Source organism: Thermopolyspora sp. NPDC052614 (genome assembly GCF_040678635.1).
GTDB lineage: Bacteria > Actinomycetota > Actinomycetes > Streptosporangiales > Streptosporangiaceae > Thermopolyspora.
In genome coordinates, this window is the sequence record NZ_JBFATZ010000024.1 from 55,642 (window position 1) to 107,392 (window position 51,751).

Annotated in this window: 41 protein-coding genes and 1 rRNA gene (1 of these 42 cut by a window edge); 21 read left to right on the forward strand and 21 right to left on the reverse strand. The window is 71.3% G+C overall.

What is annotated here, in order from left to right; genetic code table 11:
• Positions 1 to 509: the start of an alkaline phosphatase D family protein gene (locus AB0K60_RS33200; protein WP_364064277.1), read on the reverse strand. The gene continues 907 nt to the left of window position 1, outside the view; only the first 509 of its 1,416 coding nucleotides appear in the window; its start codon is at positions 507 to 509; its stop codon lies off the left edge, out of view.
• 173 nt (positions 510 to 682) lie between these two features.
• On the opposite strand from AB0K60_RS33200, the gene AB0K60_RS33205 reads away from it, so the two are divergent.
• Both AB0K60_RS33205 and AB0K60_RS33210 read left to right on the forward strand, forming a co-directional pair.
• A complete protein-coding gene (locus AB0K60_RS33205; RefSeq protein ID WP_364064280.1) occupies positions 683 to 1,396 on the forward strand; it encodes a TetR/AcrR family transcriptional regulator in 714 nt (237 codons plus the stop codon).
• Positions 1,393 to 2,076, forward strand: coding sequence for a DNA alkylation repair protein (locus AB0K60_RS33210; protein WP_364064283.1), 684 nt, complete (start codon positions 1,393 to 1,395; stop codon positions 2,074 to 2,076). Before AB0K60_RS33205 ends, AB0K60_RS33210 begins: the two co-directional genes overlap by 4 nt.
• Before the next feature lie 18 nt (positions 2,077 to 2,094).
• Here AB0K60_RS33210 and AB0K60_RS33215 read toward each other — a convergent pair whose 3' ends face one another.
• The 5 genes from AB0K60_RS33215 to AB0K60_RS33235 form a co-directional block, all read right to left on the reverse strand.
• Positions 2,095 to 2,988, reverse strand: a complete 894-nt coding sequence (locus tag AB0K60_RS33215; RefSeq protein ID WP_364064286.1) for a carbohydrate ABC transporter permease — start codon at positions 2,986 to 2,988, stop codon at positions 2,095 to 2,097.
• Between the two features lie 123 nt (positions 2,989 to 3,111).
• The gene (locus AB0K60_RS33220) at positions 3,112 to 4,017 is read right to left on the reverse strand and encodes a sugar ABC transporter permease (RefSeq protein ID WP_364064289.1); all 906 of its coding nucleotides are present in this window, start codon (positions 4,015 to 4,017) and stop codon (positions 3,112 to 3,114) included.
• 15 nt (positions 4,018 to 4,032) lie between these two features.
• Positions 4,033 to 5,421, reverse strand: a complete 1,389-nt coding sequence (gene ngcE, locus AB0K60_RS33225) for an N-acetylglucosamine/diacetylchitobiose ABC transporter substrate-binding protein (RefSeq protein ID WP_364064292.1) — start codon at positions 5,419 to 5,421, stop codon at positions 4,033 to 4,035.
• Positions 5,422 to 5,515: 94 nt separating this feature from the next.
• Positions 5,516 to 6,274, reverse strand: a complete 759-nt coding sequence (locus AB0K60_RS33230) for an SIS domain-containing protein (protein ID WP_364064295.1) — start codon at positions 6,272 to 6,274, stop codon at positions 5,516 to 5,518.
• A 5-nt stretch (positions 6,275 to 6,279) separates the two neighbouring features.
• The gene (locus AB0K60_RS33235) at positions 6,280 to 7,152 is read right to left on the reverse strand and encodes a MurR/RpiR family transcriptional regulator (RefSeq protein ID WP_364064298.1); all 873 of its coding nucleotides are present in this window, start codon (positions 7,150 to 7,152) and stop codon (positions 6,280 to 6,282) included.
• A 260-nt stretch (positions 7,153 to 7,412) separates the two neighbouring features.
• On the opposite strand from AB0K60_RS33235, the gene AB0K60_RS33240 reads away from it, so the two are divergent.
• Positions 7,413 to 8,129, forward strand: a complete 717-nt coding sequence (locus AB0K60_RS33240; RefSeq protein ID WP_364064301.1) for a MerR family transcriptional regulator — start codon at positions 7,413 to 7,415, stop codon at positions 8,127 to 8,129.
• A gap of 99 nt (positions 8,130 to 8,228) precedes the next feature.
• Here the strand turns inward: AB0K60_RS33240 and AB0K60_RS33245 are convergent, their stop codons facing one another.
• Positions 8,229 to 8,903: a ThuA domain-containing protein gene (locus AB0K60_RS33245; RefSeq protein WP_364064304.1), complete on the reverse strand. Its 675-nt coding sequence runs from the start codon at positions 8,901 to 8,903 to the stop codon at positions 8,229 to 8,231.
• Positions 8,904 to 9,464: 561 nt separating this feature from the next.
• Between AB0K60_RS33245 and AB0K60_RS33250 the strand changes: the two genes are divergently transcribed.
• From AB0K60_RS33250 to AB0K60_RS33280, 7 genes are all read left to right on the forward strand, one after another.
• Positions 9,465 to 10,490, forward strand: coding sequence for a hypothetical protein (locus AB0K60_RS33250; protein ID WP_364064307.1), 1,026 nt, complete (start codon positions 9,465 to 9,467; stop codon positions 10,488 to 10,490).
• A complete protein-coding gene (locus AB0K60_RS33255) occupies positions 10,487 to 10,888 on the forward strand; it encodes a roadblock/LC7 domain-containing protein (RefSeq protein WP_364064310.1) in 402 nt (133 codons plus the stop codon). Before AB0K60_RS33250 ends, AB0K60_RS33255 begins: the two co-directional genes overlap by 4 nt.
• 159 nt (positions 10,889 to 11,047) lie before the next feature.
• Complete coding sequence (locus AB0K60_RS33260) at positions 11,048 to 11,494, forward strand: hypothetical protein (protein WP_364064313.1); 447 nt, start codon at positions 11,048 to 11,050, stop codon at positions 11,492 to 11,494.
• 406 nt (positions 11,495 to 11,900) lie between these two features.
• Entirely contained in the window at positions 11,901 to 14,513 is a 2,613-nt protein-coding gene (locus AB0K60_RS33265; RefSeq protein WP_364064316.1) for a serine/threonine-protein kinase, read from the forward strand.
• Between the two features lie 422 nt (positions 14,514 to 14,935).
• Positions 14,936 to 15,838: an SPFH domain-containing protein gene (locus AB0K60_RS33270; protein WP_364064396.1), complete on the forward strand. Its 903-nt coding sequence runs from the start codon at positions 14,936 to 14,938 to the stop codon at positions 15,836 to 15,838.
• Positions 15,839 to 15,840: 2 nt separating this feature from the next.
• Positions 15,841 to 16,110 carry a hypothetical protein gene (locus AB0K60_RS33275; protein ID WP_364064319.1) on the forward strand — a complete coding sequence of 90 codons (270 nt, stop codon included), beginning with the start codon at positions 15,841 to 15,843 and terminating at the stop codon, positions 16,108 to 16,110.
• 231 nt (positions 16,111 to 16,341) lie between these two features.
• Positions 16,342 to 16,977, forward strand: coding sequence for a GPP34 family phosphoprotein (locus AB0K60_RS33280; RefSeq protein ID WP_364064322.1), 636 nt, complete (start codon positions 16,342 to 16,344; stop codon positions 16,975 to 16,977).
• Positions 16,978 to 17,176: 199 nt separating this feature from the next.
• Here AB0K60_RS33280 and AB0K60_RS33285 read toward each other — a convergent pair whose 3' ends face one another.
• From AB0K60_RS33285 to AB0K60_RS33295, 3 genes are all read right to left on the reverse strand, one after another.
• Positions 17,177 to 17,509, reverse strand: a complete 333-nt coding sequence (locus AB0K60_RS33285) for a hypothetical protein (RefSeq protein WP_364064325.1) — start codon at positions 17,507 to 17,509, stop codon at positions 17,177 to 17,179.
• Between the two features lie 382 nt (positions 17,510 to 17,891).
• Positions 17,892 to 18,548, reverse strand: coding sequence for a PaaI family thioesterase (locus AB0K60_RS33290; protein ID WP_364064328.1), 657 nt, complete (start codon positions 18,546 to 18,548; stop codon positions 17,892 to 17,894).
• A 77-nt stretch (positions 18,549 to 18,625) separates the two neighbouring features.
• Positions 18,626 to 20,986, reverse strand: a complete 2,361-nt coding sequence (locus tag AB0K60_RS33295) for an MMPL family transporter (RefSeq protein ID WP_364064331.1) — start codon at positions 20,984 to 20,986, stop codon at positions 18,626 to 18,628.
• Positions 20,987 to 21,103: 117 nt separating this feature from the next.
• On the opposite strand from AB0K60_RS33295, the gene AB0K60_RS33300 reads away from it, so the two are divergent.
• The 3 genes from AB0K60_RS33300 to AB0K60_RS33310 all read left to right on the forward strand — a co-directional run bounded on the left by AB0K60_RS33300 (position 21,104) and on the right by AB0K60_RS33310 (position 26,639).
• Complete coding sequence (locus tag AB0K60_RS33300; RefSeq protein ID WP_364064334.1) at positions 21,104 to 21,658, forward strand: TetR family transcriptional regulator; 555 nt, start codon at positions 21,104 to 21,106, stop codon at positions 21,656 to 21,658.
• An 816-nt stretch (positions 21,659 to 22,474) separates the two neighbouring features.
• Positions 22,475 to 25,108: an AAA family ATPase gene (locus AB0K60_RS33305; protein WP_364064337.1), complete on the forward strand. Its 2,634-nt coding sequence runs from the start codon at positions 22,475 to 22,477 to the stop codon at positions 25,106 to 25,108.
• A 184-nt stretch (positions 25,109 to 25,292) separates the two neighbouring features.
• Complete coding sequence (locus tag AB0K60_RS33310; protein ID WP_364064340.1) at positions 25,293 to 26,639, forward strand: alkyl sulfatase dimerization domain-containing protein; 1,347 nt, start codon at positions 25,293 to 25,295, stop codon at positions 26,637 to 26,639.
• Here AB0K60_RS33310 and AB0K60_RS33315 read toward each other — a convergent pair.
• From AB0K60_RS33315 to dxr, 4 genes are all read right to left on the reverse strand, one after another.
• Positions 26,620 to 27,462, reverse strand: a complete 843-nt coding sequence (locus AB0K60_RS33315) for a GNAT family N-acetyltransferase (protein ID WP_364064398.1) — start codon at positions 27,460 to 27,462, stop codon at positions 26,620 to 26,622. The two genes, AB0K60_RS33310 and AB0K60_RS33315, sit on opposite strands and share 20 nt — an antisense overlap.
• A 48-nt stretch (positions 27,463 to 27,510) precedes the next feature.
• Positions 27,511 to 29,112 carry an alpha/beta hydrolase gene (locus AB0K60_RS33320; protein ID WP_364064343.1) on the reverse strand — a complete coding sequence of 534 codons (1,602 nt, stop codon included), beginning with the start codon at positions 29,110 to 29,112 and terminating at the stop codon, positions 27,511 to 27,513.
• A 222-nt stretch (positions 29,113 to 29,334) separates the two neighbouring features.
• Positions 29,335 to 30,510: a flavodoxin-dependent (E)-4-hydroxy-3-methylbut-2-enyl-diphosphate synthase gene (ispG, locus tag AB0K60_RS33325; protein ID WP_364064345.1), complete on the reverse strand. Its 1,176-nt coding sequence runs from the start codon at positions 30,508 to 30,510 to the stop codon at positions 29,335 to 29,337.
• Positions 30,511 to 30,597: 87 nt separating this feature from the next.
• The gene (gene dxr, locus AB0K60_RS33330) at positions 30,598 to 31,794 is read right to left on the reverse strand and encodes a 1-deoxy-D-xylulose-5-phosphate reductoisomerase (RefSeq protein ID WP_364064348.1); all 1,197 of its coding nucleotides are present in this window, start codon (positions 31,792 to 31,794) and stop codon (positions 30,598 to 30,600) included.
• Between the two features lie 600 nt (positions 31,795 to 32,394).
• On the opposite strand from dxr, the gene AB0K60_RS33335 reads away from it, so the two are divergent.
• Both AB0K60_RS33335 and AB0K60_RS33340 read left to right on the forward strand, forming a co-directional pair.
• A complete protein-coding gene (locus AB0K60_RS33335) occupies positions 32,395 to 33,486 on the forward strand; it encodes a peptidase (protein ID WP_364064350.1) in 1,092 nt (363 codons plus the stop codon).
• Positions 33,487 to 33,622: 136 nt separating this feature from the next.
• On the forward strand, positions 33,623 to 34,690 hold the full coding sequence (locus AB0K60_RS33340) for a trypsin-like peptidase domain-containing protein (RefSeq protein WP_364064353.1): 1,068 nt from the start codon (positions 33,623 to 33,625) through the stop codon (positions 34,688 to 34,690).
• A 191-nt stretch (positions 34,691 to 34,881) separates the two neighbouring features.
• On the opposite strand, the gene AB0K60_RS33345 is transcribed toward AB0K60_RS33340, so the two are convergent.
• Positions 34,882 to 36,309, reverse strand: coding sequence for an aldehyde dehydrogenase family protein (locus AB0K60_RS33345; RefSeq protein ID WP_364064355.1), 1,428 nt, complete (start codon positions 36,307 to 36,309; stop codon positions 34,882 to 34,884).
• 230 nt (positions 36,310 to 36,539) lie between these two features.
• Between AB0K60_RS33345 and AB0K60_RS33350 the strand changes: the two genes are divergently transcribed.
• A complete protein-coding gene (locus AB0K60_RS33350; RefSeq protein ID WP_364064358.1) occupies positions 36,540 to 37,166 on the forward strand; it encodes a TetR/AcrR family transcriptional regulator in 627 nt (208 codons plus the stop codon).
• Between the two features lie 77 nt (positions 37,167 to 37,243).
• Here the strand turns inward: AB0K60_RS33350 and AB0K60_RS33355 are convergent, their stop codons facing one another.
• Positions 37,244 to 38,686, reverse strand: coding sequence for a PucR family transcriptional regulator (locus AB0K60_RS33355; protein ID WP_364064361.1), 1,443 nt, complete (start codon positions 38,684 to 38,686; stop codon positions 37,244 to 37,246).
• A gap of 150 nt (positions 38,687 to 38,836) precedes the next feature.
• Here AB0K60_RS33355 and gabT point away from each other — a divergent pair, with 150 nt between their 5' ends.
• Both gabT and AB0K60_RS33365 read left to right on the forward strand, forming a co-directional pair.
• The gene (gene gabT, locus AB0K60_RS33360) at positions 38,837 to 40,231 is read left to right on the forward strand and encodes a 4-aminobutyrate--2-oxoglutarate transaminase (protein WP_364064364.1); all 1,395 of its coding nucleotides are present in this window, start codon (positions 38,837 to 38,839) and stop codon (positions 40,229 to 40,231) included.
• 227 nt (positions 40,232 to 40,458) lie between these two features.
• Positions 40,459 to 40,716 carry a hypothetical protein gene (locus AB0K60_RS33365; RefSeq protein ID WP_364064367.1) on the forward strand — a complete coding sequence of 86 codons (258 nt, stop codon included), beginning with the start codon at positions 40,459 to 40,461 and terminating at the stop codon, positions 40,714 to 40,716.
• 50 nt (positions 40,717 to 40,766) lie between these two features.
• Here AB0K60_RS33365 and AB0K60_RS33370 read toward each other — a convergent pair whose 3' ends face one another.
• From AB0K60_RS33370 to AB0K60_RS33385, 4 genes are all read right to left on the reverse strand, one after another.
• Positions 40,767 to 41,954, reverse strand: a complete 1,188-nt coding sequence (locus tag AB0K60_RS33370; protein WP_364064370.1) for an extracellular solute-binding protein — start codon at positions 41,952 to 41,954, stop codon at positions 40,767 to 40,769.
• Positions 41,955 to 42,031: 77 nt separating this feature from the next.
• Positions 42,032 to 43,537: a CoA-acylating methylmalonate-semialdehyde dehydrogenase gene (locus AB0K60_RS33375; protein WP_364064373.1), complete on the reverse strand. Its 1,506-nt coding sequence runs from the start codon at positions 43,535 to 43,537 to the stop codon at positions 42,032 to 42,034.
• Entirely contained in the window at positions 43,534 to 44,829 is a 1,296-nt protein-coding gene (locus AB0K60_RS33380; protein WP_364064376.1) for an aspartate aminotransferase family protein, read from the reverse strand. Before AB0K60_RS33380 ends, AB0K60_RS33375 begins: the two co-directional genes overlap by 4 nt.
• Positions 44,830 to 44,929: 100 nt before the next feature.
• Positions 44,930 to 46,477 carry an MFS transporter gene (locus tag AB0K60_RS33385; RefSeq protein ID WP_364064379.1) on the reverse strand — a complete coding sequence of 516 codons (1,548 nt, stop codon included), beginning with the start codon at positions 46,475 to 46,477 and terminating at the stop codon, positions 44,930 to 44,932.
• Positions 46,478 to 46,563: 86 nt separating this feature from the next.
• Between AB0K60_RS33385 and AB0K60_RS33390 the strand changes: the two genes are divergently transcribed.
• From AB0K60_RS33390 to AB0K60_RS33400, 3 genes are all read left to right on the forward strand, one after another.
• Positions 46,564 to 47,316, forward strand: coding sequence for a TetR/AcrR family transcriptional regulator (locus AB0K60_RS33390; protein WP_364064381.1), 753 nt, complete (start codon positions 46,564 to 46,566; stop codon positions 47,314 to 47,316).
• A gap of 418 nt (positions 47,317 to 47,734) precedes the next feature.
• The gene (locus AB0K60_RS33395) at positions 47,735 to 49,345 is read left to right on the forward strand and encodes a PucR family transcriptional regulator (protein ID WP_364064401.1); all 1,611 of its coding nucleotides are present in this window, start codon (positions 47,735 to 47,737) and stop codon (positions 49,343 to 49,345) included.
• A 214-nt stretch (positions 49,346 to 49,559) separates the two neighbouring features.
• Positions 49,560 to 51,062, forward strand: a complete 1,503-nt coding sequence (locus AB0K60_RS33400) for a phosphodiester glycosidase family protein (RefSeq protein ID WP_364064384.1) — start codon at positions 49,560 to 49,562, stop codon at positions 51,060 to 51,062.
• Positions 51,063 to 51,351: 289 nt separating this feature from the next.
• Here the strand turns inward: AB0K60_RS33400 and rrf are convergent.
• Positions 51,352 to 51,468 (reverse strand): 5S ribosomal RNA (rrf, locus tag AB0K60_RS33405).
• Between the last annotated feature and the right edge of the window lie 283 nt (positions 51,469 to 51,751).

Genomic DNA, 51,751 nt, shown 5'->3' on the forward strand with positions numbered 1-51,751 from the left:
GCGGGGCGGGCGGGCCTGCCGTACTCGTAGATGTAGTCGCCCAGGTGCACGATGAGGTCGGGCCGCTCGGCCGCGAGGTGCCGCAGGGCGGTGTAGTAGCCGTGCTCGTAGCGCTGGCAGGAGGTGAACGCGAAGCGCACCGGCGTCTCGGCGTCCCGCGCCGGGGCGGTCTTGGTGCGGCCCACCGGGCTGGCGGTGTTCTCGAACGGCTCTGCGACGCCGAACCGGTAGAAGTACTCCGTGCCGGGCCGCAGTCCCGTGACCCTGACGTGCACGCTGTGCGCCCAGTCCTGGGTGGCGCGGGTGCGGCCCTCGGCGACGATGCGGGTGAACGCCTCGTCCTCGGCGACCTGCCAGCGTACGAGCACGCTCTCGTCCGGCATGCCGCCGGGCCGGTCGGGGGTCCTGCTCAGCGGATCCGGCGCCAGCCGGGTCCAGATGATCATCCCGTCCGGCAGCGGCTCGCCGGAGGCGACGCCCAGCGTGAATGGATAGCCCAACTTCGCCATGCCACTGATCCTGCACAACACGCAGCGCCGGTGTGGCCTACTTCACGTAGCTCACTGGAGAATCGACTTACGGTGAATTGCGAAGATTCAGCCGTTTCCCCGCGCAGGTTGGTGAACAGGCGATTGCCCGCAGGCGCATAACGCGGGCTCACAATGGGGCTCATAATGGGGACGTGAAAACGCGAAGAAACTCCGGCGGCACCGCCGTGTCCGGGGACGGATCGTCCGCCCGGAGCGGGCGGCGCCAGGGATCGGCGCGGCGGCCGGCGGGCGGCACGGGTTCCGCCTCCGATCGGCGCGACCATCTCGTGAAGCTCGCCGCGGAGATCTTCGCCAGGAAGGGGTTCCAGGCCACCACCGTCCGGGAGATCGCCAAGGAGGCGGGCATCCTCTCCGGGAGCCTCTACCACCACTTCGACTCCAAGGAGACGATCGTCGACGAGGTGCTGTCGACGTTCCTTGAGGATCTCATCGGGCGCTACCGGGCGATCCTGGCCAAGGGCGGCGACCCCCGGCAGGTGCTCACCGCGATGGTGCACACCGCCTTCGGCACGCTGGAGCCGCACCGCGCCGCGATCACGGTGATGCAGAACGACTGGAGCTACCTGCGCTCCCTGCCCGGCGACCGCTTCGACTACCTGGTCGCGGCCGAGGACGAGGTCGAGCGCATGTGGGTGGACCAGATCAAGCGGGGCCAGGCGGAGGGCTTCTTCCGCGCCGACGTGGATCCCAAGGTCACCTACCGGATGATCCGCGACACGATCTGGGTGTCGGTGCGCTGGTTCCGGCCCGACGGCCGGCTCGACCCCGACGCCATCGCCGACCAGTACATCACGATCCTGTTCGACGGCCTGGCCACCGGCGAACGCACCAGCCAGCAGGGATGACTCCGCTCCACAAGGCCGTACGGCTGGCGCTGACCGAGGTCGCCGACCCCGCCAAGGCCCCGGCCATGCAGGCCTACATGAAGTCGGCCATGCCGTTTCTCGGCGTACAGGCAGCCCCGCGCCGGGCCGCGCTGCGCGCGGTGTTCGCCGAGCACCGCATCGAGTCCGCCCCCGAGTGGCGGCGGGCGGTGCTGGCGCTGTGGCGCGAGGCCGAGTACCGCGAGGAGCGGTACGCCGCGATCGAGCTGTCCGGCTTCCGCTACTACCGGCGCTGGCAGACCCTCTACACGCTGCCGATGTACGAGGAGATGATCGTCACCGGGGCGTGGTGGGACCTCGTGGACGACATCGCGATCCACCGCATCGGCCCGCTGCTGCGCGAGTACCCCGAGACGATGCGCCCGCTGATGCTGGAGTGGGCCCGCGACGCCGACCTGTGGAAGCGCCGCACCGCGATCCTGTGCCAGAACAGGTTCCGCCGCGACACCGACACCGGCCTGCTGTACGCGTGCATCGAGCCGAACCTGTCCGACATCGACTTCTTCGCCCGCAAGGCGATCGGCTGGGCGCTGCGCGAGTACGCCAAGGTGAACCCGCGCGAGGTGATCCGGTACGTCGAGGCCAAGGGCATCACGGGCCTGAGCCGCCGCGAGGCGCTGAAGAACCTGCCCGTCGCTTAGGGCTCACTTCGCTGGGGCTTACTTCAACGCCCCGGCGGTGAGACCCGCCTGGATCTGGCGCTGGAACACCGTGTAGATGATCAGCATCGGCAGGATCGCCATGCTCAGCGCGGCGAACAGCGCCGACCAGTCGGCGTCGTACCCGGCCGAGGTGGAGATGCTCGCGATGCCCTGGGTGAGCACCCACTTGTCCCGCGCCTCGCCGGACAGCAGCACCAGCGGCAACTGGTACTGGTTCCACTGCCCGAGCACGTTGAAGATCGTCACACTGACGATGCCGGGCCGCGCCATCGGCAGCATGATCTGGAAGAACACCCGGGTGTGCGAGGCGCCGTCCACGAACGCCGCCTCGGCCACCGCGGTCGGCAGCGTGCGGAAGAACGCGGCCAGGAAGAACACGGTGAACGGCAGCGAGTAGGCGATGTAGACGAGGATGAGCCCGCCGTGGGTGTTCAGCCCGATGAAGGGGCCGATGATCGGGATGTTCCCGATGTTCCGCACGACGAAGAACAGCGGCGTCAGCGCCAGGTACACCGGGAACGCCAGCCCGGAGACGAACAGCAGGTAGATCGGCCGATTGCCGCGGAAGCGGTACCGGGACAGCACGTACGCCGCCATCGACCCCAGCAGCATCGTGCCGAACGTGCTGAACGCGACGACCACGACGCTGTTGAGGAAGTACTGCCCCACGTGCGCCTGCTCCCAGGCCCGCGCCCAGTTGTCGAACCTCGGCACGGCCGGAAGCGTCCACGCGCCCCCGAAGATCTCGTCCTCGCTCTTGACCGAGGCGAGGAACGTCCACGCCAGCGGCACCACGACGAGGATCGTCCACACCGCGAGCGCCGCGTGGGACAGGTACGACAGCGGCCCGAGGCGCACCCGCCGCTCCCGCCGTACGGCCGCGCGGGACACCCGCGGCTCCTGCGGCGCCCCGCGTACCCCCCGGCGTGCGCCCCTGAGTGCGGCCTTGCGTGCGGCCCGATCCACGACCGGACGCGCGGCCCGGACCCTATCTGTGATCACGTTGGGCACCCCTCAGAACTCGATCCGCTCACGCCGCGACAGCCGCATGGCCAGCGCCGCGAAGCCGATCGTGAAGAAGAACAACACCACGCCCATCGCCGAGGCGTAGCCGAACTTGAAGTAGTCGAACGCGTTGCGGTAGATCTCCGCCGCGATCACGGTCGTGGACGAGTCGGGCCCGCCCTGCTCGGCCGTCATCACCCACACCACGGCGAACACGTCGAGCGCGGCGATGCCGAGATAGATCCAGCCGACCTGCACGGTGTCCCACAGCAGCGGCAGCGTCACCCGGAAGAACATCGGGATCCGCCCCGCGCCGTCGATCTGCGCGGCCTCGTACAGCTCCTGCGGGATCGAGGCCATGCCGGCCGAGAACAGCACCACGTAGAACCCGACCGCCTGCCAGATCAGCACCCCCAGCACCGACCACAGCGCGATGTCGGGATTGGACAGGAACCCGATCGGCTCCAGCCCGAGCGCGGTGAGCGGCCCGTTGATCATGCCGCCCCGGTCCGGCCGGAACACCTGCTGGAACAGCACGGCGATGATCGCGACCGCGAGCACCTGCGGGAAGAAGAACACCACCCGGTAGAAGCCGGACCCCCGCACGCCCCCCACGCCCCGCCCGCCGCCTCCGGCGTTGAGCAGGTAGGCGAAAAACAGCGCGATGGCGATCGTGCCGAGCGGCAGCAGCACCAGCAGCAGCAGGTTGTGCGTCACCGCCCGCCAGAAGATCGTGTCGTCGAGCAGCCGCCGGAAGTTCTCAAGCCCGACGAACCGCGGGTTCGCGTTCACCCCCCGCCAGTTCGTCATCGCGATGTAGAACGCCTGCGCGTAGGGGGAGATCACGTAGACGAGATAGAGCAGCACCGGGAGCACCAGGAACCCGATGACGAAGCGTGTCCTGCCGTGAGTCATGGTTGCCCCTCCGGCTCAGCGCTTGAACTTCTTGACCGAGGAATCGTCTCTGAGCTGGTCGGACTTGCGCTGGATCCGGTCGGCCCAGGCCGCCGGGCTCAGCCGCCCGTTCATCAGCTGGCCGGTGGCCGCGGCCACCTCGTCGTGGAGCTCGGCGTACCACTGCCGGAACCGGAAGTAGACGGTGTTGGTCCCGGCCGCCTTCAGCGCCGCCGACGCGCTGGCCAGGCCGGGCGAGAGGCGGCGCCCCTCCCCCGCGCCCTTGACCACGGTGAGCGTGCTGACCAGCTCGGTGAACTGCCCGGCGCCCTGCGCGGACAGCATCGCCCGCATGTACTCCATGCCGGCCAGCGGGTTCGCCGACCGGGCCGAGACGAAGAACTCCTCGCCCGGCCGGGCGTGCAGCGTGCCGTACGGCAGGGCGTCGGAGCGGGAGAACGACGGCAGCGGGAACATCGCGTAGCCGAAGTCGTCCGGGGTGGAGTCCTTCTGCTCGTTCTCCAGCCAGGAGCCGTTCGGCAGCATCGCCACCTGGTACTTGTTCTGCGCGGTCTGCGTCTGGATGTGGTCGAGCCCGGCGGTGCCCTGCATCAGGTACTTCGCGCCGACCTCGGCGAAGGCGGTGGCCGCCTGGGTGACCGGCTCGGCCTTCCACGCGCCCTCGACGAGGTTGTCGATGTTCCGCAGCACGTCCACGCCGCCGATCTTGGCGGCGAGGGTGAGGATGGTCTCGTAGATGTAGAACGGGTGCTTGCCGGCGTAGGTGAACGGCGCGGCCTTGCCCGACTTCTTGATCGTCGCGCAGAGGGCGAGGAAGTCGTCCCAGGTCTTGGGCACCTCCCAGCCGTTGTCCTTGAACAGCTTGGTGGAGTACCAGATGCCCCAGACCGTGTTCGCGTACGGCAGCACTCGGAACGTTCCATCGTAGCTGCCGAACTCGATCGCGGTGGGCAGCAGCGTGTCGCGGACCTTGACGTTCGGGTCGTCCCAGCTCGGCGCGTCGAGCAGCGGGGTGAGGTCGGCGACCTGGCCGTCCTGGATGAGGGCGCCGAAGTCCATCGCGTTGTCGCCGGAGTTGTTGACGAACTCCGGCGGGTCCCCGCCGGCGAAGCGCGGCTGGAGCGTCTTGGCGATCTCCTTGGTCGCGGTGTGCTTGATGCGCACCTTCGGGTGCCTGGTGCGGAACAGCGGCTCGTGGATGTCGCGCGCGTACGCGTCGCCGAAGCCGCCGTCGAAGATCACGACCTCGAACGGCATGCTCTCGGGGACGCCGAGCGGGTTGGCCGCGCTCACGGTCCCGGTGGCGACCGCACGCGAGGCGCCGTCCGCGCCGCCGCCGGTCGGGGTCGCGCAGGCCGCGGCGAACGGCAGCAGCACGCCCGCCGTGACGGCGGCTCTCAGCATTTCGCGCCTGCTGAGAGGGTTTGTGGGGGGCTTTGCTGGCATGAGTCCTCCAATGGATGCCGGTCCGCTCGCGCGCACCGCGGATGTCGGGTGGTCAGGCTCCGCGGCGGATGCGGCCCTCGTAGCGGGCCTCAAGTGCCCGGTTGTGCTCGTCGCCCCCGACGACGTTGACCGAGCGGTACAGCGGCGGGGTCTCCCCCGCCTCCAGCAGCGTGCGCACCACCTCCGCGACGACCATCTGCGCCAGCAGCGCCGAGGTGATCGTGGACACCGCGCCGGTGGCCGCGCCGCCCGGAACGTCCAGGACCGCGTCCCCGTACGGCGCGCCGTTGTCGAGCACCACGTCCGCCAGGTCGAGCAGTTTGCGGCCCGACGGGTGGCGGGACGGCATGGCCCGGCTGTGCCGCACCGAGGTGATCGCGATCACCGGGTGGCCGCGGTCCTTGACGAGGGTGGCCATCTCCACGATCGAGCCGTTCACGCCGGAGCTGGAGATGAGCACGAAGGCGTCCTTCGGGCTCACCGGGGCCAGGTCGTAGATGCGCTGGGCGATGGCGGGGTCGCGTTCGAGCTCCTTGGTGAGGATCTCGGGCGGGGCGCCGCCGTACAGGACCAGGTCGCGCAGGGCGAGCCGGTTGGTCGGGATGAGCCCGCCGGCGCGGCCGGCGATCTCCATCGCGATCGCCTCGGAGTGACCGGAGCCGAAGGCCTGGACGACCCCGTCCGCGCGCAGCGCGGCCACGATGATCTCGGCGGCGCGCCGTACCGGGTCGGCCTGGCTCTGCGAGACCTCGCGGACCAGGTGCTCCACGTGCCGGACGTACGCGGTGGCGCCGATGTCGCCGATGTCCACGTCGTTCAGTTCCTTTCGACTCGGTGGCTGTCCAGGGCCTTGATCGTGCGATCGAAGGCGTCGGTGGCCCGCTCGTAGGTGCGCTGGGCGACCGCCACGTACACCGCGTCCAGCACGAAGAGCTGGGAGTGCACGGCGGCCAGCCCGGCGGGGCGGAAGGCGGTCTCCCGGCTCGCCGTGGTGAGCACCAGCTCGGCGAGCTCGGCGAGCGGGGAGCGGGCGAAGGAGGTGACCGCGACGGTGGTCGCCCCGCGCCCGGCGGCCTCGGCCATCGTCTCCAGGACCTCACGGGTGCGGCCCTGGTGGGAGACGCCGAGCGCGACGTCGCCCTCGCCGAGCAGCGCCGCGTCGGCGAGCGCCTGGTGCGGGTCGCGGTAGCTCCAGCACGGCACCCGGATGCGGCGCAGCCGACCGCTGAGCATGCCGGCCACCTCGCCGCTGGTGGACATGCCGAACAACAGCACCCGCCCGGCCGCCACGATCGCGTCGGCGACCTTGGCGATCACGCCGAGGTCGAGCTGGGCCGCGGTCTCCTGGATGAGCCGGGCGTCGGCCGCGGCCATCGTCTGCACGACCGCGTCGAGCGGGTCGCCGGGCCCGATCGCCTGGCCGAGCACGCCGACGCCCCAGCCGGCCTGCGCGGCCCGCCCGTTCTCGGTGGCGAGCACGACCCGCAGCTCAGAGTACCCGGCGAAGCCGAAGGCGCGGCAAAACCGGGTGACGGTCGCCGCCGAGGTGCCGCTGCGCTCGGCGAGCGTGACGATCGTGGACCTCGCGGCCTCGGCCGGGTCGGCCAGGATCAGCTCGCCGACCCGCCGCAGCGCGTTGGGCAGATGCGGCAGCTCGGTCTCGATGCGTCCCAGCGCGCCACCGGTCACAGGCAATCCTTCCAGGTCAGTACGGTTGACATGAAAATAATTCTCATGACTGATGGAGTCAAGTTCAGGTTAGCGGGAGGAAAACGCAGGTCAGACCACTTGCGCCGGGTTGCCGTGCGGTGCGGTCCGAACCTTCTGCCTCGTACGGCGGGCAGGCGGGAGCGGAGACCTCACCGGCCGATCCACGAGCCCGCGCGGCGCACTCCGTCCACAGGGCACCGGCCGGGGGGACCGGCGTTGGATACCAGTACTATCTGACTATGCGGATTTCCGAGCTGAGCGCGGCGTCCGGGGTGCCCATCCCCACGATCAAGTACTACCTGCGCGAGGGCCTGCTCCCGCAGGGCGAAACGACCGCCGCCACCCGCGCCCAGTACGGCGAGCGCCACCTGCACCGCCTGCGCCTGATCCGCGCGCTCCTCGAGGTCGGACGCCTCCCGCTCGCCTCGATCCGCCAGGTGATCGCCGCGGTGGAGGACGAGAGCCTGCCGGTGCACGAGATGCTCGGCACCGCACACTACGCGCTGGGCCCCAAACCGGGCCATAAACCGGGCCCCAAGCCAGGCCCCAAGACCGAGCCCCTAGGCGACGCCGAGGACGACCCGGCCGCGCGGGAGCGGTGGCGAGAGGCCCACGCCGAGGTGGACCGCCTGCTCGCCGCCCTCGAACTGCGCGTGAGCGCGGACGCCCCCACCCGCGACGAACTCGCCCACAACCTGATCGCGATGCGCCGCCTCGGCCTGCCCGGCACCGCCGAGGCCCTCATGCCGTACGCCGAGGCCGCGCTGCGGCTCGTCCGGGATTACGAGATGGGTACCATCCCCTTCGACGGCCCGCGGGACCAGGCCGTCGAGAGCATCGTGCTCGGCACCGTCATGTACGGCAGGGCCTTCGACGTACTGCGCCGCATCGCCCACGAGTCGGAGTCGGCCCGGCTGCTCAAGAGCCGCCCTCCGTCCGACGTCTCCGACGGCTGACCCTCCCCCGCACGGCCTCACCGCACGGCCTCCCCGCACGACCTCACCGTCGGCGCACCGGTGCCCTCGCACGACCCGGACGCCGCGAGCCGCCCGCCGTCAGTCGCCGAGCACCACCGGGCGTTTCAGCAGCCACAGGGCCGCCCGCTGCAGCAGGCGGCGGTGGACCGGGCTGTCAAAGGAGCGCACGTCGTGGCCGAGGGCGTCGTACACGACACGGCCGCGCCGTACCGTGCGCGCCCACAGCAGCGGCTGACCGTGGGCGGAGGCGAGCGGGCGGACGTCGGGGAGCACGTCGAGGTCGGAGTAGACCTCGTCCACGACGTCGAAGTCCCGTAGCCCGTCGACGATGGGGTGGCCGCCGAGCACGCGCACCTCGGTCCAGCCGAGCGGGGGATGGTGGGACTTGCCCGGGTTCCAGCAGGCCCCGACCACCCGGGGCCATCCCCGCCAGTCGTCGAAGCACAGCGTCGCGGCGTGCACCGCGAGCAGGCCGTATCCGCGGTCGAGGTGGTCGAGCAGGGCCGTGCGCGCCTCGGCCGACAGCTCGAAGCGCCAGCGCGCCGCCTGATCGCCGTAGCGTCCGTCCGTCATCCGGCAGCGCAGCGCGTTGACCGTGATGAGCTGCACCTCGGGGCGGTCCTCCAGCGCGCCGGCGATGTCCTCGGTGATCTCCGAGTCGACCCCGACCTCCGTCAGCACCTCGGCCAGCGCCTCCGAGGTCGCCGCGAAGTCATGAAACGCACCGCCCGACAGGATGAGGTTGCGAGCCATCCGATCCCTCCACGCGCGTACGGAATCCTGCCTCCACCTCACCACACCCTTCGCCGCGAAGCCATACGCCCCCGGCCCGCGCATTCACCGCCCGCGGCGGCGTCACAACGGGGACTCACGACGGGCGGCGCGCCGACGAGGGGAAAGGCCGCGCCCGACCGCCTCAGATACGCGTTCCGGCCACCGTGCACATTTCATGGAAGATATTCGCGAATGTGCCATACGCCCCTTTCGCCGACCGATTTGAGCAGGTCATCCGTACGGCGCGGGATCCTCATTGAGCGAACGCGGACCACAGGGTCGCCCGCGACCACCGGAGCCGAATAATATTCACAATATCGCCTCATGTCGCACATGCAGAAATGCAAGTAACCAGCTTGACCGAGGCACACCGTCAAGGGCAGGATATTCCCCGCGCAACATCGGCAAATCGCGCAAATGTATGCTCACTGCAATCAACGCCACCATGCCCAAAGTGGGCAGATATCGACATTCCCCGTAATTTGACGATTTTAGATGTTTCCGGCCTGTTCACCCGGTCTCTCACGCCTGGAGGATCCCATGTCGGCGGCCCTTTCCGCTGCTCCCCCTCCGCCGCCCCCGGACAGCGAACCGGCCGCCACCGTCAAGCTCGCCCAGGCGCTGACCCCCGCGTCGGAGCAGCGGCTGACGGGCCTGCTGCGGGTGACCGGCAGCCCCGGCGGCGTCATCGCCCTCGCCCGGGGCGTCGTCACCGCCGTCACCTCGCCCGGTGCCCCCGACGCCGCGGCCCTGCTGCTGCGCTCCGGCCGGATCACCGAGACCGACTGGTCCGACGCGGTCAAGGCCGGCGCGGCCGACGAGCGCATCGGAGCCGAACTCGTCGCCCGGACGCTCGTCGGCGCCACGGAGTTGCGGGCGATCTGCCAGATGGCGGCGCTCGACGGAGCCTTCGCGATCGCGGCGGGACGCGTCGACGAGTGCGTCCTGGAGCGGGACACGGCCGCGTCCTGGCTGTCGGTGCCGCTGGACATCGAACCCGACTGGCTGCTGGGCGAGACCGAACGACGCCTCGCCGCCCTGCGCGTGTCCCGCCGTACCCCGATCTCCCCGTTCCTCGACCGCCTGGTCCCGACCCCCCGGGCGGCGGAGCGGCCCCAGGCGCCGCCCAGCGACCTGCGGCGCGAGATCCTGCGCCATCTCAACGGCCGGCGCAGTTGCCGGGACGTCGCCTTCCTGCTCGGCCGCGGCCTCTACGCCGTCACCGTGGAGATCTCGGCGATGCTGGCCGAAGGGGTGGCCGCCGTCCACCCGCCGGACGGCGATCCGAGCCACCGGCCCCGCTCCCCCGGCGACCGCCCGTGGCCGGAGCCGCCCCCGGGCGCGGAGCCCGATCGGCTGCCCCGCCGCGCACCCGGGGCCAGCGGCTTCCGGGGCGATTCCCCGTTGAGACCGCTCACCCACCGTCCCCGGCTCCGGCTGCGCGCGCACTCCGACCAGGACGCGCCGCCGGGCGGGGGCGCGGGCGCGCGAGAGCCCGTCGACGACGTGACCCGGTCCGGCGAACGCGGCCAGGAGACACGCGACCAGGAGACAGGAGAGCCGTGAGTACGAACGATGAGGAGCTGGCCGACGAGATCCGCCGGCTCCGCGACCGGGTGGTCGGCGTCACCGACGTCGCCGTGGCCACCACCGACGGGATACTGATCACCGCGGACGCCGACGCCGACCTGGTGAATCCGGACACGCTGGCGGCGCTGTCGGCCGCCACCCTCGGGCTCGCCCGCCGCGCCGGCGACGTGCTGGGCAGGGGCGGGCTGCAGCAGACGGTGGCGCAGTTCAACCACGGCTACGTGGTCGTGCAGGCGGTCGGCGAGCTGGCGCTGATGGCCGTGCTGGGGGACGCGGGCATGGACGTACGGCACCTGCACCGGGAATCACAGGCGGTCACCGAGCGAATCAACCACCTGCTCACCGCGCCGCAGGAACCGGCCAAGCGGGCCTGAACCGACCTGCCCGCCCTGACACCGAGGGGCACCGAATCGCCGGGAAAGGCCCGGCCCGGCCCGAAGCGGCCGATCGACACCCATGAGTACCACCGAACACGACGTCCGCGCCGGGGCCGAACCGTACCCGTACGCGGCACAACGAACGCTAGGAGCGCGATGAGCACGTCCAGAACCTCGGGCGCCCAGGAGTCCCCGAGCATGACCGACCGGGTGAACAGCGTGGTCAAGTACCTGCGCTCGGAGGTCCCCGAGTGCCTCGCCGCCGGGGTGATCGACATGGCCACCGGCATGCTGCTGTCGGTGGAGACCGTCGACACGCACCCGCCGGAGGTGCTCGACCTGCTCGCGGCGACCACCTTGGAGATGTTCCAGGGCCGCAACGTCATGATGATCGAGGACATCTTCAAGGAGCGCCGCGGCGTCGTCACCGACCGGCACTACTTTCAGGAGATCCTCGTCAACAGCGAGAACCTCGCCCACCTGTTCCTGCGCTCCGGGAGCAACGACGACATCGTCGTGGCGGTGGTGTGCCGCAAGTCGGTGAACGTCGGCATGCTGTTCGCCCAGGCCAGACGCGTGCTGCGGGAGCACGGACGGCTGTGAGCCGCCGGCGGCGCGGCCGACGCCCGAGGTCGTGGTCTCCCCCGGCAGGCCACGACCGCCCCTCTTTCGGACGAACCGTTATTACGGGCCGAAAATGGCCTTTATAGGCATGTCATGGCCCTTGCAGGGATCGGCAATGAGAAGGCGGGGGCCCGGGACCACAAACCGGATCTTCATTTCCACCCGGCGGACCGGATGCGCGACGCCATTCGCACATGCGCCCCGGGACATCCGCCGGACCTCGGCGACCTGGGAATACGTTCGGCCGATAGCGGCCGGCAGGAACCGCGGGCCGGACGACAACCGCCGACGTACCTGAAACGTCATATGAAGAACAGAAATTACCGTGACAAGTAACGTTTCGGGATGAGACCTTCTAGTGGGGTGGGGTCTAGAAGGGCACGCGATGGGCAGCTGGGTGGTACCCGGTTATCGGGAAGAGCGCGTCCTCGGCACGGGGGGTGCCGGCCGCGTCGTTCTGGCGACATACACCGCTACCGGGGCGTTTGTCGCCATTAAGTACCTGCAGGACGAGCTGCGGAGGGATCCGGAGTTCCTGGCGGGGTTCCGGGCCGAGGCCCGGGTCATGGTGGAGCTGGACGATCCCAACATCGTGCGGCTTTACGAGTACGTCGAGACGATGGCGGGGGCCGCCATCGTCATGGAGCTCGTCGACGGCGTCTCGCTGCGCAGGCTGCTCGCCGAGCACGGGGCGACCAGCCCCGAGGCCGCGCTCGTCGTGCTCAAGGGGTCGCTGCTCGGCATGTCGACGGCGCACGCCTCGGGCATCGTGCACCGGGACTACAAGCCGGAGAACGTGCTGGTTCAGGCCGACGGCGCGACCAAGCTGAGCGACTTCGGCATCGCGGCCCGCCATGGCCAGGTGGGGGTGCACTCCGGCACGCCCTCGTACATGGCCCCCGAGCAGTGGGAGGGCAGCCGCGCCACTCCGGCGACCGACGTGTACGCGGCCACCTGCGTGTTCTTCGAGTGCCTCACCGGGCATCGGCCGTACCGGGCGGAGAACGGGCTGGCGCTCATGCACCAGCACAAGAACGCCCCGATTCCGCTGCTGGAGGTGCCGTCCTCGGTGCGAGGGCTGGTCGCCCGGGGCATGGCCAAGAACCCGGCGGACCGGCCGATGACCGCGCGGGCCTTCCTCGCCGAGCTGGAGACGGCCGCGATCGAGGCGTACGGGCCGGAGTGGGAGCAGCGCGGGCGGCGGCACCTCGCCGAGATGGCCACGTTGCTGGCGCTGCTGTTCCCGCTCGCCGATCCGCCGCCGCAGGTGTCCACCTCGCTGGCGCAGACCCGGCTCGGGAATCCCGGCGTGGTCCGCAACGGCCTGAGGCGGCTGCAGGAGGTCGCGCCCCGGTACGCGATCGGGGCGGGCGCGGTCTCGGCCGCGATCGTCGTCGCGGTGCTCATCACCATGTCGCGGCCGAACATCACCCTGGGCAACGACGGCCCGCTGCGGCCGGAGCGTACTCCCGCGCAGGTGTTCGCCCAGCCGCCCGGCGGTGGCGGCGGGAGCGAAGAGTCTCCGGCTCCGCCGCGTACGGCGGACCCCGCTGCGGAAAGCCCTTCCCCGGACAGAGCGGAGAGCCTGCCGACGCTCTCGCCTGCCGGGAACGAGGTCGGATCCGGATCAGGAGCGACGAATTCCGCGCGACCTCCGTCCCCCGAGCCGCGCCCGACCGACAAGGGGACCGACCCCGATCCGACGCCGAGCGAGACCTCCACCGGCCCATCGCCGACGCCTACCCCGACTCCCACGCCCACGCCCACGCCCACGCCGACACCTACCCCAACCCCGACACCCACGCCGACTCCCACGCCCACCCCGACACCCACACCCACTCCGACCCCGACTCCCACCCCGACGGTGGTCACGGTTGACGCGCTGAGAATCGTCAACTTCGACGGGAACAACGCGACCGTGTACGCGGGCACGAACGTGACCGCTCCGGTCAAGTTGACCGTGCGGTACGCGCAGGGCCGCGTGGGCGGTGATCTGTCCCCGGTGGGACGGCCGCAGACCTTCACGCTCTCCGGCAGGACCGTCTACACCGTCACCACGACGGCCGACCTGGGCGAGCCGGACTGCGGCACCAGCGTGGTCCGCCGGGTGACGGTCGACACGACCCCGGCGGCGTCCGGCGGCCCGCGCAGCCAAACGATCACGGTGCGGGGACCCGCGTGTCCGGCGCCGCAGGTGGAGAGGCTGTCGATCGGTTCGTGGAACGGCCGGCAGGCGGTCGTCAACGTCAACACCAGCGGCCCCGGCGCGGTCAGGCTGAACATCGGCTTCACCCTGCGCCAGGGCGAGGGCGAGGCCAAGGTCGTTGACACCGCCGCACGCGCCCTTTCTGGCGAAACCTCGTACCGCTCGGTGGTGACCGGCGACTTCCCGAAGATCCCGTGCGGAGAGACGGCCGTGCTCGGGGTCTCCGCGGCCACCGTGCCCGCCGCCCCCGGCGGCACCGTCACCCGCACGACCCGGGTGTCCGGGCCGAAGTGCGCGCCGCCGCGCGTGCGGATCCTGTCGTGGAACGGCACCACCGCGCGGGTGGCGGTCACGACGAGCACCACCGAACCGGTGACCGTCACGGCGACCTTCAAACAGCGGGTGGTCGTCAACGGCGACCCGATCACGCGTACGGACGCCCGCACGGTCGTGGTCAAGGGCAAGACCTCCTATGTGCTGTCGCTGAGCAAGAGGTTCGCCCCGCCCAAGTGCGGCGGTGACGCCCGAAGCGTGGTGGTCTCCACCTCGCCCACCGCCGGGAACGGAAGCCCGGGCCGGACCGTGAACCTCGACCGCCCGGCCTGCGACACCGGCGGCGACAAGCCGCAGGACAAGCCGGCCGACAAGCCCGGTGACAAGCCGAGCGACAAACCCAGCGACGAGCCGAGTGACAAACCCACGCAGAACCCTGACGACGGTTCCGCGGGCGAGTCGGACGTCGAACAGTCGGACGGCGAACAGAACGACGATCCGCCGCCGGTCATCAACTGACATCGACCCTTCACTGATGTCGCGGTCGTCCACGAGTCGCTCGTAGTCGATCCCCTGCAACCCGCTGGGCACCATGCCCACGGCGTTGTGCGGTGACCGCCTGTTCCGGCGGCCGTTGAGATCGCTTGCGCGCGGAAAATCACCGGACCTGCCCAGGTAGGCATGCGCCGGGCTGGTCGAATTCCGCCTTCTCCGTTGCGGCGACGGCCCCCGACGCCTTCAACTCCTCGGACTCACAAGGGTCGGCACCGGCGGTCACGGCCTCGCTGCGGCACCTGTCCGCAACGGCAGACTCCTGTGGCCCGGCGGTCGGCGGGCGCTCTCGCCTAGAAAAAGTGATATCACTTTGCTAGGTTCTAGATAGACATCAAGGAGGAGCCATGACAGAGAGCGCGCTCGTCAAGAACGACGTCGCGGTGGACATGCCGAAACCGCACACCAACGAGTTCCCCGCGTGGGAGACGAACGGGTGGCCGATCCTCGGCCTGTCCCTGCTGGCCATCGTGGGCGGCACCGCCCTGATGGTCGTGGGGACGGTCACGGCCGCCACGGGCGGCCCCACCGCAGGGACCGTGATGATCGTGGTCGGTGCGCTGCTGGTCATCGGCGGGGCCTGCCTCAGCACCAGCCTCACCGCGGTCGCGCCGGGCGAGGCCCGGGTGATCCAGTTGCTCGGCCGCTACAAGGGCACGGTACGCACGCCCGGTCTGCGGTGCGTGCTTCCGTTCACTCAGAAGGGCAAGATCTCGACCCGGATTCGCAACCACGAGACCGGCACCGCCAAGGTCAACGACGCCGACGGCAACCCCATCGAAATGGCCGCCGTCGTCGTCTGGCAGGTGGAGGACACGGCCATGGCCCAGTTCGAGGTCGATGACTTCGTGGAGTTCGTCGCCTTCCAGACCGAGACGGCCGTGCGTCACATCGCGGGCAGCTACCCCTACGACTCGCACGACGGGCAGCAGCTCTCCCTGCGGGAGAACGCCGACGAGATCACCGGGCGGCTGTCGGCCGAGATCGCGGCCCGGGTGGCCTCGGCGGGCGTCAAGGTCATCGAGTCGCGCATCACCCGCCTGGCGTACGCGCCCGAGATCGCGCAGGCGATGCTGCGCCGGCAGCAGGCCGGAGCGGTCGTGGCGGCCCGGCAGCGGATCGTCGACGGCGCGGTCGGCATGGTCGAGGCCGCCCTCGCCCGGCTCGACGAGCACGACGTCATCGACCTGGACGAGGAGCGCAAGGCCACCATGGTCAGCAACCTGCTGGTCGTGCTCTGCGGCGACCGTGACGTGCAGCCGGTCGTCAACACCGGCTCCCTTTACCGGTAACCGTGGCGACCGAACGAAAGAGCATCCTGCTCCGGCTGGACCCGGCGGTCCACGACGCCTTGGCCCGGTGGGCCGGCGATGAGCTCCGGAGCACCAACGCCCAGATCGAATTCCTGCTCCGCAAGGCGCTGGCCGACGCCGGACGCCTCCCCCGCGACGCGGGACGCATCCCCCGGCGAGGACGTCCTCCCAGACAGCCCAGGGGAAACGGCTCCGACCTGGCGGCGGCCCCCGAAGCCACGCCGGAGAACGCCCGGCCCCCCGATACCTAGCGCGTGACCGCATCGCTTCACCGAGGTGGCCATCCCTGGCGCCGCGACGGCGCGTCAACGTACGGCGCCGACCGACCCAAAGGCGCCCGGCCCGAGGGACCCGTTGCAAGACCCCGGCCCGAGGGATTCGGCCCAAGACGCGCGGTGAACGCCCGCGGTCATCGCACCAGTTCCCCCGTTCGTTCCGGCCAGGCCGGACACCCGGCCTGGCCCACTGAGAGGAGAGCCATCGTGAACGTTCCCGAGACCCTGCCGGCCCAGCTCTATCTCCTCGCCTACGACCAGGACAAGCACCGCCTCGCGGGCGGCATGTACTTCCGCTACCTGCTCCGCGCCGCCGCGTTGACCGAGTTGCTGTTCAGCGGCAGGATCGCCGACGAGTCGGGCAAGGTGCGGCCGGTCGAGCACGCCCGTCCGCTCGACGACCCGGTGCTGGCCCAGGTCCTCCAGCAGATCTCGGAGTCGAAACCCCGGTCATGGCAGCACTGGATCCGCACCCACGGCAAGGCCACCGCCAAGGCCGTCCGCGACGAGCTGGAGGCGGGCCGCTGGATCAAGGTGGAGTTGCAGCGCCCGTTCCTCATCTTCAGCCGAACCGTGATCCACGTGCGCGACCCCCGGGTCGTCAAGCGGCTGGCCGCCGAGGTCTCCGCGGCCCTGTCCGCCCCGCTCACCCGGGTGGAGGACCGCGAGGCCGCCCTGGTCGCCCTGGCCGCGACCGCCGAGCTCAAGACGGTCTTCCCCCGTAAGCGCCGCCGTACCCACAAGGACCGCATCGCCGCTCTGCAGGAGCGCGGCGGCCCGGCCGCCCCCGCCCTGCGCAAGGTGATCCAGCAGGCGCAGGCGGCGGCCGCCGCCGCCGGTTGACCGCGGCCGAGGAGTCGCCGCGACGCCTGCCGCGTCGACAGGTGCGACCCTCATGGTCAGGAGGTGGACCTCACATCAGCCGCCGTACCCCCGACGATTCCCCGAGTGAACGGTGGCCGCCATTTTCCGACGTGGCGGCCACCGTTCATCTTCGACGCATCGGCGATACGGCGTTGTGGGTCAGGTCATGGCAGGGCGGTCAGCAGGCTTTCCTGCCCGCTTTGAACCCCGCGGCGTACCCGCGGTCGTAGGCGGCCGACACCGAGACCTTTGGCTTCGTGACACTACGCCGCTTACAGGTGGACTTGGCGTAGCTGAACCCGTCGTTGTAGCCGTCCTGACACGCCCTTCTCTTGCGTTTTCCCTTCAGCTTTTTACAGGTCGGCGCGATGAGCTTGTCGACGACCGTGTTCGTGCTCGTCACGACGCTGCCGGACGCCGGGGCGGCGGACGCCGGCGGAGCCTCGGCCACGCCGAACGCGAAGGTGGCGAGGAGAGCCGGACCAAGGAAGATCAAACGCCTTTCGCGCATATCATCCTCCCTTTTCTGTGATCGACATGCGCACACCCCGAGACCGGCACGACAAGCACACGGCTCGGCACGGGCAGCCTCACAGGTGTGAACGATTGACGGTGTCTGGGGAACCCCTCGCTACGCCACCGCCTGAAGGCCCCTATTTCCTATGGGGCAGGTACGATGCTTCGCGCCGATATGCGCGTGACGGCCGGTCCCCCATATCCATGGCCATTTCGGCGCCGCATGTGAATCCATCGTCGGCCGCCGTTTGCGGAAAGTCCAGGGCCTTGACCTCGATATGGCTCATCCTTCACCCGGACGGCGATCGCGGTGAGGACGGCCGCGGGCGAGTCGTCACACCGCGTTTCATTACACCGCTCATCACACCGGCGTTTCGTCACACCGCGTTGGCGGGACCCTCTCCTGAGCGCACCCACTCCATGGGCGTGATGAACAGCCCGGTGGCCTCGACCAGGACTGTGTCGTCGGGCGTGGCGATGCGGCCCTCGACCCAGGTCTTGCGCCCCTCCGTGCGGGAGATCTCGGCCGTGGCCACCAAGGGCCGGCCGTACGGCGTCGGGCGGCGGTAGCGGATGGTGAGGGTGCCGGTCATGCCGCCGCGACCGGCCGCGGCGACGGTGTTGCCGAGCACATGGTCGAGGATCATGGCGCTCACCCCGCCGTGGACCGCGTTGGGCGGGCCCTCGTGGATGGGGCGGAAGGTCAGCTCGGACCGGGTGCCGCCCTCGGGGGTGACCTCCGTCCGCAGCGGAAGCGCGTGCGGGTTGCAGGCGCCGGTGACGGCGTTGCCAAGGTGGCGGTAGCTGCCGTCGGGGGCGATCTCGTGAGGCTGCGGGGTGGCGCGCTGGGCCGCCCGCAACCGGTCGGTGAGGGCCACGAGCTCGGCCGTCACGGCGGTCATCTCGTCCTCGTCGACGTCGGTCAGGGCCACCGCGTCCATCAGGTCCCGTACCTGCTGGGCGAGGACGCTGAGCGCGGCCAGGCGCGACTCCTTGCCGTCGGACTCCTCTGTGGACGCGAGATCAGCCGTCATGACCGTTTAGTTTAGAACAAGTTATAAATGATCTTTTGGGCGGGTATCACGTCTGCCATTGCCAACGTCCCCGAATGTCACAGGTGTGCGCGGTTCGCGCCGACGAGTTCCTTTTGCGGCGGCGCGGCGGGCTCGTCGTCGTCGTGCTCGGCGACCGACAGGGGCGGGAGGATGCGGTCGAGCCAGCGGGGGCACCACCAGTTGAGCCTGCCGAGCAGGACCATCGTGGCGGGGACGAGGAAGCCGCGGATGAGGGTGGCGTCCACGGCGATGGCGACAGCGAGGCCGACGCCGAAGACCTTGACCAGGGGGTCGGGGTAGGCGACGAAGGCCACGAAGACGGCCACCATGATCAGGGCGGCGGAGGTGATGACGCGGCCGGTGGCGCCGAGGCCCTCGGCGACCGCCCGGCGGTTGTCGTCGGTGCGCAGGTACGCCTGGCGGACGGAGGTGAGCAGGAACACCTCGTAGTCCATGGACAGTCCGAACAGCACGGCGAACAGCATCACCGGGACGTACTGGTCGATCGGCACGGTGAAGAACAGCAGGTTCACCGGCGACGCGTCCGCGCTCGGCGGCGGGTCCATGCCGACCAGGCGGCTGCCCACGCCATAGCTGAAGACGATCGCCAGCGCGCCGAACGCGGCCCCGAGCGAGACCATGTTCATCAGCGCCGCCTTGATCGCGACCAGCGGCGCGCGGAACGCCAGCAGCAGCAGGAACGCGCTGAGCAGCACCACGACGGCGATGACCAGCGGCGTGCGGGAAGTGATGCGTTCGCCCGCGTCGGCCAGGGCGGCGACCTCGCCGCCCACGTGCACATCGGCCCCCGGCACGTCCAGCGCCCGGATGCGATGCACCACGTCGGTCGCCCGGTCGTCACTGGGCGCGAAGCGCGAGATCGCGTTCACCATGACGACGGTGCCGTCAGCGCCGATCTTGGGCTCGGTGACGTGCACCACGCCCTCCACGCCCGCGACCCGCTGCCGCAGCGCCTGCACCGTCGGGTCCTGGAGCTTCGTCCCCCCGTCCGAGCCCTTCTCGCCTGTGCCCTTCTCGCCTGTGCCCTTCTCGTTCGTGGCCTTCTCGTCGGCCGGGGCCTCGGCCTTGTGGTCGAGTTCGGCGATGACGATCATGGGGGCGATGGCGCCCGGCCCGAAACCGGCGCTGATCAGCTCGTACGCCCGCCTGGCCGAGGTGCCCTCCCCGGCGTACCCGTCGTCGAGCGTGCCGAGTTTGAGGCCGAGCGTCGGCGCGGCGAGCGCGGCGAGCACGAGCGTGGCGGCGACCAGCACCCGCCACGGCCGCCCGGCGACCCAGTCGCCGAGCGCGGCCCAGCCCGTCGCGGGGCCGTCCCGCCCGGTACGACGCGGCCCCACGATGGGAATGCGCAGCGCGTTGACGCGATGCCCGAGCAGCCCCAGCAGCGCGGGCACCAGCGTGAGCGAGGTGAGCACCGCGCATATCACCGAGATCCCGGTGAGCAGCCCGAGAGTGCGCAGCAGCGGGAACCCGGCCAGGAAGAGCGCGCTGAGCGCGATCACGACGGTGCCGCCCGCGAACAGCACCGCGCCGCCCGAGCCGGCCGTGGTGCGGGCGATCGACTCACGCACCGTGACCCCGTCGGCGAGCAGCCGCCGATGCCGGGAGATCAGGAACAGCGCGTAGTCGATGCCGACACCAATACCGATCATGGTGGCCATCACCGACGCCTGCGAGGGCACGTCGATCACATGGCCGAGCAGTCCGATGACGCCGAGCCCCACGGCCACGCTGAACAGCGCGGTGAAGATCGGAATCAGCGCGGCGACGAGCGTGCCGAAGGCGAACAGCAGGACCAGCAGCGCGATCGAGACACCGATGATCTCGCTCGGGCCGGTCTTGATCTCCTTGTCTGCCGGGGAGGAGGAGTCGACCGGGACCACCTCGATGCCGGCCTGGGCCGCGGGCGCGGCGGCCCGCACCAGTTCCTCGGTGCTCGGCGAGGACGAGCCCCCGGAGCCCCCTGACCTCCCGGACGATCCCTTGGAGGAGTCGTCGGACTCCATCCGCACCGTGATCATTCCGATGCGCAGGCTGGAGGAAAGCCCACCGATCCGGTAGGGGGTATCGACGGACACCACCCCCGGCAGCGCCCGGATCTCCTTGAGCGACTTCTCGACCGCCCGCTTGGGCGCCTTCTCGGTCAGTGCCCGATTCGCGGAGTAGAGCACCAACTGGGCCGTACGCCCGCCCCCGTCGGCCGCGCCGAACTCCTCGCGGAGCAGGTCGTGGGCGATCTGCGCGTCCACCTCGGGAATGGACACGTTGTTGTTGACCGGAGCGCCGAAGATCACCCGGCCGCCCATGACGGCACCGGCGAGGGCGATCCACAGCGCCAGTACGATCAGGCCGTGCCGACCGCACCAATCGCCCAATCGCCGCAAAAAGTTCGTCATAGTCGACCTCTGGGGCAATCATCCTGGAAGGCTGTCCTGTATGGTCGTACAGGACCTACGGAAAGAGACTAGGGCGCAACCCAGTGGAAACGCACCAACTCGCCGGTTAATGAGACAATGGCCACACTCGATCAGGGCCAGGACACCCGGGCCCGCATCCTCGCCGCCGCCAGCGCGCTTTTCGCCGAACGCGGATACGCCGCCACCTCGCTGGCCGACATCGCAGCGGAGGTGGGGCTGACCAAAACCGCGGTCGCCTACCACTTCCACCCGAAGGACCGCATCGCCGCCGAGCTGATCGCCCCGGCGGGTGACGACATGCTCGCCCTGCTCGGCACCGACTTCGGCGACGACACGCCCTCCTTCATCGAGGCCCTGGTGGACTTCAGCGTCCGCCATCGAGCGGTGCTGCGCCTGATGATGGAGGACATCGGCGCGATGGATCACGCCCCGCCCGGCTCCACCGGCGAGATCATCCGCAAGTTCCGCGACGAGCTGTACGCCCGGCTCACCGGCGGCCAAGCCTCCGACCCCGTCGAAGGCGAGGCCCGCGTCCGCGCCTGGGCCGTCCTCGGCACCATCCAGCTAGCCGTCCTCAAAACGATCGACCTGCCCGAGGAGACGGTACGCCCGGCCCTGCTACGCGCCGTGCTCGCCGCCTACGCATCCTGACCTTCCCCGGCGGCACGACCCGGGCGCCCGTGCCCCAGGCCATCGGCCTGCCCGGCCTGCCCGCGCGGAACGTACGAGCGCCTCGCCACACGCTCACACTTACCGCCCTCCCAGACCAATTCGGCACGCCCCAGACGCCCGTGCTCCAGGCCACCGGCTTGCTCGGCCTGCCCGCGCGGAACGTACGAGCGCCTCGCCACACGCTCACACCTACCGCCCTCCCAGACCACCTCGGCACGCCCCAGACGCCACGCCGAATCACCCAATCCGCGCAAGTCGCCCAAAGGACCTACGACCCCCAGGCGGGTCACCGGCCCTGATTATCACTCGCCCCCACGGCTCCCGGCCCTTCCGGACGGCCCTTGATGCACGACGGGCACCGCGTACAAGAGCCACCGACCCGCCGGAACGGGCGCCCCTCTGCCCGCATGTCCTGGCGTTTCCGCCCATCTATATCAGAACGGTAAATGTCACTCACGTCAATAATGAATGTCGCAACGGATGAAATCCGGAATCATTCCAGAAGATGACACGCCGGGCAGCGCTCCCCCGCCACCCTCACCTCCCCTCCCTCTCGGGCACGACCCGGCCTTGATGCCGCCGTGCAACGCCATCGGAAAGGTCGGCCGTAACGCACGCCGGCAAGGCACGACGCGTACCTCGGCGTGTTCGGGTGAAGCCACGCGGTGAGGCGTCTTCGGTATCGCCAATACCCGAGTGTGCATAGCGCTTCGGAAAGATAGAGAATTGCAGTAACTTAACGGAGTTTAGTCAGCAAGCTGCAGTTCGCCGATCGTGAGGTATCCCGGTAGCCCGATGAAGGAGCCCGCCGCCGCCATCGGGCGCGCGCACGCCCTGCGCCGCCTGTTTGACGCCCTGTCCCGCACCCCCGTGACCGTGCTCGTCCTGGGCGAGGCGGGTATCGGCAAGACCCACCTGCTGGCCGAGGTGAAACGGCACGCCCGCGAGGCCGGGGCGCGCGTGCTCGACGGCCGCGCCCGTGACTTCGGCGGCGGCCTCGCCTACGCCTCGCTCGCCGAGGCGTTCTGCTCGCTGCGCGAGGACCCCGGTGCCCGCGAGCCGCTGCGCGCCCTGCTCGACGCGATCGACGAGGCGGCCCTCGGAGGCTCGGCCGCGGCGCCCGCGGTGCTCGCCGTACGGCTGCTGGAGTCCCTGCCGGGACCCACGTTGATCGCGATCGACGACGCGCACCTCGCCGACGCGGACACCCTCAGCGTGCTCGCCCACCTGCCCCGCCGCGTCCCCGATCTGTCGGTCGTCGTCACCGCCCGCCGCCCGCCGGCCCTCGACGCCGACGAGACGATCACGCTCGCGCCGCTCACCCTGGACGAGGTCACCGACCTGGTCACCCGGCTGCTCGGGCGCACGCCGAGCCCGGCGACCGTGCGTCGCATCCACGAGGGCAGCCGGGGCAACCCGTGGTTCGCCCGCGAGCTCGTGCTGGAGCTGGTGCAGGGCGGCGCGGTGCATTCCACCGACCCCTCCGCGCGCCGCGGCGCCATCCTCGGCCGCCTGTTCCAGCGTGACCAGGGGGCGAGGGACCTCGCCCGGGTGCTCGCCGCGCTGCGCCGCACCCGCCCGGCCTACCCGACCGACCTCGAGGTGCTCGCCGAGGTGGCGGGGCTGGCGCCGGAGCAGGCCGAGCGGGCCTTCGACGGGCTGGTCCGCGACGGCGTCGTGGTGAGCGGCGAGGACGGCTCGCACGAGTTCGCCCACCCCCTGGTCGCCGAGGCGCTCTACGCCGACCTCGGACCGGCCGAGCGCCGCCGGGTGCACGCCCGCATCGCCGAGCTGCTGCGGCGTCAGGGCCTGCGCGGCACCCGCAGCATGCTGGAGTGGGCCACGCACGTCGCCGAGGGCGCCACCGCGCCCGACGCGCTCGCCGCGATGCTGGAGGCCGCCCGGCTGACCCGCGTCACCGCTCCGCTGTCGGCCGCCCACTGGTACGGCCGCGCCGCCGACCTGGCCGCCCCCGCGGATCGCGGCGCGCTGCTGTCGCGGCAGGCGCTGTCGTACTGGAAGGGCTCCCGGCCCCGGGAGACGGTGACGGCGGGGCTGCACGCCTTGCAGCTGCTCCCGCCGGGGCGGCGGCGGGTGCGGACCGCGTACACGGTGGTGCACGCCGCCGACTCCCTCGGCAACTACGACCAGGCGCTCGCCGTCATCGACGAGCAGCTTCCCGACGCCGACGACACCGCCGCGCTGCTCGCCCAGCGGGCCGCGATCAACGCGCAGTTCAGCCGCGACACCGCCGAGACCGCGCGGCGGGCGTGGGCGGGGCTGGCCGAGTGCCCGCCGGAGGACCGGCTGATCACGCTCACCTCGCTGGGGCTGCACGCGGTGGTCACCGGGGACTGGCCGAACGGCGAGCGGGCGGTCGAGCTGATCGTCAAGGGCTCGGTGGCGCTGCCTCCGGTGGCCCGGATGTCCTCCCTGGAGACCGCCGCGCACCTGCTCGCCATCGCCGGCATCCGCGCGCGGGCGCTCGCCCTGCTCAACCAGGCCGAGGAGATCCGGCGCGGGCTCGGCTGGGGGGACATCGCGGGGCAGGCGAGCCGTACGATGGCGGTGATCCGCAGGCTGGGCGGGGAGTGGGAGCGGGCGCTGGCCGACATCGCCGCCGACGCCGAGGCGATGGCCGAGGCCGGGCTGGCGGAGAACCTGGCGCTGCTGCGCAACATTCAGCTCGACATCCTGCTGGAGCAGGGCCGCTACAAGGAGACCGAGCCGATCTTCGCCCAGCCGCCGCCGGACTGCCCGCTGCACAGGGGGCTGCGCACGGTGCTCGCGGCCCGGCTGGCGTTCGGCCGCGGCGATCGGGAGACCACGGCTCGTCTCCTGGATCAGGCCCTGGAGGCGGGGCCGACCGAGGTCATGCACCGCGCCCTCGGGGTGAAGGTGATGCTGCACGGCACGGCGGGCGATTGGGACATCGCGCGGGAGCTGTCCCACCGGCTCGACGAGGGCGCGAAGGACGGCATCCCCCGGGCCCGGCTCACCGCCCACCTGTGCGCGGCGGCGGCCTTCCGCGACCCGGAACGGGCCGAAGCCGCCTTGGAGCTGGCCCGCGCCGACGGCATGGTGTTCGAGGAGGCGCAGGCCCGGCTGGTGCTCGGCGTGCACGGCGACCGCGGGCAGCTTCAGCGTGCGCACGCGATCTTCACCGAGCTGGGCGCCGAGCCCTGGCGCAGACGCGCGGCCAACAGACTGCGCGAGGCCGGGCTCGTCCCCGCCCCGACCGTCACCCTCACGGCCGTGGAACGCCGTGTCGCCCAGCTCGTCGCGATCGGCCGCAGCAACCCGCAGATCGCCGAGGAACTGCACTACAGCCGCAAGACGGTCGAGGTGTACCTCAGCCGCGTGTACGCCAAGACGGGCCTGCGCTCACGGGTGGAGCTGGCCCTGGCGGTGGACCGCGGCGAGCTCTAGACAAGCCTTTCACGGGCCTCATACGCACCGCAGGCGAACCAGCCGCACGCCGAGCGGCGTGGCCACAGCACTAGGGACCTCCCTACTTCCTCGGCCTGTGCCTTCGAGGTCATTGTTTCCGGTGAGGGTCGGGAGGCCGGGCCGGGGGGATCGCGGGTGAGTCGCGGGAGGAGGGGCGAGAAACATGCTCGACTACGCCGAGCGGGTGTGGCAGGGCGTCACGAGCCCCGGCGACGTGCCGCTCGCCGACCTGCGGGCGCACGGCGTGCACCGGGTCGCCGAGAACGTGGTGCTGTGGCCCGCCTCCGGCAACGTGTACGCGATCGCCGGCTCCGGCGGCCTCGCCCTGTTCGACCCCGGCAACACGATCGATCCCCCGGCGTTGTACACGGCGATCCGCGACTGGTCGTGGGTGCCGGTCCGCTACGCGATCCTCGCGAAGGGCCGCTACGAGCACGCCTCGGCGCTGCAGCCCTTCGAGGAGGAGGACGGGCCGCGCCCGACGGTGGTCGCGCACGAGAACGCGGCCGGCCGCCTCGCCCGCCGGGCACGCGCCGCCGGTTACCACAGCGTCGTCAACCAGCGCCGGTTCGGCTTCGCCCGGCTGTCGTGTCCCTCGGCGTACCGGCCCGCGGATCTCACCTATCGGGAGAAGCTGACGCTCTCCCTGGGGGACGTCATCCTCGAGCTGCGTCACGCGCGCGGGGAGACCGACGACGGCACCTGGGCCTTCCTTACCGAATCGGGCGTGCTGCTCACCGGCGACCTGTTCACCTGGGGGGTGCCGCAGGCGGGCGACCCCCATCTGGCGCAGCGCCACCCGGACGAGTGGGCGCAGGACCTGCGCCGGATGGCCGCCCTCGACGCCGAGACCCTGCTCCCCGGGCAGGGCCCGCCGATCCACGGGCGCGAGCGGGTACGGTCGGCGCTCACCGACACCGCCGACTACCTGGACAGCCTGATCGATCAAACCCTCGAACTGATGAACGCCGGCGCACGCCTCGACGAGGCCCTGCACACCGTACGGCCCCCGGCCGCCCTGGCCGAGCGGCCGTACCTGCGCCCGTGGCATGACGAGCCGGAGTTCCTCGTCCGCACCATCTGGCGGCTGTACGGCGGCTGGTATGACGGCAACCCCGCCCATCTCAAACCGGCCCCCGACGCCCGGCTCGCCACCGCGCTGGCCGGGCTCGCCGGAGGCGCCGCCGCGATCGCCGGGGGGGCGGTCGCGACGGCGGAGGCCGGCGATCTGCGCCTCGCCTGCCACCTGGCCGAGCTCGCCGCCCAGGCCGACCCCGACGACCACAAGATCCAGGAGATTCGCGCCCGCACGTACGCCATGCGCGTGCGCGGCGAGCTCTCGTCCACGGCCAGAAGCGTCTACGCCTGGGCCGCCGCCGAGTCCCGTGCCCGCGCCTCCGGCGTGGACCTTCTCGACGTCTACCACGAGGTCTGCGAGGGCAGGGACTGGTGGACGCCGGAGCCGGCGGCGGACGAGGCGGCGCGGGAGGCTAGAACAGCACGGACATGAACGTGTCGACCTCCCGGAAGCCGACCTTGCGGTAGACGGCCCGCGCCGGGTGGTTGAAGTCGTTCACGTACAGGGTGACGAGCGGCGCGAAGTACTTCAGGGCCTGCTCCACCACGGCGGCCATGCCGGCCACGCCGTAGCCCTTGCCGCGATGGTCCGGATTCACCCAGACGCCCTGGATCTGGCAGGCCTGCGGCGTCACCGCGCCGATCTCGGCCTTGAAGATGACCTCGCCGTTCTCGATGCGGGCGTACGAACGCCCGATCCGGATCAGCTCGGCCACGCGGGAACGATACAGCGCGCCGCCGTCGCCGACGTCCGGGGAGACGCCCACCTCCTCGGTGAACATCGCCACGCACGCCGGCAGCACGATGCCGAAATCCTCCGGCCGGACGCGGCGCACCAGCGGATCCGGCGCGACGGGCGACGGCGACGAGGTCACCATCACCGGCTGGGCCGCCCGAATCGCCCGCGCCGGGCCCCAGTACGGCTCCAGCCGCTCCCACAACGATTCCACGGCGGGCGCGGGACCGACGATCGACGAGCAGCGCCTGCCCTGACGGCGGGCGCGCTCGGCGAAGGCGCCGATGGCCTCGGGCCCGGCGTTCACGGGGACCAGGTTGGCCCCCGCGTAGCACACTGAGGTCAGCCCGCCGCGCGAGCCGAACCCCCACATCTGGCCGCCGAGCCGGGGGGGATTGAGGCCGACGGCCCGCACCCGTGACGCGACGAAGACGTTGGCGACCGGATCGGTGTCGAGGAGCCGAAGCACCTCGTCGCGATCGTTGTCGTCCAGCACGCGCGACGCCGATGTACGCAGCATCACATGGTCAAGCCTACGCGACCACCCGCATTTTTACAGGAATGACCTCTACAGGTGGAAAGGCAGACCGATCCGGGCCGCACGCCCGGACGACGCGGCCTCCTCGCCGCGGCCGGACGGGACCGGCTCGGGCGGGCGCGCGCAGGTCGCGCCCTTCCCCCGCTCGGGCGGCAGCGCGCCTCCCAGCAGGTAGAAGGTCAGGCGGCGGTCGGCGCAGGCGTTGCCGTTGAGCACCACCCCGTGGTTGCCGCCGCCCACGGTCAGCAGCCGGGAGGTGGGGAACAGCCTGCGCATGCGCACCGCCCCCGCGTACGGCGTGGCCGCGTCCCGCCGCGACTGGACGAGCATGATCGGCGGCAGTTTCGCCGAGCCCACCTTCATCGGCGTGCCGCCGCGCACCGGCCAGAACGCGCACGGCGCGTTGTACCAGGCGTTCGCCCAGGTGAGGAAGCGGGCGGAGGCGCTCACCCGGTGGCTGTCGGCCCGCCAGACCGCCCAGTCGCGGGGCCAGGCCGCGTCCCGGCACTCCACGCCGAGGTAGACGGCGTAGCCGTTCTCGGCCTCGGCCGTGCCGTTGCGGACGAACCGCTTGAAGGCCCGCACCAGCCTGCCGGGCTCGCCGTGGCGGGAGTACGCCGAGAACGCGCGGGCGAGTTTGGGCCAGGCCGCGTCCGAGTAGCCGGCCACGGTGAACATGTCGTCGAGCTCGCTGGGGCCGACGACGCCCTTGGCCGGGTGGGTGCGCAGCCGCTCGCGCATGGCGTACCAGGCCGCGGTGGTCCGCTCCGCCGTACGGCCGAGCCGGTAGACGGCGTCGTGCTCGGCGATCCAGGCCATGAAGTCGCGATGGCGGCGCTCGAAGGCGTGGTCCTGGGCGAGGTTGTTGTCGTACCACACCCCCTCGGGGTCGACCACGCTGTCGAGCACCATGCGCCGGACCCGGCCGGGGAACATGGTGGCGTACACGGCCCCGAGATAGGTGCCGTAGGAGTAGCCCAGGTAGTTGATCCGGGGCTCGCGGAGGGCGTGCCGGATGGCGTCCATGTCGCGGGCGCTGTTCTCGGTGGTCATGTGCGGCAGCAGCCACCGCCAGCGGGCGGCGCAGCCCTCGGCGTACTGCCGTGCGCGGGCCAGCAGCCCCGCCTCGTCGTTGCGGTCCCGCGGCACGTTGTCCAGCCGGGGCGGCTTGTAGTAGCGGACCGGGTCCACGCACGTGAGCGCCGGACGGCTGCCGCCGACGCCGCGCGGGTCGAACCCGATGACGTCGTACCGGGCCGCGACCTGGGCGGGCAGGTGCTCGGCCACGTAGGTGGCGAGCTCACGTCCCGACGCGCCCGGACCGCCCGGGTTGACGAGCAGCACCCCGAGGTGGCCGGAGCCGCGCGGCTTGGCGGCCTTGATCCGGTTGATGGCGAGCCGCAGCTTCCGCCCGGTCGGGTGGGCGTAGTCGAGCGGCACCTCCACCGTGGCGCACTCGGCCTTGGCCGAGACCTCCTGATCGCCGGACTTCTCGCACGGCCCCCACTGAACGGCCGCCGCACCCCCCTGTTTCGCCGCGGCCCGCTCCGTCTCGGCGGTCGCGCCCTCCGCCCAGCCCAGGCCGGCCGCCAGCACGGCGGCCCCCGTCGCTATCCCGATGACCCGCTTCACCGTCACGTCCTCTCTGCTCCCGATCGATGGCAGAGACGATGTTCTCCTATGTGACGGTGCGATTACCGACGGTCAGCTCCGAGGTTGCCAAAGTGTAGTCAACGAATTACTTACCGCGGCATGAATGCGACACGGCCGAGCCCGGCACGCGGGCACGGACAAGGGCACGGCCGGTCGAAGCACGGATGCCGGGCCGCGGGGATCACCCCCCGGCCCTCGGGGTCAGCGGACGATCACCTCGGGGGCGGGCGCGTCGTCGCCCACGGCGTCCGGGTCCACGTCGATGCCCATGCGCTCGGCGAGGGCGAGCGCCTCTTCGATGAGGGTCTCGACGATCTGCGACTCCGGCACGGTCTTGATGACCTTGCCCTGGACGAAGATCTGGCCCTTGCCGTTGCCGGAGGCCACGCCGAGGTCGGCCTCGCGCGCCTCGCCGGGGCCGTTGACCACGCAGCCCATGACCGCCACCCGCAGCGGGATCGGCAGCCCGGCCAGGCCCGCCTGCACCTGCTCGGCGAGCGTGTAGACGTCCACCTGGGCCCGGCCGCACGAGGGACAGGAGACGATCTCCAGGCCGCGCTCGCGCAGGTTCAGCGACTCCAGGATGGCGGTGCCGACCTTGACCTCCTCCACCGGCGGGGCCGACAGCGACACGCGGATGGTGTCCCCGATGCCCTCGGCGAGCAGCGCGCCGAACGCCACCGCGGACTTGATCGTGCCCTGGAACGCGGGGCCGGCCTCGGTGACGCCGAGGTGCAGCGGATAGTCGCACTGGGCGGCGAGCAGGCGGTACGCGGCGATCATCACCACGGGGTCGTGGTGCTTGACCGAGATCTTGATGTCGCGGAAGCCGTGCTCCTCGAACAGCGAGCACTCCCACAGGGCGGACTCGACCAGCGCCTGCGGGGTGGCCGAGCCGTACTTGGCCATGAGGCGCTCGTCCAGCGACCCGGCGTTGACGCCGATGCGGATCGGCACCCCGGCCGCCGAGGCGGCCTTGGCGATCTCGCCGACCTTGTCGTCGAATTTCTTGATGTTGCCCGGGTTGACGCGGACCGCCGCGCACCCGGCGTCGATGGCGGCGAAGACGTACTTGGGCTGGAAGTGAATGTCCGCGATGACCGGGATCTGCGACTTCTTCGCGATGATCGGAAGCGCGTCGGCGTCATCCTGCGAGGGGACGGCCACCCGGACGATCTGGCAGCCGGCCGCGGTCAGCTCGGCGATCTGCTGCAGGGTGGCGTTGACGTCGGCGGTCACCGTCGTCGTCATCGACTGCACCGACACCGGCGCGTCCCCGCCGACCGCCACCGGCCCCACCATGATCTGCCGCGATCGCCTGCGTTCGGCGAGCGGTCGGTTGCGCACGGTGGGGATGCCGAGATCAACAGAAGTCATTGCTGCCTCTTGGGTGGATGGGCGATGTCAGCGGCGAGCGCTGCGGCACCAGTCTAGGCAAGCCCGCAGGCCGATCAGGCCAGAACCTCATGCCGTCAGCTCCCGGGCCCGGGCCCGGGCCCATTCGTCGGCGGCGAGGACCTCCTCGACGGAGGAGGCGGGCAGGACGTCGTGCTCGCCGACGACGCTGGCGATGGTGTCGACGATGCCGGTGAACGGGAGCCTGCCCTGCAGGAACGCCTCGACGCACACCTCGTTGGCGGCGTTGTAGACGGCCGGGGCGGTGCCGCCGGACTCTCCGGCCGAGCGGGCGAGGGCGACGGCGGGGAACGCCTCGTCGTCGAGGGGGTCGAAGGTCCAGGTGTGGGCCCGGGTCCAGTCCACGGCGGGCGCCGCGCCGGGGACGCGCTCGGGCCAGCCGAGGGCGAGGGCGATCGGCAGCCGCATGTCCGGCGGGCTCGCCTGGGCGATGGTCGAGCCGTCGGTGTACTCCACCATCGAGTGAACGACGGATTGCGGATGAACCATGACCGAAATCCGGGCGTATTCGATGTCAAACAGCAGATGGGCCTCAATCACCTCAAGGCCCTTGTTGACCAACGTGGCGGAGTTGATGGTGATCGTCGGTCCCATGGACCATGTCGGGTGCGCGAGCGCCTGCTTCGGCGTCACCTCCGCCAGTTCCGCACGGTTACGTCCCCGGAACGGCCCGCCGCTCGCCGTCACCACCAGCCGCCGCACCCGCCTGTCGTCCGGCCCGTACGGCCCGGCGGCCCACAGGCACTGGGCGAGGGCCGAGTGCTCGGAGTCGACCGGCAGCAGCCGGCCGGGCCGGGCCAGCCGCTTCACCAGCGGCCCGCCGATGATCAGCGACTCCTTATTGGCCAGCGCGAGCACCCGCCCGGCCTCCAGGGCGGCGAGCGTCGAGGTGAGGCCGAGCGCGCCGGTGACGCCGTTGAGGACCACGTCGCACGGCCACGCGGCGGCCTCCGCCACCCCCTCCGGGCCAGCGAGGATCTTCACCGGCCGCCCGGCGAGCGCCTCACGCAGCGCGGGGACCGCCGCGGGATCCGCCACCGCCACCACCTCGGGCCCGAACTCCGCCACCTGCCGCGCGAGCAGCTCGATGCGGCCGCCCCCGGCGGCCAGGGCGACCACGCGGAACCGGTCCCGGTTGCGCGCGACGACGTCCAGCGCCTGGGTGCCGATCGACCCGGTCGATCCGAGCAGGGCGACGGACCTCGGCGCACGGTCCGCGCGCTCGCGGGCGGGTTCCCCGCTCATGGGCGCACCCTCCAGGACCTTATTCCGCAGGACCTCACGCTGCAGGACCTCATTCGGCAGGACCTCACTCGACAAGGGCTCCTTCGTCACCGGATCGTCTGTCACCGCCTCGTTCGTCGTGACTCCCCCGTTTTCCGGAGAGAGCGTCGCACACCCGCTCGACGCGCGTTCACCGTCCCCGGGCTCCGGGCGTCGCCGGTCGCCCTCGCGGGCGGGTCGCCGGACGCCCGGACGGGCGGACGGCAGCTCTCCCCCCGCGCCTTCCACCACGTCTCCGGCCATGCCACGACCCATGCCACAACCCACGCGACGGCCTATGCCAGGACCCACGCCAGGACCCATGACACGACGCCGCGTAACCATTCAAACACATGTCCGAGCCTATCGGTTCGCGCTCTCCCGCGCCGCCCGCGCTCCGATTCTTCCCCGCCCGTTCCCCGGGTCGCCATCGGGCCGGCCTCGGATTGACGCCTGTGACTCAGGAGGCTTCACACCATCCATGCCTAAATCACGCCATATCCAACTTGACAGATGAGCAGAAAGCTCAGTCAACCCCCAACTACCTTCCCGCGACAGGGACACCCGCTCACGGAGGTACGAATGCACGCAACCGCACGACGTCTCGCCATCCTGGGAGTGATCCCGCTCAGCGTGGCCGGCATGATGCTGCCCGCGGCGAACGCCGACAGCACCGCCAGAACCGCCGCCGGAACGAGCGCGGTGACCTCCACGGCCGCCCAGACGGACCCCGACTCCCGCTACGTCAGGTGGAACGCCGCGAACACCTGGGCCAAGCAGCAGACGGTCCGGACCTACTGGAACCGCTCGCGCCTGATGGGGGCACAGCCGTTCGACATCGTGCTCACCGCGTCGGGCGTGTCGAACAGCACCGGCAGGTCGAACAGCCGGTCGAACGGCTCGTCCGCCACCGTCGGGCAGCCGTCCGCCTTCGCCCCCACCCTCGGACGGCAGGCCATCGGCAACTCCAACCGCGTTACGAAGGGAGCGCTGTGGCCGGGGACCGGCGCGATCGCCACGACCGCCGGACGCGTGTTCTTCACGCTTAACGAGAACGGCCGCGCCCGCACCGCCTCCTGCTCGGGCACCGCCGTCACCAGCGCGAACCGCAGCGTCGTGATCACCGCCGGGCACTGCGTGAAGTCGGGCGGGCGCTTCCACACCAACTGGGTCTTCGTGCCCGGCTTCAACAACGGCAACCGGCCCTTCGGCACGTGGGTCGCGACCAACCTGTTCACCACCCCGCAGTGGAACGCCAACGAGGACCTGAACTTCGACGTCGGCGCCGCGGTGGTGGCCCCCCTGAACGGGCGCAACCTCGTCGACGTCGTCGGCGGCCAGGGCATCGCCTTCAACCAGGCCCGCCGCCAGCAGATGTACTCCTTCGGCTACCCGGCCGCGCAGCCGTTCGACGGCAGCAGTCTGATCTTCTGCGCGGGCCGTGCGAAGGACGACGACATCTCGTCCAACGACCTCGGGCTCGGCTGCATCATGACCGGCGGGTCGAGCGGCGGTCCGTGGTTCCTCGCCTTCAACGAGCGGACCGGCGCCGGGGTCGTCAACTCGGTGAACAGCTTCAAGTACAACTTCGACCCCAACACCATGTACGGCCCGTTCTTCGGTCAGGAGGCGCAGGCCGTGTTCGCCGCCGCCCAGGCCCAGGGCGCCCAATAGGCCGTATCGACCGACGACGGCCGAGCCCAGCCGATCACAGCCGATCACCTGATCGTTCGCCGAAGCCTCCACCCCCCATCGGCGATTTACGGAAAGTAGCGGCAAGAGCACGACTTGTAGTCCACACTCGGGAGGCATGACCCCGAGCCTCCCCCTGATGGCCGCCGTCTGCCTCGCCGCCGTCGTGGCCGGACCGGTCCCGGCCGGCCCGACCCCGATCGTCCGCACCGGCCCGGCGCACGCGCGTGGAGACGATCATCCCGGCCCCCACCTTGGCCCTCACCCCGTGTCTCACCCCGGCCCTCATCACGGCATCGTGCAGTACACCGCCGCGCTCGACGCCGCCGAGCAACGCCGGATCCTCGCCTACTGGACGCCCGGCCGCATGGCCGGGGCCGTCCCGATCGACCCGATCGACCCGCTCGGCCTGATCGGCGGGCTCGACGGTCTGCTGTCGCCCGCGACGCGGCGGCACCAGGCGGCGGGCCCGGTCACCGCGACCAGCGGCGCCCGGTGGATCGCCGCCGGGCGTCGCCGCCCGGCCGCCCCGGGCACGGTGGGCGCGACGACCGGCCGGGTGTTCCTCACCCTGAACGGCCGCGACTTCGTCTGCTCGGCCAGCTCGGTGCGCGCGGCCAACCGCGACCTGGTGGTCACGGCCGCGCACTGCGTCAAGGACGGCATCGGGGCGTGGGCGCGCAACTGGACCTTCGTGCCCGGCTACGACGGGGGACGCCGCCCGTTCGGGGCCTTCACGGCGCGGCGCGCCTTCGTCACCGCGCAGTGGTCCCGGGGCGCCGACGACGACCACGACGTGGCCATGGTCGCGGTCAACCCCGTCGGCGGACGGCACCTGGCCGACGTGGTCGGCGCGCAGCCGATCGCGTTCAACACGCCTCGCGGAGCCTACGCCTACGGTTTCGGCTTCCCGGCCGATCCGCCGTACTCCGGTCGGGACCTGATGTACTGCGCGGGCCCGCTGCGCGACGACCCCAACCGGCAGACCCGGGGCCAGGGGCTCCGCTGCGACCTGACCGCCGGGGCCAGCGGCGGGCCGTGGCTGTCCGGCTTCAACCCCGCCGCCGGCGTGGGCACGATCACCTCGGTGAGCAGCTTCAAGTACAGCAATGACCGCCACACCATGTACGGCCCGTACTTCGACGACACCGTCAGACGCCTGCACGCCATCGCCGAAAAGGCATGACCATCCACGCCACCCTGGGCCACCCTGGGCCACCCTGGGCCACCCTGGGCCACCCTGGGCGATCGCGCCGTTCCCGGCCGCGCCCAGGTCAACCCACGCCGTCCTCGGCGTGCCCGGGCCGGGCCCGCCCGCTGTCCCGGGCGGGCCCGGCCCGTTCTTCGCCGTCCCCCGGCCACCGCGAGCGGGCGGGTCTACAGCGTGAGACCGGTGAAGACCGTCGTCCTCGGGTAGGTGTAGTCCTCCATCGCCGAGCGCAGTCCCTCACGCCCGACGCCGGAGTCCTTGATGCCGCCGTAGGGCATCTGGTCGGCCCGGTAGCTCGGCACGTCGCCGATGACCACCCCGCCGACCTCCAGCTCCTTCGCCGCCCGGAAGGCGGTGGCGACGTCCCGGGTGAACACCCCCGCCTGCAGGCCGTACGCCGAGTCGTTGACCACGGCGAAGGCCTCGTCGGCCGAGGCGACGCGGCGCAGCGTCAGCACCGGGCCGAACACCTCCTCGCGGCAGACCTTGGCGTCGTCCGGCACGTCGGCGAGCACCGTGGGGGCGAACGTCGCGCCCTCCCGGCCGCCCCCGGCGAGCAGCTTCCCGCCCGCCGCGACCGCCTCGTTCACCCACGCCTCGACCCGCTGGGCCGCCTCCACGCTCACCATCGGCCCGACCTGGGTCTTCTCGTCCGACGGGTCGCCGGTGACGAGCGCCTCGACGGCGGGCACCAGGCGGCTGACGAAGTCGTCGTAGACCGCGTCCTCCACCAGCACCCGCTGCACGGCGATGCAGCTCTGCCCGGCCTGGTAGTTGGAGAAGAGGGCGATCCGCGCGGCGGCCCAGTCCAGGTCGGCGTCGGCGAGCACCACGGCCGCGGCGTTTCCGCCCAGTTCCAGGGTGACGTGCTTGCGCGGCACCCGCTCGGCGATCGCGAACCCCACCGGCGCGGAGCCGGTGAACGACACCACCGGCAGCCGGGGGTCCTCGACGAGCGCGGCGGCCCGGTCGTTGGGCACCGGCAGGACCGAGAACATACCCTCGGGCAGGCCGGTCTCGGCGAGGATCTCGCCGAGCAGCAGCGCCGACAGCGGCGTCGCGGGCGCCGGCTTGACGATCACGGGGGCGCCGACGGCGATCGCGGGGGCGACCTTGTGCGCGACCAGGTTGAGCGGGAAGTTGAACGGCGTCACGCCCAGCACCGGCCCGTACGGCTGCCGCGACACGTACGCCATCCGCCCCTCGCCGCCGGGGTCGGTGTCCAGCCGCAGCATCTCGCCCCCGATGCGCCGGGTCTCCTCGGCGGCGAACCGGAACGTCGACACCGCCCGCGCCACCTCGCCCCTGGCCCACAGGATCGGCTTGCCGTTCTCGGCGCGGATCAGCTCGGCCACCTCGCCCGCGCGCTCGGCGAGCCGCCGCGAGACATGCGCGAGGGCCTCGGCGCGGGTGTGGACCGGCAGCGCGGCGGCGGTGCGGCGGATCGCGTCGGCGGCGGCGACGGCCTGCTCGACCTGCTCGGGCGTCGGCACGGAGGCCACGCCGACCACGCGGTCGTCGTAGGGATTGGTCACGGTGAGCTCGGCCTCGCCGGTCGCGGGGCGGCCGGCGAGCCAGAAGGGGCGCACGTCCATGCCCCCGACGCTAAACCGGGCGGGACGCCCCCGATGCACTCCAATTCGTACAGAAGGGGATTTGTGTTGCTCCAGGGCGAACAACTCCCCAGCTTTCAGATTCGTGCACCAGAACTTCCCCGGATTTGCGAGTATTTTGGCTGCGGGACGGTTTGAACGTTAACCCGACTGGTTAGGTCAACCTTGCGGGTCCGCCGCGAGGACCCCCGAAGGGAAGGGCAACGTCGCTCATGGGTTCGCCGGCGCCGCTCGGTCTTCAGGGTGCCACAGCGCCGGGCCAGCGCAGCGCCCACGATGAGTTGCGGCCGCGTCTACTGGACGTCGCGTGCCGACTACTGGCGACCGCGGGCCCGGAGAGTCTGACCGTGCGGCGCATCGCCGCCGAGGCCGACTGCCCCACCACGACGATCTACACGATGTTCGGCAGCAAGGAGGGCTTGGCCGAAGCGCTCTATCTTGAAGGCTTCGAGCGCTTCCGCCGCCGATTAGAGGCGGTGCCGCCACGGCCCGACCCGCTGGAGTACCTGAGCGCGCTCGGCCCGGCGTACCGGGAGGCGTGCTTCGCCGAGCCGACCTACTACAGCCTGATGTTCGAGAAGGCGATCCCCGGCTTCGAGCCGAGCGAGCGGGCGCGCACGCTCGCCCGCGCCGCCCTCAACATCCTGGACCGGGTGATCGCCGACTGCATCTCGGCGGGCTACCTCGTTCCCACCCAGCCGCGTAAGATCGCCGACGCGCTGTGGGCCGCCGCGCAGGGCGCGATCAGCCTCGAACGCGCCGGTCACTTCCGCGACGGCAGCAACTACGAGCTGGTCACCAGCGCCACGATCCTGTACTTCCTCGCCAAGCGCGACTGAGACCGCCACGCGTCCAACCGGGTCCAACAGGGCCTAACCGGGCCTAACCGGGCCTAACCGGGCCTAACCGGGGGACATCAGGCGGTGCCGGAGCCGATGCTGAGGGCGACCCACAGCTCGGCGCGGGTGGCCGGGTCGTCGGGGTCGCGGTCGAGCAGTTCGGCGACCTTACGGATACGGTAGCGCAGGGTGTGGCGGTGGATGCCGAGGCGCTGGGCGGCGGCGTCCCAGTGGCCGTTGGTGGCGAGGTAGGCGCGCAGCGACTCGATCAGGTCGGCGCGCGAGCCGTACTCGCGCAGCGGCGTCAGCAGCGCCTCGGCGTAGGTGGCGGCGGCCTGGGGGTCGAGCAGCGACAGCAGCCCCTGGCCGGCGAGGTCGGCGAACCGGGTGAGCGGCGCGGCCGTCGCGAGCGCCCGCTCGGCCTGGTCGAGGCCGCTGGCGACGGCGGCGAGGGACACCGGGTTGCTCACCCCGGCCCTCCCCCGCTCGGCGGCGGCCGTGGCGGCGCGGCCGGCCTGGCTCTCGGGCACGAGGGCCACCACCATGCCCCGCCACGGCGCGGTGAACCCGGGCAGCGCCTCGGCGAGCGTCTCGGGGTCCTCGGCGCGGCAGGCCAGCACGACGACGGGGTCGCGGGGCAGGTCGCGGCCGAGCACGTCCTCGGCCGCCTCCCGCTCCCCGGCGAGCAGCAGCCGCAGCACCGCCGTGCGCACCCGCGCCTCGGCCGCGAGCCGGCCGCGGCTCTGCTCCAGGGCGAGCGTCAGCAGCGACCCTGCCGCGTTCACGACCGTGTGCGCGAGCGGGGAGAACGGCCGCTCGCAGCCGACCGCGAAGAACCCGCGCACCCGCCGGTGGTCGCCGAGCGGCTGCACGATCACGTGCTCGTCCGGGGTGGACGACGACAGGCTCGCCGGGGCGCCGGTGGCGCGCAGCCGCTCCAGCTCGGGCAGCAGGCCGCGGGCCCGCCGCCGCGCGCCCGCCCCGGCCGAGTGCAGCACGCCGCCCGCCTCGTCGAGCAGCAGCGCCCAGCCATCGATCTCCTTGGCGAGCCGGTCGACGATCGCGTGCATGCCCTCGGGCTGCAGCGCCGCCCGTGTCAGCCGCCCCTGCGCGGCGAAGGCCCGGCTCAGCTCCTCGTACTGCTCGGCGGCGAGCAGCTCGCTGACCGCCTTGCCGATCGCGATGAACGGCGTCTCGCGGTGCACCTCGATGAGCGGCAGCCCCCGGCTCTCGGCGACGCGCACGTACGCCTCGGGCACCTCGTCGTGGCTGAGCCCGACGCCGAAGCCGAGCCCGGCCGCGCCCATGGCGACCAGGCGGGAGATGTACGGCCCGGCGTCGTAGGCGCCCAGCCGCATCCCGGTGGTGAGCACGAGCTCGCCGCCCTCCAGGAACGGGGTGGGGTCCTCAAGCTCGCTGACGGCCACCCAGCGCACCGGCCGGTCGAGCTCGCCGTTCGCCGCCAGCACACGTAAGCGCAGCGGCGCCATGGCCACCACCCTGCGCAGGCTCGGAGCCATGGGGCGTCCCCGTTCCCGATAGGTCCGAAGTTGTCCATCCTGTACAGAAGCTATGGCGCCATTGTGCCATAGTGCAGCATCGGCAGGGCCGGTCCTGCGCCGTACCGTCACCTCATGAGCCACCCCACGAGCCCCCTCACGAGCCCCCCCATGAACACAGTCGCCGCCGTTTCCCAGAACCCACCGCACGACCGCGACGACGCCGCGCACGGCGGGCCTGACCTGCCGCAGGAGCGCCGCGTCGTCACCGAGATCCCCGGCCCGCGTTCGCGTGAGCTGCTCGCGCGCAAGCAGGCCGCCGTCCCGCAGGGCGTCGGTACCATCCTGCCGGTGTTCGTCACCCGCGCCGGAGGCGGGGTGGTGGTGGACGCGGACGGCAACTCCCTGATCGACTTCGGCTCGGGCATCGCGGTGACGAGCGTCGGGAACGCGGCGCCGCGCGTGGTGGAGCGGGTGCGGCGGCAGGTGGCCGACTTCACCCACACCTGTTTCATGGTCACGCCGTACGAGTCGTACGTGGCGGTCTGCGAGGCGCTCAACCGGATCACGCCGGGCGACCACGACAAGCGCACGTTCCTGGTGAACAGCGGCGCCGAGGCGGTGGAGAACGCGGTGAAGGTGGCGCGGCACGCCACAGGGCGGCAGGCGGTGGTGGTGTTCGACCACGCCTACCACGGGCGCACGCTGCTGACGATGACGCTCACCGCGAAGAACCTGCCGTACAAGCACCGGTTCGGGCCGTTCGCGCCGGAGGTGTACCGGATGCCGATGGCGTACCCGTTCCGCTGGCCGACCGGGCCGGAGAACTGCGCGGAGGAGGCGGCGGCGCAGGCGATCGACATGATCGTCAAGCAGGTCGGGGCGGAGAACGTCGCGGCCGTGCTGTTCGAGCCGATCCAGGGCGAGGGCGGCTTCGTGGTGCCGGCCCGCGGCTTCCTGCCGCGGATCGCGGAGTTCTGCCGGGACAACGGCATCGTGCTGATCGCCGACGAGGTGCAGACGGGGTTCGCGCGCACCGGGCACCTGTTCGCGTGCGAGGACGAGGGCATCGTGCCGGACATCGTCACCACGGCGAAGGGCATCGCGGGCGGGCTGCCGCTCGCGGCGGTGACGGGCAGGGCCGAGCTGATGGACCGCGTGCACCCGGGCGGCCTCGGCGGCACGTACGGCGGCAACCCGCTGGCGTGCGAGGCGGCGCTCGCCGTGCTGGAGACGATCGAGGCCGACGGGCTGGTGGAGCGCGCCCGGCGCATCGGCGAGGTCATGCTGCCCCGGCTGCGGGCGCTGGCCGAGCGGCATCCGGTGATCGGCGACGTGCGCGGCCGGGGGGCGATGACCGCGATCGAGCTGGTACGGCCCGGCACCAAGGAGCCCGACGCCGCCACGACCGCGGAGGTGGTGCGGCGCTGCCACGCCGAGGGCCTGCTGGTGCTCACGGCCGGCACGTACGGCAACGTGCTGCGGTTCCTGCCGCCCCTGGTGATGCCCGACCACCTTCTCGACGAAGGGCTGTCGATCCTGGAGGGGGCGTTCTCGGCCTTGTGATCGGCCCGCTGACCAGGGATGACACGGTCAGATAGGGGTTCCTACGCCGTTGTTCCGGTTTACAGCTACCGAGATGGGGCATCCGGCTTGCGCTGGATGCCCCATTTGTGGGTTATACGGCGAGCATCATGCCCGTGATTTAACCGCCGCTTGACAGCAGAACAGTCGATCACAACGTGTTACGGGGTTATAACGGTTCGGGACAAGCTGGAGATCATTGGAGAGGTATGGGCAGGCAAGCGAGGTCGAGGGCGCCCTTGGTGACGTTCGACCCCCAGGAGCTGACCCTGGCACAGCGCGACGGCGACGCCTGCGTGGTGTGCCACCGTAGGTGGCCGCGCCCGCGCGTGCGCGCCGGGCGGCTGCCGGACGACACGATCATCCACGCCTGCGCCGACTGCGCCGAGGCCCTCGCCCCCCTGCCGCCACGCGCCCCCGACGGCCACCGGTCCCGCCGCATGGCGGTGAGCCTGCCGGTGCCCTGAGCCGTCCCGCATGGCCGTCCCGCATGGCCGTCCTGGGGGCCGGGAGCGCGTCACCTCACGATCTCCCGCCAGCGTCTGTCCCATTCGGTGTAGTCGGTGCACTCGGCGCGGCCGTCGCCGCAGTCCTTGGCGGGCCGTACGGCGAAGGCGACGCGGTCGGCCAGGCCGCGATCGGTCACGCGGTAGGCGTCGCAGACGCGGCGCGTCCGGCCGGTGCACGCCTTGGGGTTCGCCGGGGCCAGGCCCGTCCAGGCCGCCACGTCGCGCTGCACGTCCCGGGAGATCATGTGGCCGACCCACCGGTACGCGCAGTTGGGCGCGGCGGCGTTCGCCGAGATCACCCACGCGTCCGCCCAGCCGGTGGTGCGCCCCTTCGTCACGGCGCGCACCGGCTTGCCGGCCCGGGCGAGCACGTCCACCTGGTACGGCAGCGCCTGCGCCAGGCCCAGGTCTCCGGTCGCGAAGCCCGCGATCACGTCGAGCGAGTCGCGCCAGTAGGACCTGTCCTCTCCCGCGCGCCCGCTGAGCAGCGCCACGGCGGCGTCGAGCTGCGCGGGCGTGAGGTGGAACGGGTCGTCCGGGCGCAGGTCGCCGGTGAGCGCGAGGGCGGCGTCGGCGATCGTCAGCGGGTTGTCGTGCAGCATCACCGGGCCGGGCTCGCGGAACAACGCCCCGGCGTTGCGCGGCTCCTCGCCCCTGCGGTACCGGGTCCGGTCGTAGGCGACCTGGTGGTAGGCCCACAGGTACGGCACGCCGTACACGCGGCCCTGCGAGGTCAGCCCGGGCAGCTCGCGCAGGAACCCGGGCAGGTCACGGTAGTGCGGGATGAGCGAGGTGGTGAGCGGCGCCGCCTTCCGCTCGGCGATCAGCCGCCCGGCCACCTCGGGCGGGGCGGAGATCACGTCGAAGGAGCCCGCGGCGAGCTTCTTGTCCAGGTCCTCGCCGCGGTCGGCGGAGGTGAGCCGCACCCGGCAGCCGGTCTTCCGCTCGAAGTCGCTCACCCAGTTGACCAGGGGATCGACGCCGCCGTACTCGGCGTGGCCGCGCAGCGCGAGCACGCTCACCTCGGCCTCGCTTCGGCCCAGCGCCGTCGGGGTGGGGCTCGCGCTCGGCGTCGCGGCGGGCGTGCCGGACGGCGAGGGGTCCACCCTCGCGGACGCCCCGGCCGTCGCGCCGGTCGTGGTCGCGCCCGCCGGCGTCAGACCCGCCGCAGCCGCCGCAGCCGCCGCGAGAGCCACGAGAGCCACTGTCGCGCGCCTCACCCCTGCCATGCGTCACCTCCCGGTTCCGGGAGGAGCCTATCGGCCCGGGCAGGTCATCGGTTGGTGGGAAAGCCCAGGTTCACGCCGCCGTGCGAGGGGTCCAGCCAGCGCGAGGTGACGACCTTGCCGCGCGTGTAGAAGTGCACGCCCTCGGTGCCGTGCATGTGCGTGTCGCCGAAGAGCGAGGCCTTCCATCCGCCGAAGCTGTAGTACGCCATCGGCACCGGGATCGGCACGTTGATGCCGATCATGCCGACCTCGACCTCGTTCTGGAAGCGCCGGGCGGCGCCGCCGTCGTTGGTGAACACGGCCGTGCCGTTGCCGTACTCGCCCTCGTTGATCAGCCGCACGCCCTCCTCGTATGACGGCACCCGCACGATCGACAGCACCGGGCCGAAGATCTCCTCGCGGTGCACGCGGGAGCCCGGCGGGACGTGGTCGAGCACGGTGGGCCCGAGCCAGAAGCCCGGGGTGTCCCGCGCCTGCGTGCCGCCCGCGACCGGGGTGCGGCGGCCGTCCACGACCAGCTTCGCGCCCTCCGCGACGCCGAGGTCCAGGTAGGAGGCGACCTTGTCCCGATGCGCGCCGGTGACCAGCGGGCCCATCTGCGACTTGGGGTCGTCGCCGGGGCCGACGGTCAGCTCCGCCACCCTGGAGACAATCTTGTCGACGAGCTCGTCGCCGATCGGGTCCACCGCGAGCACGACCGAGATCGCCATGCACCGCTCGCCGGCCGAGCCGAACCCGGCCGACACCGCGGAGTCGGCGGCGAGGTCCAGGTCGGCGTCGGGGAGCACGAGCATGTGGTTCTTCGCGCCGCCGAGCGCCTGCACCCGCTTGCCGTGCGCGGTCCCGGTCTCGTAGACGTACCGGGCGATCGGGGTCGAGCCGACGAACGAGACCGCCCGCACGTCCGGGTGCGCAAGCAGCCGGTCCACGGCCTCCTTGTCGCCCTGCACGACGCCGAACACGCCGTCCGGCAGCCCCGCCTCCCGCCACAGCTCGGCCAGGAGCAGCGACGCCGACGGGTCCTTCTCCGACGGCTTGAGCACGAAGGCGTTCCCGCAGGCGATCGCGATCGGGAACATCCACATCGGCACCATCGCCGGGAAGTTGAACGGCGTGATCCCGGCCACCACGCCCAGCGGCTGCCGGATCGAGTAGGAGTCGACGCGGGTGGAGACGTTCTCGGAGAAGCCGCCCTTGAGCAGGTGCGGGATGCCGCAGGCGAACTCGACGACCTCCAGGCCGCGGGCCACCTCGCCGAGCGCGTCGGAGTGCACCTTGCCGTGCTCGGCGCTGATCAGGCGGGCCAGCTCGTCGCGGTTGCGGTCCACCAGCTCGCGGAAGCGGAACAGCACCTGGGTGCGCTTGGCGAGCGAGGCGTCCCGCCAGCCGGGGAACGCGGCCACGGCCGCGGCGACCGCCGCGTCCACCTCGGCGGCGGTGGCGAGATCGACCCGCCCGGCGACCTCACCGGTGGCCGGGTCGAAGATCTCCCCCGTACGGCCCGCCCCCGCGACGGCCCGGCCGCCGATCCAGTGCGTCACGTGCTTCATGCCGCTTGCTCGCTCATCGTCTCAAGGGCGTCCACGATGATGCCCAGGCCCTCCTTGGCCTCGGCCTCGGTGAGGGTGAGCGGGGGCGCCATGCGCAGGGCGTTGCCGTACAGGCCGCCCTTGCCGACGAGCAGGCCGCGCCGCCTGGTCTCCTCCATGAAGCGGTTCGCGAGCGCCGGGGAGCGTTCGCCGGTCGCCGGGTCGCTCAGCTCGATGGCGAACATCAGGCCCTTGCCGCGTACGTCGGAGACGATCGGCAGCCGGGCGGCGGCCTCCCGCAGACCGCCGATGATCAGGTCGCCGAGGCGGGCGGCGTTGGCCTGCAGGTCGTGCTCGATGACGTAGTCGAGGGTGGCGTTGGCGGCGGCCATCGCGATCGGGTTGCCGCCGAAGGTGGACACGCCCGCCGCGGGCAACCCGTCGAGCAGCTCGCCCCGGGCGACCACGCCGCCGACGGCGAAGCCGTTGCCGAGGCCCTTGGCGAAGGTCATCATGTCCGGGGTCACGCCGTGGTTCTGGATGCCGAAGAACGCCGAGCCGGTGCGCCCCCAGCCGGTCTGCACCTCGTCGGAGATGAGCAGGATGCCCTGCTCGTCCAGCACCTCCTTGTAGGCGGCGAGCAGCCCGTCCGGGGGCATCGTGAAACCGCCGACGCCCTGGATCGGCTCGGCGATCAGCGCGGCGACGTTCCCGGCGACGGCGGTGCCGAGCACGTGGCGCAGGTCCTCGACGCACACCCGGATGTAGTCGGCGTCCGGCAGGTCGCTGAACTGCGCCAAATGCCGGTCGGTGCCGTGCAGGTAGTGCACGTTGAACGGCGAGTAGGAGCTGTTCTTCCAGCTCCGGTTGCCGGTGACGGCGATCGCGCCGAAGCTGCGGCCGTGGTAGCTCTGCCGCAGGGCGAGGATCTGGTCCGAGCCGCGGGCGCAGGTGGCGGCGAGCAGGGCGGTCTCGTTCGCCTCGGTGCCGGAGTTGGTGAAGAACACCTTCGCGTCCGGGATGCCGGACAGCCGGGCGATCTTCTCGGCGAGCTCGACCTGGCCGCTGATCAGGTACAGCGTGCTGGTGTGCACGACGCCGCTGGCGAGCTGGCGCTCCACGGCCTCGCGCACCTCGGGCACACCGTACCCGATCATGTTGGTGAGGATGCCCGCGAAGAAGTCAAGGTAGCCGCGGCCCGCCGCGTCGTAGACCCGGTTTCCCTCGCCGCGGACGATCTCGATGGGTTCGTCGTAGTAGAGGGCGACCCAGTTGGGGATGACGGCTCGATGGCGCGCAAGAAGGTCCGGCATGCTGCAAGTATCCCGTTTTTCGCCTCACCTGTCCCGCCGTCACCATGTCCGGAAGTGGCCGATGTGAATTACATGTTGAAATTACTTTCGCTGGTTGTCGTTATGTCGTTTTGTCAGGACTAATGGGCGTACTGGGCGCACGAAGGACGGCGAGTGCGACCACCGCCGCCGCCAGCGTGAAACCGATGCCGACGTAGGCGCCCACCGACATCGCCTCCAGGAAGGCCGACTTCGCCGCGCGGGCCAGCGCGGCGTCGCCGGTCGCCACCCCCTGGGCGATCGAGGCGCGGGCGGCCGCGGGGGCGGACGGCGGCATCGAGGCGGTGTAGACGCCGGCGAGCACGCTGCCCAGGACCGCGATGCTGAGCGCCAGGCCGACCTGCTGCACGGTGTCGTTGAGCGCCGAGCCCACGCCCGCGTGCTCGGGCGGCACCGCGCCCATCAGCGTCGTGTACGCGGCCGGACCGGCCAGACCGCCGCCGACCCCCATGATCAGCAACGCGGTGATGAGCGTGCCGTACCCGTCGGACACCTCCAGCGTCGCCAGCATGGCGAAGGCCCCCGCCATGATCGCCAGGCCGACGACGATCAGCGTGCGGTTGCTCACCCGCTGCCCCAGGCCCGCGCCGACCGCGTTGAACAACGCCGCCGCCACCGCGTACGGCAGCAGCGCCAGCCCGGCGGTGAGCACGTCGTACCCCAGGACGAACTGCAGATACTGGGTGAGGGCGAGCAGCAGCGCGCCCGCGCCGAACGACAGCAGCACCACCGAGAAGCACGCCCCGCTGAACGAGCGGTTCCGGAACAGGCCCAGCGGCACCATCGGCTGCGGCACGCGCGCCTCCCACCACACGAACGCGACCAGCGCCACCGCCGCCACCACGGCCGCGACCGGCACCCCGTTGGCGGTCCAGCCGTGCACCGGCCCGTTGACGATCACCCACACCAGCGCGGTCATGCCCGTGATCGACAGCAGCACGCCGACCGGGTCGAGCCCCCGGGCGGGCCCCTTGGACTCGGGCATCAGCGTGATCGCCGCGATCACGGCGACGACCGCGATCGGCACGTTGATCAGGAACACCGAGCCCCAGTAGTAGTTGTCGAGCAGGAACCCGCCGAGCATCGGCCCGGCGATCACGCCCACCATCGCCACGGCGCTCCACGCGGCGATCGCCTTGCGCCGCTCGCTTTCGTCGAAGACCGTGATGAGGATCGACAGGGTGCTCGGCATCACCAGCGCCCCGCCCACGCCCATCAGCGCCCGCCCCGCGACGAGGTGCCAGGGCTCCTGGGCGAGCGTGGCCAGCAGCGAGGCCGCGCCGAACACGGTCAGGCCGATGACGAGCATGCGCCGCCGGCCGAACCGGTCGGAGAGGCCGCCGGAGGTGAGCAGCAGGCCGGCGAAGACCAGGACGTAGGCGTCGATCACCCACTGCACGTCCGACGGCGAGGCGCCGAGGTCGCGCATGAGCGACGGGATCGCCAGGTTCAGCACGGTGTTGTCGACCACCAGGACGAGCAGGCTCAGGCAGAGCACGAGAAGGATCCACCAGCGCCGGGGATGCGGCGCCGCCGTGGTCGCGGGGTCCGGGTCCCCGGGGAGCTCCTCGTCGTAACGCTCGCTCGGTGGCGTGGTCTGTTTGCTCAAGAGGGGCCTCCCGTACAGTGTGCGATTGACTCGCACACTGTACGGGAAAGTCGAACGGTGTGCGAGGCCATTTATCCTTAGGCGTAATGGACAAGGACGACGGACCTGGACAGCGACGGTTCACCTCGGTGTGGACGCGGGAGGCCGCCGCGAAGCGCGGGCGCGGCCAGCCCGGGCTGAGCCGGGAGCAGATCGTGCGCGAGGCGATCGCGTTGCTGGACGCCGAAGGACTCGACGCGCTGAGCATGCGCCGACTCGCCGCGCGCCTGGCGTCGGGGGCCACCAGCATCTACTGGTGGGTCGCCAGCAAGGACGAGCTGCTGCAACTGGCCGTCGACGAGATCCTCGGCGAGGTGGCCGCGCTGTTCGACGGCCCGTACGGAGAACCCACGCACTGGCGCGAGATCGCCTCCAGGTACGCCTACGGACTACGGGCAGTGATCCTTCGGCATCCATGGGTGGCGCAGCAGATCGGGGTGCGGCCCGCCGCGGGGCCGAACGCGATGCGGGCGGCCCAGCGAATGTACGAGGCGTTCCGGCAGGCCGGTTTCCGAGGCAAGGACCTCGACTACGCCATCGCCGCGGTCGGCGCGTACACGTTGGGCACCACCCTCCCCGAGGTGGCCTGGCGTAACACCATGCTCAAAGAGGGCATGTCCGAACAGGAGTGGACCCAGGCCATCCGCACCGAGGTGGAGCGGGGCGGCGGCGAGTTCGCGACGCTGCTCATCGTCCTCGATGAGTTCGCCACGGAGGATGTGACGACGGTGCGGCAGGTGTCCTTCGACTTCGGCCTGGTGTGCATGCTCGACGGCCTGGAGGCCCGGCTGCCCCGGTGAGCTGGCGCCCCTGAACCGGCGCCAGCGAGTCGCGCGTTCCGCTGACGCGTTGACGCGGCTCTGACGGGAAGACCGGCGGGCGGTGGGGCGGCTCGATCGGAGTCACGGCGGCTGCGCGGCGCGCGGCCTGGCGGTGCCTGTATCGAGTTCGGCTTCTCATCGACGAGGACGGCTTGTCCGAAACCACCCGTCGCGGCGGCCGCGGTGGAGATCGGGGAAAAGGGCAAGGTCGGCTCGCTCGTCGTCGTAGCTCTCGTTCACGCTCTCGTTCACCTGTGGCCGACGCGCCCGAGGTTACGGAAGGCTTCGGCCGGTGGATCCGACCGTCCGAAAAATACTGTTTATGTGGTGACGTTAGTTACACTGTGCCTGGCAATATCGCACCATACTGACATTCTGATCGAATAGGCTCATGGCCATGCTGCCGACCGTCCGCGACGTTCTTGCTCTGGAGGCCGTGCGCCGCGGAGACCCCCGGGTCGTGGCCGGGCGGGACCGGCTCGACGCGCCCGTACGCTGGGTCCACGTGGGCGAGGTCAGCGACATCGCCCACCTGCTCGGCGGCGGGGAGCTGGTGCTCACCACCGGCGTCGCCCTGCCGAGCGAGCCGGACAAGCTCGCCGACTACATCGCCGATCTGGCCGGCGTCGGCACCTCGGGCCTCATCGTCGAGCTCGGCCGCCGGTTCGTCCGGGAGCTTCCGCGCGCCGTGATCAAGGCCGCCGAGGAACACGGGCTCCCGCTGATCACGCTCAGCCGCGAGACGCCGTTCGTGCAGATCACCGAGCAGGTGCACGCCCGCATCATCGACATCCAGCTGCAGGAGCTGCGGGCCTCGGAGCAACTGCACCGGGTCTTCACCGAGCTGTCGGTCGAGGGCGCCTCCCCCGCCCAGGTGCTCGCCCAGGTCGCCAGGTTCTCCGGACGGCCCGTCATCCTGGAGAACCTCGCCCACCAGGTGCTCGCCTGCGACACGGCCGGACGCGACACCGGTGCGGTCCTCGCCAACTGGGAGGCGCGCTCCCGCACCGTCTCGCTCAACGAGCGCACCGCCCACGACCCCGCCTCCGGCTGGCTGGTCCGCATGGTCGGCGCACGCGGGCAGGACTGGGGGCGGCTGATCCTGCTGTGCGACGGCGAGCCGAGCCCGCGCGACATCGTCCTGGCCGAACGGGCGGCGACCACGCTCGCCCTCGGCCGCCTGCTCGAACGCCACCAGGAGAGCCTGGAACGGCAGGCGCACGGCACGATCATCACGAGCATCATCACGCACGCCTACTCCGACCCGGACGAGGCCGCCGCCCGCGCCCGCGCCGTCGGCGTCCCGCTCACCGGGCGCAAGCTCATGGGCATCGTGCTGTGCCCGACCGAGCCCGTGGACGCCGCCCTCGTCGGGCAGGCCCAGCTCGGCGAACTGGCCGAGGCGACCGCGGCGGCGTGCCGCGAGGCGAAGCTGCCCGCCCTGGTCGGGGCCCTCGACCAGGGCCGCGTCGGCGTGCTGCTCCCGCTGCCGCCGCGCGTCGGGGCCGAGGCGGCGCTGCATGACGTCTCCGAGCGGCTCCGCGCCGGGTTCCCCACCCGGTTCGTGCTCGCGGCCGGCTCGGTCGTCGACGACGTCCGGGACGTACGGCGCAGCTTCCTGGAGGCCGAGCAGGTCGCCGACGTCGCCGTACGCCGACCCGACAACCGGCCCTTCTACCGGCTGCCCGACCTGCGGCTGCGCGGGCTGCTGCACCTGCTGCGCGACGACGCGCGGCTGCAGACCTTCGCCGAACGCGAGCTCGGACCGCTGCTCGCCCACGACGCCCAGCGCGGCGGCGACCTCACCCGGATCCTGCGCGTCTACCTGGACGCGGGCCGCAACAAGGCGGTGGCCGCCCAGCGGGCCCACCTGTCCCGCCCGGCCTTCTACGATCGGCTTCACCGCCTGGAGCGGATCCTCGACATCGATCTCGACGACGTCGAGTCCTGCCTCTCCCTGCACGTGGCGCTGCTCGCGCTGGAGTCGTTCCGCCGCGAGAACCGATAACGCGAGGTTCGCGGGCCCCGGCTGGGCACCGATTCCTACCATTTACGCCCTAAAGTGAGCAGAATGTCTGATTCATCGGGCGGCGGGCCTCGATCGGCACCGATCGTGGAAACTCTGAGCACATCTTCATAGCCTTTCCGGCGTTTCGCTCTCCTTCCCTGCGCGACATCGGGACGATGGTTCATCGATAGGCCGGTTACCGACTGGGAGAACGATGAAACGCCCTCTTGTCGCGATAAGTGGCGCTCTGACCCTCACGGTTCCGCTCGCCGTCTTCGGCACCGCCGAGGCCGCGGCCACCACCGTCACGGCCGGCATATCCGATGCGGCGAATCGGCGCCTGCCTGCGAGCGAGTTCCCGCTCGGCGTGCCCGGCGTGCCCAAGTCCAAGCACAAAAGCGCCTTTCCCGGCGTCGACCTGTTCACCTTGCGGCATGGCTCCTCCACCGACGGCTACACGGTGACGGTGCTCATCAACGGCAAGGACTCCGGTTCGGCGCAGGCGGCGGTCGAGACGGCGGCCGCGGTGGAGGCCGCGGGCCTGACGCCGGGCATCCAGCGGTACGTGCGCCCGAGCGTGGCCGACTACCCGGGCACGACCTCCCACATGGTGCGCGTCGGGCTGTGGCCGCTGAAGAAGAAGGCCGCGGCGGAGAAGGTGGTGAAGCAGCTCAAAGAGGCGGGGATCGCCTCTCGCGTGGACTATCTCGGCGACGACGGCTTCAAGACCACCGGCCCCTGGAACGTCCAGGTCGTCATGATCGACCCTCGCCGGTTCCGGGGGACGTACCAGGCCACCCTCGGCCGCTACACCGGCAAGCGGGAGACGACCTCCGCGATGGCCAAGCGAGCCGGGGCCGTCGCCGCCGTCAACGGAGGCTTCTTCAGCATCCATGCGCCTCGGGCGTACTCGGGGGATCCGACGGGCATCTCGGTGGTGGGCGGCAGGCTGCTCAGCGAGGCCGTGCCCGGCCGTACCGCGATCGTGCTGAGGGGCCGCAGCGCCCGCATCACCGAGCTCGACTCCGTCGTCATGGCGAAGGCGCCGGACGGCTCGACCGCGCGGGTCACCGGCGTCAACCGCCTCCCCGCGCAGGAGGAACTAATCCTCTACACCGAGGACCTCGGCACCAAGACCCCGCGTGACCAGGGCGTGGAGGCGATCATCGACGACCAGGGCACGATCGTCAAGGTCCGCACGGCGGGCGGGGCGGTGCCCCGCGGCACCCGCGTCCTGCACGGCACCGGCGCCTTCGCCGACTGGCTCTGGTCGGTCGCCTGGCAGGGCCGCGTGATGCGCATCTCCACCAAGGTCGTGGACCTGCGCACCGGCAGGCGGATCGCCCTCACGCCGAACACGCACATCCTCGGCGGCGGCGTCGGCATCCTCCGCAACGGCAGGCAGTACATCACCGCGGCCGCCGACGGCATGGCCTCCACCCACATGATCCTGCGCCGTCACCCCCGCACCCTCGCCGGCGTGACGAAGTCCGGCACCCTCATCCTCGCCACCGTCGACGGCCGCGCGCCCGGCGTCACCGTCGGCGCCAGCATGATCGAGGCCGCCCGGCTCATGCGCTGGCTCGGCGCCAGGAACGCCATCAACCTGGACGGCGGCGGCTCCAGCACGATGGTCGTCAACAACAAGGTCATCAACGCCCCCTCCGACGGCGCCGAGCGCCCCGTGGGCGACGCCCTGCTCATCCTCCCGCGCTGACTTCGCCATCCACCTGGTGACCCACCTGGGTGGATGAGGGCGGTGGCACGGTCTTGGGACGGGCGAACCCTCCCGCGCCGTGCCACCCCGGCGGCGGGCGAAGCCCCGACACGCCCAGGTTCGGCACGGTTCACCGCACCTGCCCATCGGGCTTATCGACGCGGATGCGTCGGGGTGTTGCCTCCCCGCGCCAGCGACCAGAACCAGGCAAGCACCCCCGGACATGCGAAAGCCCCCGGACGCCAGGAATCGAAACTCCCAGCCCAGGGGCCTTTCACACTATAAAGATGTCCGGCGGCGTCCTACTCTCCCACACCCCTTCGAGTGCAGTACCATCGGCGCTGGAAAGCTTAACTACCGGGTTCGGAATGTGACCGGGTGTTTCCCTTCCGCTATAACCGCCGTAACCCTACCAAACACACAACCCACACAGCCCGCCCAAGCGGGAGCCGGTTGCTGTTCGAGAGTCACATAGTGGACGCAAACGTCTCGCGGCAACCGCACGGCTTCGACGACAACCGCCAAGCCATGCGCACCAATCCCGGGCATCCCGCCGCACACCCCACCCAAAGGCGGGGCGTGTGGATTGGTGAAGCGTGGTTCATGTGAGGTCAAGTCCTCGGTCTATTAGTACCGGTCGGCTCAACACCTGTTACCAGACTTCCACCCCCGGCCTATCAACCCGCTCA

Bases quoted from the DNA above. Each gene is read 5' to 3' on its own strand.
- AB0K60_RS33210 (WP_364064283.1), top strand. From the start codon at position 1,393: ATGACTCCGCTCCACAAGGCCGTACGGCTGGCGCTGACCGAGGTCGCC.
- AB0K60_RS33220 (WP_364064289.1), bottom strand. From the start codon at position 4,017: ATGACTCACGGCAGGACACGCTTCGTCATCGGGTTCCTGGTGCTCCCG.
- ngcE (WP_364064292.1), bottom strand. From the start codon at position 5,421: ATGCTGAGAGCCGCCGTCACGGCGGGCGTGCTGCTGCCGTTCGCCGCG.
- AB0K60_RS33240 (WP_364064301.1), top strand. From the start codon at position 7,413: ATGCGGATTTCCGAGCTGAGCGCGGCGTCCGGGGTGCCCATCCCCACG.
- AB0K60_RS33245 (WP_364064304.1), bottom strand. From the start codon at position 8,903: ATGGCTCGCAACCTCATCCTGTCGGGCGGTGCGTTTCATGACTTCGCG.
- AB0K60_RS33250 (WP_364064307.1), top strand. From the start codon at position 9,465: ATGTCGGCGGCCCTTTCCGCTGCTCCCCCTCCGCCGCCCCCGGACAGC.
- AB0K60_RS33260 (WP_364064313.1), top strand. From the start codon at position 11,048: ATGAGCACGTCCAGAACCTCGGGCGCCCAGGAGTCCCCGAGCATGACC.
- AB0K60_RS33265 (WP_364064316.1), top strand. From the start codon at position 11,901: ATGGGCAGCTGGGTGGTACCCGGTTATCGGGAAGAGCGCGTCCTCGGC.
- AB0K60_RS33270 (WP_364064396.1), top strand. From the start codon at position 14,936: ATGCCGAAACCGCACACCAACGAGTTCCCCGCGTGGGAGACGAACGGG.
- AB0K60_RS33285 (WP_364064325.1), bottom strand. From the start codon at position 17,509: ATGCGCGAAAGGCGTTTGATCTTCCTTGGTCCGGCTCTCCTCGCCACC.
- AB0K60_RS33290 (WP_364064328.1), bottom strand. From the start codon at position 18,548: ATGACGGCTGATCTCGCGTCCACAGAGGAGTCCGACGGCAAGGAGTCG.
- AB0K60_RS33295 (WP_364064331.1), bottom strand. From the start codon at position 20,986: ATGACGAACTTTTTGCGGCGATTGGGCGATTGGTGCGGTCGGCACGGC.
- AB0K60_RS33300 (WP_364064334.1), top strand. From the start codon at position 21,104: ATGGCCACACTCGATCAGGGCCAGGACACCCGGGCCCGCATCCTCGCC.
- AB0K60_RS33305 (WP_364064337.1), top strand. From the start codon at position 22,475: ATGAAGGAGCCCGCCGCCGCCATCGGGCGCGCGCACGCCCTGCGCCGC.
- AB0K60_RS33310 (WP_364064340.1), top strand. From the start codon at position 25,293: ATGCTCGACTACGCCGAGCGGGTGTGGCAGGGCGTCACGAGCCCCGGC.
- AB0K60_RS33315 (WP_364064398.1), bottom strand. From the start codon at position 27,462: ATGCTGCGTACATCGGCGTCGCGCGTGCTGGACGACAACGATCGCGAC.
- ispG (WP_364064345.1), bottom strand. From the start codon at position 30,510: ATGACTTCTGTTGATCTCGGCATCCCCACCGTGCGCAACCGACCGCTC.
- dxr (WP_364064348.1), bottom strand. From the start codon at position 31,794: ATGAGCGGGGAACCCGCCCGCGAGCGCGCGGACCGTGCGCCGAGGTCC.
- AB0K60_RS33335 (WP_364064350.1), top strand. From the start codon at position 32,395: ATGCACGCAACCGCACGACGTCTCGCCATCCTGGGAGTGATCCCGCTC.
- AB0K60_RS33340 (WP_364064353.1), top strand. From the start codon at position 33,623: ATGACCCCGAGCCTCCCCCTGATGGCCGCCGTCTGCCTCGCCGCCGTC.
- AB0K60_RS33345 (WP_364064355.1), bottom strand. From the start codon at position 36,309: ATGGACGTGCGCCCCTTCTGGCTCGCCGGCCGCCCCGCGACCGGCGAG.
- AB0K60_RS33350 (WP_364064358.1), top strand. From the start codon at position 36,540: ATGGGTTCGCCGGCGCCGCTCGGTCTTCAGGGTGCCACAGCGCCGGGC.
- AB0K60_RS33355 (WP_364064361.1), bottom strand. From the start codon at position 38,686: ATGGCTCCGAGCCTGCGCAGGGTGGTGGCCATGGCGCCGCTGCGCTTA.
- gabT (WP_364064364.1), top strand. From the start codon at position 38,837: ATGAACACAGTCGCCGCCGTTTCCCAGAACCCACCGCACGACCGCGAC.
- AB0K60_RS33365 (WP_364064367.1), top strand. From the start codon at position 40,459: ATGGGCAGGCAAGCGAGGTCGAGGGCGCCCTTGGTGACGTTCGACCCC.
- AB0K60_RS33375 (WP_364064373.1), bottom strand. From the start codon at position 43,537: ATGAAGCACGTGACGCACTGGATCGGCGGCCGGGCCGTCGCGGGGGCG.
- AB0K60_RS33380 (WP_364064376.1), bottom strand. From the start codon at position 44,829: ATGCCGGACCTTCTTGCGCGCCATCGAGCCGTCATCCCCAACTGGGTC.
- AB0K60_RS33390 (WP_364064381.1), top strand. From the start codon at position 46,564: ATGGACAAGGACGACGGACCTGGACAGCGACGGTTCACCTCGGTGTGG.
- AB0K60_RS33395 (WP_364064401.1), top strand. From the start codon at position 47,735: ATGCTGCCGACCGTCCGCGACGTTCTTGCTCTGGAGGCCGTGCGCCGC.
- AB0K60_RS33400 (WP_364064384.1), top strand. From the start codon at position 49,560: ATGAAACGCCCTCTTGTCGCGATAAGTGGCGCTCTGACCCTCACGGTT.